Origin of the sequence: Mesorhizobium sp. M0633, from assembly GCF_040320645.1 — a bacterium.
Classification (GTDB): Bacteria; Pseudomonadota; Alphaproteobacteria; order Rhizobiales; family Rhizobiaceae; genus Mesorhizobium.
Map to the genome: position 1 here is coordinate 1 of NZ_JAMYQC010000035.1, position 57,671 is coordinate 57,671.

At 63.4% G+C, this 57,671-nt stretch carries 46 protein-coding genes and 1 pseudogene (1 of these 47 running past the window's edge); 17 read left to right on the plus strand and 30 right to left on the minus strand.

Annotation, left to right across the window (positions count from 1 at the left end; genetic code table 11):
• Positions 1 to 231 precede the first annotated feature (231 nt).
• Together NKI47_RS28100 and NKI47_RS28105 are read right to left on the minus strand one after the other, a co-directional pair.
• Positions 232 to 807 carry a DUF308 domain-containing protein gene (locus NKI47_RS28100; RefSeq protein ID WP_352594354.1) on the minus strand — a complete coding sequence of 192 codons (576 nt, stop codon included), beginning with the start codon at positions 805 to 807 and terminating at the stop codon, positions 232 to 234.
• Positions 808 to 885: 78 nt separating this feature from the next.
• A complete protein-coding gene (locus tag NKI47_RS28105; protein ID WP_352594355.1) occupies positions 886 to 1,485 on the minus strand; it encodes a TetR/AcrR family transcriptional regulator in 600 nt (199 codons plus the stop codon).
• Between the two features lie 724 nt (positions 1,486 to 2,209).
• Here NKI47_RS28105 and NKI47_RS28110 point away from each other — a divergent pair.
• Both NKI47_RS28110 and NKI47_RS28115 read left to right on the plus strand, forming a co-directional pair.
• Entirely contained in the window at positions 2,210 to 3,127 is a 918-nt protein-coding gene (locus NKI47_RS28110) for an alpha/beta fold hydrolase (protein ID WP_352594356.1), read from the plus strand.
• A gap of 174 nt (positions 3,128 to 3,301) precedes the next feature.
• Positions 3,302 to 3,556, plus strand: a complete 255-nt coding sequence (locus NKI47_RS28115; protein WP_352594357.1) for a hypothetical protein — start codon at positions 3,302 to 3,304, stop codon at positions 3,554 to 3,556.
• Here the strand turns inward: NKI47_RS28115 and NKI47_RS28120 are convergent.
• Complete coding sequence (locus NKI47_RS28120; RefSeq protein ID WP_352594358.1) at positions 3,553 to 4,701, minus strand: hypothetical protein; 1,149 nt, start codon at positions 4,699 to 4,701, stop codon at positions 3,553 to 3,555. The two genes, NKI47_RS28115 and NKI47_RS28120, sit on opposite strands and share 4 nt — an antisense overlap.
• 56 nt (positions 4,702 to 4,757) lie before the next feature.
• On the opposite strand from NKI47_RS28120, the gene NKI47_RS28125 reads away from it, so the two are divergent.
• On the plus strand, positions 4,758 to 5,843 hold the full coding sequence (locus tag NKI47_RS28125) for a DUF1186 domain-containing protein (RefSeq protein ID WP_352594359.1): 1,086 nt from the start codon (positions 4,758 to 4,760) through the stop codon (positions 5,841 to 5,843).
• Between the two features lie 45 nt (positions 5,844 to 5,888).
• Here NKI47_RS28125 and recQ read toward each other — a convergent pair whose 3' ends face one another.
• The 9 genes from recQ to uxaC form a co-directional block, all read right to left on the minus strand.
• Entirely contained in the window at positions 5,889 to 7,724 is a 1,836-nt protein-coding gene (gene recQ / locus NKI47_RS28130; RefSeq protein WP_352594360.1) for a DNA helicase RecQ, read from the minus strand.
• Between the two features lie 363 nt (positions 7,725 to 8,087).
• Complete coding sequence (locus NKI47_RS28135; protein ID WP_352594361.1) at positions 8,088 to 8,426, minus strand: cupin domain-containing protein; 339 nt, start codon at positions 8,424 to 8,426, stop codon at positions 8,088 to 8,090.
• Between the two features lie 26 nt (positions 8,427 to 8,452).
• Positions 8,453 to 9,220 (minus strand): 2-dehydro-3-deoxy-D-gluconate 5-dehydrogenase KduD, encoded by a 768-nt coding sequence (gene kduD, locus NKI47_RS28140; RefSeq protein WP_352569536.1) that lies wholly within the window; start codon positions 9,218 to 9,220, stop codon positions 8,453 to 8,455.
• Positions 9,217 to 10,074: a 5-dehydro-4-deoxy-D-glucuronate isomerase gene (kduI, locus tag NKI47_RS28145; RefSeq protein WP_023678087.1), complete on the minus strand. Its 858-nt coding sequence runs from the start codon at positions 10,072 to 10,074 to the stop codon at positions 9,217 to 9,219. The genes kduD and kduI overlap by 4 nt, the downstream gene beginning before the upstream one ends.
• 28 nt (positions 10,075 to 10,102) lie before the next feature.
• Positions 10,103 to 10,879, minus strand: a complete 777-nt coding sequence (locus tag NKI47_RS28150; protein WP_023678088.1) for a FadR/GntR family transcriptional regulator — start codon at positions 10,877 to 10,879, stop codon at positions 10,103 to 10,105.
• Between the two features lie 10 nt (positions 10,880 to 10,889).
• On the minus strand, positions 10,890 to 12,170 hold the full coding sequence (locus tag NKI47_RS28155; RefSeq protein WP_023678089.1) for a TRAP transporter large permease: 1,281 nt from the start codon (positions 12,168 to 12,170) through the stop codon (positions 10,890 to 10,892).
• 4 nt (positions 12,171 to 12,174) lie between these two features.
• Positions 12,175 to 12,702, minus strand: a complete 528-nt coding sequence (locus NKI47_RS28160) for a TRAP transporter small permease (RefSeq protein WP_023719697.1) — start codon at positions 12,700 to 12,702, stop codon at positions 12,175 to 12,177.
• Positions 12,703 to 12,805: 103 nt separating this feature from the next.
• The gene (locus NKI47_RS28165) at positions 12,806 to 13,783 is read right to left on the minus strand and encodes a TRAP transporter substrate-binding protein (protein WP_352594362.1); all 978 of its coding nucleotides are present in this window, start codon (positions 13,781 to 13,783) and stop codon (positions 12,806 to 12,808) included.
• A 37-nt stretch (positions 13,784 to 13,820) separates the two neighbouring features.
• Positions 13,821 to 15,230, minus strand: coding sequence for a glucuronate isomerase (gene uxaC, locus NKI47_RS28170; protein ID WP_352594363.1), 1,410 nt, complete (start codon positions 15,228 to 15,230; stop codon positions 13,821 to 13,823).
• Between the two features lie 175 nt (positions 15,231 to 15,405).
• On the opposite strand from uxaC, the gene NKI47_RS28175 reads away from it, so the two are divergent.
• Positions 15,406 to 16,932 carry a mannitol dehydrogenase family protein gene (locus tag NKI47_RS28175; RefSeq protein WP_352594364.1) on the plus strand — a complete coding sequence of 509 codons (1,527 nt, stop codon included), beginning with the start codon at positions 15,406 to 15,408 and terminating at the stop codon, positions 16,930 to 16,932.
• Complete coding sequence (gene uxuA / locus NKI47_RS28180; RefSeq protein ID WP_352594365.1) at positions 16,929 to 18,107, plus strand: mannonate dehydratase; 1,179 nt, start codon at positions 16,929 to 16,931, stop codon at positions 18,105 to 18,107. The genes NKI47_RS28175 and uxuA overlap by 4 nt, the downstream gene beginning before the upstream one ends.
• Positions 18,108 to 18,165: 58 nt before the next feature.
• Here uxuA and lepB read toward each other — a convergent pair.
• The 8 genes and pseudogenes from lepB to NKI47_RS28220 form a co-directional block, all read right to left on the minus strand.
• Positions 18,166 to 18,738 (minus strand): annotated as a pseudogene (gene lepB, locus NKI47_RS35240) (signal peptidase I); the annotation flags it as partial.
• A gap of 438 nt (positions 18,739 to 19,176) precedes the next feature.
• Positions 19,177 to 19,584, minus strand: coding sequence for a F0F1 ATP synthase subunit epsilon (locus tag NKI47_RS28190; RefSeq protein ID WP_023678096.1), 408 nt, complete (start codon positions 19,582 to 19,584; stop codon positions 19,177 to 19,179).
• Between the two features lie 118 nt (positions 19,585 to 19,702).
• Positions 19,703 to 21,268 carry a F0F1 ATP synthase subunit beta gene (atpD, locus tag NKI47_RS28195; protein ID WP_023678097.1) on the minus strand — a complete coding sequence of 522 codons (1,566 nt, stop codon included), beginning with the start codon at positions 21,266 to 21,268 and terminating at the stop codon, positions 19,703 to 19,705.
• 67 nt (positions 21,269 to 21,335) lie between these two features.
• Positions 21,336 to 22,220 (minus strand): F0F1 ATP synthase subunit gamma, encoded by an 885-nt coding sequence (locus NKI47_RS28200; RefSeq protein ID WP_023678098.1) that lies wholly within the window; start codon positions 22,218 to 22,220, stop codon positions 21,336 to 21,338.
• A 28-nt stretch (positions 22,221 to 22,248) separates the two neighbouring features.
• Positions 22,249 to 23,778: a F0F1 ATP synthase subunit alpha gene (atpA, locus tag NKI47_RS28205; RefSeq protein WP_023678099.1), complete on the minus strand. Its 1,530-nt coding sequence runs from the start codon at positions 23,776 to 23,778 to the stop codon at positions 22,249 to 22,251.
• Positions 23,778 to 24,338 (minus strand): F0F1 ATP synthase subunit delta, encoded by a 561-nt coding sequence (locus NKI47_RS28210; RefSeq protein ID WP_023678100.1) that lies wholly within the window; start codon positions 24,336 to 24,338, stop codon positions 23,778 to 23,780. The genes atpA and NKI47_RS28210 overlap by 1 nt, the downstream gene beginning before the upstream one ends.
• A 246-nt stretch (positions 24,339 to 24,584) precedes the next feature.
• Positions 24,585 to 24,980, minus strand: a complete 396-nt coding sequence (locus tag NKI47_RS28215; RefSeq protein WP_023678101.1) for an AGROH133_08824 family phage infection protein — start codon at positions 24,978 to 24,980, stop codon at positions 24,585 to 24,587.
• A gap of 108 nt (positions 24,981 to 25,088) precedes the next feature.
• Positions 25,089 to 27,272 (minus strand): primosomal protein N', encoded by a 2,184-nt coding sequence (locus tag NKI47_RS28220; RefSeq protein ID WP_023678102.1) that lies wholly within the window; start codon positions 27,270 to 27,272, stop codon positions 25,089 to 25,091.
• Positions 27,273 to 27,362: 90 nt separating this feature from the next.
• Here NKI47_RS28220 and fsa point away from each other — a divergent pair, with 90 nt between their 5' ends.
• Positions 27,363 to 28,016, plus strand: a complete 654-nt coding sequence (gene fsa / locus NKI47_RS28225) for a fructose-6-phosphate aldolase (RefSeq protein ID WP_023678103.1) — start codon at positions 27,363 to 27,365, stop codon at positions 28,014 to 28,016.
• Between the two features lie 70 nt (positions 28,017 to 28,086).
• Here the strand turns inward: fsa and NKI47_RS28230 are convergent, their stop codons facing one another.
• Both NKI47_RS28230 and leuS read right to left on the minus strand, forming a co-directional pair.
• Positions 28,087 to 28,668, minus strand: coding sequence for an LPS assembly lipoprotein LptE (locus tag NKI47_RS28230; RefSeq protein ID WP_352594366.1), 582 nt, complete (start codon positions 28,666 to 28,668; stop codon positions 28,087 to 28,089).
• Positions 28,655 to 31,279: a leucine--tRNA ligase gene (gene leuS, locus NKI47_RS28235; protein WP_352594367.1), complete on the minus strand. Its 2,625-nt coding sequence runs from the start codon at positions 31,277 to 31,279 to the stop codon at positions 28,655 to 28,657. The genes NKI47_RS28230 and leuS overlap by 14 nt, the downstream gene beginning before the upstream one ends.
• Positions 31,280 to 31,425: 146 nt before the next feature.
• On the opposite strand from leuS, the gene NKI47_RS28240 reads away from it, so the two are divergent.
• A complete protein-coding gene (locus NKI47_RS28240) occupies positions 31,426 to 32,088 on the plus strand; it encodes a YggS family pyridoxal phosphate-dependent enzyme (protein WP_352594368.1) in 663 nt (220 codons plus the stop codon).
• A 109-nt stretch (positions 32,089 to 32,197) separates the two neighbouring features.
• Positions 32,198 to 33,247, plus strand: a complete 1,050-nt coding sequence (locus NKI47_RS28245) for an aldo/keto reductase (RefSeq protein WP_352594369.1) — start codon at positions 32,198 to 32,200, stop codon at positions 33,245 to 33,247.
• A 60-nt stretch (positions 33,248 to 33,307) separates the two neighbouring features.
• Here the strand turns inward: NKI47_RS28245 and NKI47_RS28250 are convergent, their stop codons facing one another.
• Positions 33,308 to 34,216 (minus strand): LysR family transcriptional regulator, encoded by a 909-nt coding sequence (locus NKI47_RS28250; protein ID WP_352594370.1) that lies wholly within the window; start codon positions 34,214 to 34,216, stop codon positions 33,308 to 33,310.
• Between the two features lie 137 nt (positions 34,217 to 34,353).
• Here NKI47_RS28250 and NKI47_RS28255 point away from each other — a divergent pair, with 137 nt between their 5' ends.
• Complete coding sequence (locus NKI47_RS28255) at positions 34,354 to 35,535, plus strand: MFS transporter (protein ID WP_352594371.1); 1,182 nt, start codon at positions 34,354 to 34,356, stop codon at positions 35,533 to 35,535.
• A 56-nt stretch (positions 35,536 to 35,591) separates the two neighbouring features.
• A complete protein-coding gene (locus tag NKI47_RS28260; protein ID WP_352594372.1) occupies positions 35,592 to 36,626 on the plus strand; it encodes an aldo/keto reductase in 1,035 nt (344 codons plus the stop codon).
• A 45-nt stretch (positions 36,627 to 36,671) separates the two neighbouring features.
• On the opposite strand, the gene NKI47_RS28265 is transcribed toward NKI47_RS28260, so the two are convergent.
• Positions 36,672 to 36,944 carry an usg protein gene (locus tag NKI47_RS28265; RefSeq protein ID WP_023678111.1) on the minus strand — a complete coding sequence of 91 codons (273 nt, stop codon included), beginning with the start codon at positions 36,942 to 36,944 and terminating at the stop codon, positions 36,672 to 36,674.
• 305 nt (positions 36,945 to 37,249) lie between these two features.
• On the opposite strand from NKI47_RS28265, the gene acs reads away from it, so the two are divergent.
• Positions 37,250 to 39,205 (plus strand): acetate--CoA ligase, encoded by a 1,956-nt coding sequence (gene acs / locus NKI47_RS28270; protein WP_352594373.1) that lies wholly within the window; start codon positions 37,250 to 37,252, stop codon positions 39,203 to 39,205.
• Positions 39,205 to 39,948 (plus strand): MOSC domain-containing protein, encoded by a 744-nt coding sequence (locus tag NKI47_RS28275; RefSeq protein WP_023678113.1) that lies wholly within the window; start codon positions 39,205 to 39,207, stop codon positions 39,946 to 39,948. The genes acs and NKI47_RS28275 overlap by 1 nt, the downstream gene beginning before the upstream one ends.
• On the opposite strand, the gene NKI47_RS28280 is transcribed toward NKI47_RS28275, so the two are convergent.
• The 3 genes from NKI47_RS28280 to NKI47_RS28290 all read right to left on the minus strand — a co-directional run bounded on the left by NKI47_RS28280 (position 39,949) and on the right by NKI47_RS28290 (position 44,163).
• Positions 39,949 to 41,217 (minus strand): class I SAM-dependent methyltransferase, encoded by a 1,269-nt coding sequence (locus NKI47_RS28280; protein WP_023678114.1) that lies wholly within the window; start codon positions 41,215 to 41,217, stop codon positions 39,949 to 39,951.
• 385 nt (positions 41,218 to 41,602) lie between these two features.
• Positions 41,603 to 42,964, minus strand: a complete 1,362-nt coding sequence (locus NKI47_RS28285; RefSeq protein ID WP_023678115.1) for a pilus assembly protein — start codon at positions 42,962 to 42,964, stop codon at positions 41,603 to 41,605.
• A 329-nt stretch (positions 42,965 to 43,293) separates the two neighbouring features.
• A complete protein-coding gene (locus NKI47_RS28290; RefSeq protein WP_352594374.1) occupies positions 43,294 to 44,163 on the minus strand; it encodes a transglutaminase-like domain-containing protein in 870 nt (289 codons plus the stop codon).
• Between the two features lie 177 nt (positions 44,164 to 44,340).
• On the opposite strand from NKI47_RS28290, the gene NKI47_RS28295 reads away from it, so the two are divergent.
• Positions 44,341 to 45,012 (plus strand): HAD-IA family hydrolase, encoded by a 672-nt coding sequence (locus NKI47_RS28295; protein ID WP_023678117.1) that lies wholly within the window; start codon positions 44,341 to 44,343, stop codon positions 45,010 to 45,012.
• A 17-nt stretch (positions 45,013 to 45,029) separates the two neighbouring features.
• Here the strand turns inward: NKI47_RS28295 and NKI47_RS28300 are convergent, their stop codons facing one another.
• A complete protein-coding gene (locus NKI47_RS28300) occupies positions 45,030 to 45,242 on the minus strand; it encodes a DUF1674 domain-containing protein (RefSeq protein ID WP_023678118.1) in 213 nt (70 codons plus the stop codon).
• Positions 45,243 to 45,358: 116 nt separating this feature from the next.
• Here NKI47_RS28300 and htpX point away from each other — a divergent pair, with 116 nt between their 5' ends.
• From htpX to purH, 4 genes are all read left to right on the plus strand, one after another.
• The gene (gene htpX / locus NKI47_RS28305; RefSeq protein ID WP_352594375.1) at positions 45,359 to 46,375 is read left to right on the plus strand and encodes a zinc metalloprotease HtpX; all 1,017 of its coding nucleotides are present in this window, start codon (positions 45,359 to 45,361) and stop codon (positions 46,373 to 46,375) included.
• Positions 46,366 to 47,748: an RsmB/NOP family class I SAM-dependent RNA methyltransferase gene (locus NKI47_RS28310; RefSeq protein ID WP_352594376.1), complete on the plus strand. Its 1,383-nt coding sequence runs from the start codon at positions 46,366 to 46,368 to the stop codon at positions 47,746 to 47,748. Before htpX ends, NKI47_RS28310 begins: the two co-directional genes overlap by 10 nt.
• Positions 47,749 to 47,894: 146 nt before the next feature.
• Positions 47,895 to 49,643, plus strand: coding sequence for a heparinase II/III family protein (locus NKI47_RS28315; RefSeq protein ID WP_023678121.1), 1,749 nt, complete (start codon positions 47,895 to 47,897; stop codon positions 49,641 to 49,643).
• Between the two features lie 84 nt (positions 49,644 to 49,727).
• Complete coding sequence (gene purH, locus NKI47_RS28320; protein WP_023678122.1) at positions 49,728 to 51,344, plus strand: bifunctional phosphoribosylaminoimidazolecarboxamide formyltransferase/IMP cyclohydrolase; 1,617 nt, start codon at positions 49,728 to 49,730, stop codon at positions 51,342 to 51,344.
• Between the two features lie 39 nt (positions 51,345 to 51,383).
• On the opposite strand, the gene NKI47_RS28325 is transcribed toward purH, so the two are convergent.
• Together NKI47_RS28325 and NKI47_RS28330 are read right to left on the minus strand one after the other, a co-directional pair.
• A complete protein-coding gene (locus tag NKI47_RS28325; protein WP_352594377.1) occupies positions 51,384 to 52,760 on the minus strand; it encodes an MFS transporter in 1,377 nt (458 codons plus the stop codon).
• Positions 52,761 to 52,948: 188 nt separating this feature from the next.
• Positions 52,949 to 57,671 carry the 3' portion of an NAD-glutamate dehydrogenase gene (locus NKI47_RS28330; RefSeq protein ID WP_352594378.1) on the minus strand. It continues 74 nt past the right edge of the window, so only the last 4,723 of its 4,797 coding nucleotides appear in the window; its start codon lies off the right edge, out of view; it ends in the stop codon at positions 52,949 to 52,951.

Consider the following 57,671-nt stretch of genomic DNA (forward strand, 5'->3'; position numbering starts at 1 on the left):
TCTGCTCAGTCTAACGTCTCGATTGGTCATGGCACTTCCCCTTCCACGGGAATCGGTGATCGCAACGTCACCACCGTGCCATGGCCGCTCGCCCCTCAGAGCAAGCCCCGTTCTCTCTCCAAAACTTTTTGCAGAACCTTCAGCACACTATCCACTTCGGAATGGTGTCCAACCCGGACCCATAGGTAACAGCATCTCTCATCGCGCCGGTAATGGCTTAAGATCGCGGGCCTATGCAGCCTTCCGCCGCAATTGGCTCACGCTCAGCCACACCGCCGAAACAAGGAAGTAGAGGGCGCCTACTGCGGCATAGCCGGCCACGTTGGTGATCGATGGCGGCATCGGCATCCGCGCCTGCGCGATGAAAAACGTGCCTGCCAGTGCTGATTGCCCTCCGCTCAGGACCATCGCCCACTGCGCACCAGAGCTCTTCCAACGGCGGACGGCGGTGCCGAGTTGAAGCAGGCCGGACAGGATCGCCCATAGGCCGAACACGCCCAGCACCCAATTCATGCTCATCTTCAGCGCAACAACGACCGCGAGCGTTGTCGCCACACTGACCACGACGTTGATGGCCTGGGTGCGATTCTGTCCCAATCCTCCGCTGCGCGATGCGTCGACAAAATTGGCCAGGGCATCCCACGCAGGATAAGCCACGAGTAACACCGCCGCGACCACCCCGGAATTCTGTCCCACCGTAAAGGCAGCCGCCACCCAGGCAGCCGAGAACGCCGTCCGAGCGAAGTAATAGAGCTTGAGCCATTGTTCCTGGCTGGCGCGGGAAAGATCGCCATTGTGAACCGTCATTGGATCGTCCTTTCGACTAGTAGGTAGGGACTCTCGACGAACGTCGCAGAGTCGTTACGCCTATGGTTAGTTGAGGTCTTAGGGTCGTATCTGGAGGGAACGCAGAGCGAGCCGCTCCAGGAGCGGGCCTGTCACGACGCCGAATATCTTCGGATCGTCATAGGCCCGTGCTGAAAGCATCGCGCCGTGAACGGTCGCCATGAACGCTTCAGCCTCGGCACGAGGGGTACTCATCAGTCGAAATTGGCCGTGCCGCGCACCGCGCTCCATCACCGATGTCAGCCAAGCCGACAGCGAGCGGAAATGCGCCCGGACCTCAAGGCCAACTTCCTTGGGCAGCACGGGGAGCTCGCTTGCCAACAGCGCGCAGATACAAAACGGGGCGCTGGCGTTCGCGATGCAGGCTTCCCAATACCCGGCATAGATCCGCAACTGTTCGAGCGGATCGGATTCGTGAAGTTCGACATTTGCCATCCCCGCTTCAGTTTCTTCGCGATACCGCGCAACCAGCGTCCGAACCAGATCGACCTTGCTTGGGAAATGGTGATGGATGCTCGCCTTACGGATCCCGACCACTTCAGCAATGTCGGCATAACTGAAACCGTTGTAGCCGCCAGCGACGATCAGTGAGCGTGCACAAGCCAGGATGTCATCAGAGGTGGTAGACAAGTTGCTCATGCTTTTACCTACCTTCTGGTAGGATGGCAGTCAAGCCTCCTTGCAACGCGAGTAGCGTGAAATTGCGTGGCTATGGCGTAGACGTCATTCGATCTTCATTGTTTTCGGCCCGCCATCCATTCAGAAAGCTCCGGGTGTTTGTCGATCGAGGTAGCCATCCCACTTCGAGGACGAGGCAACACCCTCCGGCCGACCGGACCACCGCCAATCGCCGTGCGGCACTAGGCGTTTGCACCGACTGCGCTATCTCCCAATCGTCAGCTTGTTCTATCGCTGGTTGAAGACTGGGAGGTTTCCATGGATCGGCGACTATTTTTGACAGGAATGTTTGGCATTGCCGGGGCCGCGGCCCTTGCAAGCACGGTTCGGCCAATCAACGCAGTGGCCGGCGTTCCAACTGCCAGAAGCGGCATTCTCGATGAACTCGAGGCGCCGGATGTCGAGACCTTCGACGACGACGAAACTCAAGCAGAGTTGCAACCAGTCTATCATCGCCGGTGGCACATGCCGCGCCGGCGCCGCCGGCGCGCCTGGAGAAGGGTCTGTCGCGTTTACTGGCGAAACGGCTATCGGCGCAGGCGGTGCTTCCGCAGGCGCGTCTGGGTCTGGTTTCGATTCTAGCAACTGGCCGGCTTGAACCCTGGCCATCGCGGCCGGGGTTTTCGCCCCAGGCGGCCGTTAGCGCCCTTAGGGAGCTTTCCTAAGGGCGCGGAGGAAGCTGACGGTGTTTGCAGGGTTCAGAGCCACCAGCCTACGACTGGACGATACGACGATTTTCGCAAGGGTCGGAGGCACCGGTCCGCCGCTGCTGCTTCTTCACGGTTTTCCAGAAACGCATCTGATGTGGAGGGATATCGCCGCAGCCTTGGCGCTCCGCTTCACGGTGGTCGCCGCCGACCTTCGAGGCTATGGGCAAAGCGGATGTCCGATTTCCTCTGCCGATCATAGCCCATACGCCAAACGCGCCATGGCCGGCGACATGGTTCAGGCCATGAAGCAGCTGGGGTTTGAGCGGTTCATGGTTGCCGGGCATGATCGCGGCGGGCGGGTTACCTATCGCCTGGCGCTCGACCATCCCGACAAAGTGCTCAAAATCGCCGTCCTCGACATCATCCCCACCGCCGCAACGTGGGATCGGGCGGATGCCAGACTGGCGCTCGGCTTCTGGCCCTGGAGCCTTCTTGCGCAGCCGGAGCCCCTGCCGGAGCGTCTGATCGGCGCGGCTCCCGATGCTGTCGTCGACGATGCAATTACGCACTGGGGATCGTCGGCGAAAATGGTCTCCAAAGAGGTCAGGAACGCCTATGTTGATGCGCTTCGCGATCCCGCGCATATTCATGCCATCTGCGAAGAGTATCGCGCCGCTGCGACGATCGATCGTGAACATGACGCGCTGGACCGCGCAAACGGTCGTCGCATCGAGTGTCCGCTACTGGCGCTATGGAGTGGCGAAGGCGCCCTGGAGAACTGGTATGCGCAAGAAGGCGGGCCGCTGGCCATCTGGAGGAAATGGGCCGACAGAGTGGCAGGATGCGCTGTCCAAGGCGGGCACTTTTTCCCGGAAGAGCACCCCGACAAGACGGCAGCGGCTCTCTCGGAATTCTTTGAAGACAAACAGGTCGGTCAGCACAGAGTATTGTAGAGGTCACATGCTTCAGTTACGCGGAACCTCGCGAGTGCTTCGCGGCCCTAGATCGAGAACCCTCCGAAAATCCGCCCGTCCGGCATCAATGTGCTTGATAAGGGAATGAAGGCGATCTCCACGTCCACGCCTCTGATATGCAGCCTCATGTTTGTCGGAAGTTGCGCATCGCCTTTGCCGGCATCCTTTGATGCTGCGAAATACGACAAGATGAGTTGCGTCGAGCTCAACGTGGCGATCGGCGCTGTCGCCGACGAAATGTCGGCGACAGCCATCGCTCGTGGCAAAGTCGTCCACACCAACATTCCGGGCTGGCTGCTGGGAGGGCAGCGTGTCGCCTCGACCGTGGCTGCCCGCCAGAGTGCGAAGATCGAGCGCTTGCGGCAGCAGGAGGCTGCGATTGCCGCGGCGAGACGAAGCCGGTGCTAATCGTCTCTTAGCCGTTCGATAAAACGCCTCTTATGGATATGCCGATCGCGGATCGCCTGCAGCCTGCGAGCAAAATCGTGGGTCGTGCCACATTCCTCGGCGATTGCCTTGAGGTCGAGCAGAAGGCTGGCGGCCTCATCGTAGCCGGGAGGGTTGCGGCGTTCGATCTCGCTCTCCACCTCACGCCAGACGCTTTCGCCGCGTCGCGAGAGCGCATCGAGCCGAATACGGCGAGCGCGCGCCTCTTCCGCCGCCTGCCGTTTTCTTTCAGCCTCTCGTTGCTCCTCCTGCGCGCGCTCGCGGGCCTGACGGATCGCCTCGGCACGGGCTCGCAGTTCGCCGGCCGAGCGCGGAACAGTGGCCATGGGGCTTCCAACAGAGACTTTCAACATCGAGCGATTCCGGACGAACGCCCGAAGCTCGTTTTCAACATGCCGATCGCCGTCGACGAGACGAACGAGCAGCGTCGTCTTTTCATGATCGGACAAGGCGCCGACTGAACGCCGGACCATATCCGGCGACAATTCCGCTGTCGTGCCGGCGGGACGCTCGGCCGCCTCAGCGACGAGGTCGGCGTCGAGCTGAAAGAAGCGCGCGAAAGCGTCGAGCGCGGGCGTCATCGGGCCGATCCCCGGCAAAGGCTCCGCCTCGTCCGGCTTGACGGAACCGATCTCGGCCGCCTTCAGCCACAGCAGGTAGAAAAGCCTCAGATCGCCGCCGAGCACGTCGGCGCGCAGCGGCGCCAGTGCTTCGAGCCAGTGCGAGTCGTCGTCCCAATTATCCCAATCGTCCGCAGGTTCCAGTTCTTCGCACAGGATGTCGACGATCAGGTTCTCGCCGGACGTGCTGATCTCGAGGCAATCGACCGCATGCAGGAATCCCTCGAGACGCTGCCGGTCGATTAATCGCGCTGGAAACCGGATCATCAGCCGGTGGGTGCCCCAATTCGCCAAATAGAGATGAAGATCGAACCAACGCCGCATCAACGCGACCGGATCGCCTTTAAAGTCGCCCCACTCGTAGAAATTCGTGAAGCTCGTGGCCGTAATCCGCGCCCGCGTCGACACATCGCGCAAGTCCCGGCGATCCGCTTCGCTGAGTGGGCGGTCGACCGCCCGAAACTCGTAGTATTGATATTCGCTCATGGTTGCTTGGCTGCTGGCCGATCCTCGTCCCCCACAGGTCAGTTCAGGATAGAGCTGTGTCGAGATCGAACTCGCCCCGTCTGGTACTTTCTGCACAGGAATTTGCCGTTTGTGCGGATGAACTGTTGAAAGGCAGCCGGCCTGTCGTAGATTTGGCAAGCGCGAACGGCAGCGAGGATGCCATGAAGAAAGAAGCACTGGACTCCGTCCTTGGCCGGGGCAAGCCCGGCTTCGATCTCGGTCCGATAGAAGATCAACTACATGCCGTGGCAAACGAGCAGCAATTGCCGGATGTCGCAATCATTCACTGCATAGCGAGGATTGAAGAATCGGCTCCCGCGCTGCGTGCCGTCGTCACAAGAGCGGCCGAAGGAGAGGCTCTGTCGCGGGATGATCAGATGCTGCTCTTGCGAGGCATCTACATTCTGGGCGGCGCTCGCGACACTAGAACGTTCGGGCCCTTGTTGCGCCTGCTGCGCCGGCCGGGACGCGACCTCGATGACCTGCTCGGCGACGTGGTGACCGAGAGCATGGCGCGTATCGTCGCCGGCGTATTTGATGGCGACGCCGACGCTTTGTTCAGCTTGATCAGCGACCGCTCCGTCGATGAATTCGTCCGCGATGCAGTTTTGGGCGCAGCGACCTTCCTGACCTGGGAAGGCCGCATCGAGCGTGACCGAATGCGAGATTTTCTCGAGCGATTCCACACCGAGAGGCTGGCCGATGACGACGATTTCGCCTGGATCGCCTGGCTGGGGGCGATCGCCCTGCTTGGCTTGCGCGATCTGGCGTCACTTGTTCACAGCGCATGGGACGACGGCCGCATCCCCGAAGGGGTAATCGACCGCCGCGATTTCGAAGACGATCTCCTGGCCGCCGAGCAAAGCCCAAACGACATGGATCGATTCGAGCGCGCCGCTCTCGGCTATATCGACGACGTGCTTGAAGCGTTGGAATGGACCAGCCACCTTGAGTATTTTGGCGAGGAAGATTGGCAATCGCCCTTGCCGGAACAAACTTGGCTCGACGAGTTGTCGAGATTGACAGCGCCGGTCACAAATCCTTGGCGCCATGTCGGACGCAATGATCCGTGTCCCTGTGGAAGCGGCAAGAAAGCAAAGAAATGCTGCCTGGCAAACTAACCTGTTGCAGTGTCGCGCAATTGCGAGTTTGATTTTTGGCTACCCTCACGCCGATCCACCGGGCTGATGCGCAGCGATCGCGCCGAGGAATATCTCGCCGAAATCCTTGAGCTTGGCGGCGCCGACGCCGTTGACCGCGGCGAAGGCGTCCAGATCACGCGGGCAGCGTTCGGCCATATCGATCAGTGTACGATCCGAAAAGATCACGAAGGCCGGCACCTGGCGTTCCCGGGCAAGACGCAGCCGTACAGCCTTGAGCGCGGCCAGCAGCGCCGAATCCAGACCTTCCGTGCCTGCTGCGGTATCCTCAGGACGTATCTTGCCTCGCGATGACTGGCGCGCGTCCAAGCGATACCGGAATGAAGCCTCGCCCCGAGCCAGCGCACGGCCCTTCTCGGCAATGGCGACGCCGCCATGGCCGGCTGAGTCCAATGTCAGGAACCCTCCCGCGACGAGTTGGCGGAGCAGCGACAGCAAGAAACTCTTTTTATGCGCCACACCGGTGCCGAAGCTGGCAAGCCTGTGGTGGTTCCTGTCCAGGACCTTCTCGGTCTCATGGCCGAGCAGGACATCGACGACATGGGCGACGCCGAAGCGCTCGCCGGTCTGTGCGATCGCCGCCAGGATGATCCGCGCCTCCGCCTCGCCATCCGCATGCGGCGCCTGGTCGAGGCAGTTGTCGCAATTGCCGCAAGGCGAAGCACTTTCGCCGAAATAGCCAAGCAGGATCTGACGGCGGCACTGCGTCGTCTCGCAATAACCGATCAGCGTATCGAGTCGGCCATGCGCGCGCCTTTTGTGCTCAGCCGGCGCGTCCTCGTCTTCGATGAAAAGCCGGCGCATGCGGATATCGCCGAGACCGAAGAGCATATGTGCCTCGGCCGCCCGCCCGTCGCGGCCCGCCCGCCCGATTTCCTGATAATAGGCCTCCAAGCTGCCCGGCAGGTCTGTGTGGAAGACATAGGCGACATCCGGCTTGTCGATCCCCATGCCGAAGGCGATGGTCGCCACCATCACCACGCCGGACAAGGTCATGAAAGCGTTTTGATTCGCTTCACGCGTGTCCTTGCTCATGCCGGCGTGATAGGCGAGCGCGCGTACGCCGTTCCGCTCGAGGAACGCCGCCATCTCTTCGGTCTTTTTGCGTGACAGGCAATAGACGATCCCGCTGCGGCCCGCATGGCGCTGCACGAAGTTTAGCAATTGGCGCTTGCTATCCTGCTTGGGCTCAATGCTTAGCTTGATGTTCGGCCGGTCGAAGCCGAGCACCACGGTATCGACGCGCCCGTCGAACAGTTGCGCGGCAATGTCGGTGCGCGTCGCCTCGTCCGCCGTCGCCGTCAACGCAATGATCGGCACTTTCGGGAAGATATCACGTAGTCTCGACAATTCTTCGTATTCGCGCCGGAACGCCGGTCCCCATTGGGAGATGCAATGTGCCTCGTCGATGGCGATCAGCCGGACATCGAGCTTGGTCAACGCCTCGAGCATTCGCACGGTCATGAGCCGCTCCGGTGCAAGATAGAGCAGGCGCGTCTGGCCTGCCGCGACACGGCGCCATGCAGCGACATTGGCATCGCGGTCGAGCGAGGAATTGATTGTATCGGCCGCCACGCCGGCAAGGCGCAATGCGGCGACCTGATCCTGCATCAGGGCCACCAGCGGCGAAACGACAATGGTGAGCCCGCCCAGCACCAGCGCCGGGACCTGGTAGCAGAGCGATTTGCCGGCGCCGGTCGGCATGACAGCCAGCACATGATGCCCGGCCAGCAGCGCCTCCATCACGGCCGCCTGGCCGAGACGAAAATCATCGAAGCCGAATACATCCTTCAGAACGCGCCGCTTGGAATCCTCTGCCGGGATGCTCGCTGCTGCCTGCATTACAGAACTTTCGGGGATACGACCTGCCGAAATTCCCCGGCGAATCGCCAGGTGATTGCCTGGACAGCAGATTCGAACATTTATCGACCCCTCTGGTCCTGTCCGCGGCACCGCCTGAGGCGAACTTCTCTCTCATTGGCCGATATCAGACCGTCGTTCCAGCCCCTATTCGCCTTGGCTGTGAATATCGCACCGCCTCGGAGCGGTTAATCCTATCTTCACCATCATTCGGCAGGTTCAGGTTCTGCGGTGATGTTTTGAGTACCGCGGCGCCACAAGCGCCCAGGCAACACGCCCGCGTCTCTCCGGAGGCGCGGGTTTTTTCGTTCTGAGAACCGGCTGCCTGATCTTCGGGTCCGCAGCTCAGTCGAGGAAATCGGCGCGGTGCGGCGTAAAGCTGTCGACCAGTCGTCCCGCCTCCAGCGCCTTGACGCCATGGACAAGGTTGGACGGGACGATGAAGCTGCTTCCGGTCTCCAGGATTTCGGTCCTGCCGTCGATGGTGACTTCGAAGCGGCCTTCGGCGACATAGCTCGCCTGGACGTGCGGATGCGAGTGTAGCGCGCCGACGCCACCCTTGTCGAAACCGAATTCGACCATCATCAGCTCATCCGTGTGCAGGAGCACGCGCCTGCGGTTGCCATCCGGCGTCGGCGTCCACGCAGCCTCGCCGGCATGCGAGAAGATTTTGGTTCCGGTCATCACCAAACTCTCATCTTTTTTGTTGCTCATCGCGCCAGCCAGCCGCCGTCCACCGGCATCACCGCGCCATGCATATAGTTCGACGCCGGCGCCAGCAGGAAGACGGCTGCGTCGCCGATGTCTTCCGGCGCGCCCCAGCGCCCGGCCGGAATGCGCGCCAGGATTGAAGCGCTGCGGTCGGGATCGGTGCGCAGCGCCTCGGTGTTGTTGGTCTCGATATAGCCTGGCGCAATGCCATTGACGTTGATGCCCTTTGCCGCCCATTCGCATGCAAGCAGCCGGGTGATACCGAGCACGCCATGTTTGGAGGCGGTGTAGGAGGCGACGCGAATGCCGCCCTGAAAGCTCAGCACCGAAGCGATGTTGACGATCTTGCCACGCCGCCCCGGGTCGGCAAGCACGCGCCTGGCAAAACTCTGGCTGAGGAAGAACACCGTCTTCAGATTGACGCCGATGACGTCATCCCAGTCGGCTTCGGTGAGGTCGACCGCATCGGCACGCCGGATGATGCCCGCATTGTTGACCAGGCCGTCGAGCGGCCCGGTGCCGTCCCAGACGCGGTCAAGCATCGCCTGGGCGGCGGCATCGTCGCCAAGGTCGCAGCGGACCGCCTCGAAGCGCCCGCCGGCCGCTTCAATCCTCTCCGCCGTCTCGTCCATCGCCGACCGGCCGACGCCGACCACCGCGCCACCGGCGCGCGCGATCGACACGGCGATGCCCTGGCCGATGCCGGTATTGGCGCCGGTGACGAGGATGCGCTTGCCGGCAAGGCTGAAGGCCGAGAGATCGCTCACTTGAGCTCCTCCATCGCCACCAGGTCGACATCGGTATAGTCGACATTGTCGCCGGCCATCGCCCAGATGAAGGCGTAGTTCGAGGTGCCGGCGCCCGAATGGATCGACCATCCCGGCGACAGCACCGCCTCCTCGTTGCGCATGACGAGATGGCGCGTTTCGTCCGGTTCGCCCATGAAATGAAACACCCGCGCCGCCTCCGGCAGGTCGAAATAGAGATAGGCCTCCATGCGCCGGTCATGCACATGGCATGGCATGGTGTTCCAGACCGAACCGGAGGCAAGCTGCGTCATGCCGACGACAAGCTGACAGGTCTTTACCCCATCGGCATGGATGAACTGGAAGATCGAGCGCTCGTTGGAGGTTGCCTGGCTGCCGAGATCGAGCCGCTTGGCATCGCCGATGCGGATCAGCCGGTTGGGATGGCTCTGATGCGCCGGCGCGCTGAGCAGGTAGAACTTAGCCGGCGCTGCCGGATTGGTCGCAGCGAACGACACCTCATCCGTGCCCATGCCGAGATAGAGCATGTCGCGTGCCTGCAGCTCGTAGGATTGGCCGCCGGCTTTGACGACGCCTGCACCGGCGATGTTGACGATGATCATCTCACGGCGGTCAAGAAAATTCTTGGTCCCGGTCGGCTTGATCGCCTGCAGCGGCAGCGGTGTACCGGCGGGCATGGCGCCGCCGACGATCATGCGGTCGTAATGGGTGTAGGTCAGGCCGATGCGGCCGGGCTGGAACAAGTCCTCGATCAGGAAATTGTGTCGCAGCTCGTCCGTTCCCATGGCTGCGGCAGAAACAGGATCGATGGCGAAGCGGGAGGTGAAATCCGTATGATTGTCAGTGTGATTCATTGCTGTCCCATGGGGCTGCCTCAATTGCTTATTCCGTTGCCGCGGCCTTGACCGAGTCGGCATAAAAAACCTGGCGCGCGTGCAGGCGCTCGCGATAGCGCTGCTGGCTGGCACCGAGATGCCCGCGCATCGCCTCCCGCGCCGCCTCGGCATCGCCTGCCGAGATGGCGTTGAGGATCATCAGGTGTTCGCGCTGCAGGCCGCGCTGGTAGGCGTCGGACTGCGCGAACTCGGTCGACCAGGGCGAGGTCACATCGCAAGGAATAGCGCGCCGGCCGAGCACGTCGAGCATCTCGACATAGAACGGATTGTTGGTGGCGCTGGCGATTGCGCGGTGGAAGGCAAGGTCGGCCGGTCCAGTCGGCTCGCTGTTGAGGAGCAGCCGTTCGAACTCGAAGAAGGCTTCCTGGATTGCCGCTTCCTGCGCGGCGTTGCGCCGGATGGCGGCGAGCCCGGCGGATTCGATCTCGATCGCCAACCTGACTTCGAGCACGTTGAGGGCAATCGAATCCTTGCTGCCCATCTCCGCTGCCAGAGCACCGAACGCTGTCGAGATATGTTCGGTCACGAAAACGCCGGCGCCTTGGCGCGGCTCGACCAGGCCGTCCGCGGCAAGCTTGGCCAGCGCCTCGCGTATCACGGTGCGGCTGACCCCGAAGGTTTCCGTCAGCTGGCCCTCGGTCGGCAGCTTTTGCCCAGGCTGGATCTCGCCCGCCTGCAGCTGCTTGCGGATCGCCGCGACGACGGTTTCCGAAAGCTTCGGTCTTCGTTCGACGCGGAGCCCGACGGCCGTGTCCGATGCCATGTCGCACCCCCTATTTGAAGACGCTCGGCAGCCATAGCGAAATGGCCGGAATGTAAGTGACGAGCGCCAGCACCACGAGGCCTGCGCCATAGAATGGCCAGATCGAGCGCATCGATTCCCAGACGGATATCTTGCCCACTGCGCATGCCACGAACTGCACTGCGCCCACCGGCGGCGTGTTCAGCCCGATGCCGAAATTGAGGATCATGATGACGCCGAAATGCACCGGATCGACGCCGTAGGCCTGCGCCACGGGCAGGAAGATAGGCGTGCAAATGATGATCGTCGGCCCCATGTCCATGAACGTGCCGAGGAACAGCATCAAGAGGTTGAGCAGGAGAAGCACAACCAGCGGATCGTCCGAGATCGCGTTCATGGAGGCTATCAACGCTGCCGGCACTTTCAGGAAGGCCATCAGCCACGAGAACGCCGCCGCCATGCCGATGATGAGCAGCACCATAGCCGTGGTGCGCACGGCGCCATGGGTGGCATGAACGAACCCTTCCCAGGTCATCTGCCGGTAAACGAAGACGGTCACGAGCAGCGCATAGATGACGGCGATACAGGAACTCTCGGTGGCGGTGAAGACGCCCGATCGCACGCCGCCGAAGATGATCGCGATCAGCAGCAGGCCGGGCACGGCGACGGCGAAAAGATGCGCGACCGCGGTGAAGCCCGGAAACGCCTCGGTCGGATAGCCGCGGGAGCGCGCCACGATATAGGCGGTGACCATCAGCGACAGGGCCAGTAGCAGGCCCGGGATGATACCGGCCGTGAACAGATCGGCGATGGAAATCTTTCCGCCTGCCGAGATCGAGTAGATGATCATGTTGTGCGACGGCGGCAGCAGCAGCGCGATCAGTGCCGCCATCGACGTGACGTTGACGGCGTAGTCCGCTCCATAGCCACGCGCCTTCATCTGCGGGATCATCAGGCCGCCTACCGCCGCTGCCTCCGCAACCGCTGAGCCGGAAATGCCGCCGAACAATGTAGCGGTTGCAATGTTGACCTGGCCGAGGCCGCCGCGCAAATGGCCGACGAGCGAGCCGGCGAAGGCAACGATCTTGCTGGCGATGCCGCCGCGCACCATCAAGTCGCCGGCGTAGATGAAAAACGGAATGGCCAGCAGCGAAAAGACGCTCATGCCGGAATTCAGGCGCTGGAACACGATCAGCGGCGGCAGGCCCATATAGAGGACGGTGGCCAGGCTTGCGACGCCGAGGCAGAAAGCGATCGGCGTGCCGATAAGCATCAGCAGGGTGAAGACGCCGAACAGAATCCACAGTTCCATGGCGTCAGACCTTCACGTTGGCGGTGTCGAGTTCGGCCGCGACTTCGGCCGGCGGCAGTTCATCGAGGGCATCGTCGATCGGCGCGCCGGAGAGGCGAAGCACGATGCGCTCCAGCGTGAAGAGCACGATGAGCGCGCCTCCCGCGACAAGCGGGACATAGTCCCAGCCCCCCGATATGCCGAGTGACGGCAAGACGGAGCCCCAGGTCAATGCGACCAGCTGGCTGCCGTACCAGATCATGCCGATGCCGAAGGCGAGCGCGACAAGATCCGAAATCATCCGCAGCCAGCGCTTGCCGCCTTTCGGCAGCACGTAGAGCAGTACGTCGAAGCCAAGATGGTAGTTCTCGCGCACACCGACGGCAGCGCCGAGGAAAATGAACCAGCTCATCAGCATCACCGAGCCGGGCTCGGTCCAGCTCGGCGAACGGTTCAGAACATAGCGGCCGAACACCTGCCAGGCGACGAAGGCGGTCATCAGCACCAGCCCGATGCCGGCGATCGACAGCGCCGCCGTGCTGACGCGCGACATCACTTGCGCGACGCCGGACAGGAGCGGTGTTGGTCTTGGGCTGGAAGTCACCGGTTTTCTCCCCAGGAGGATGGCGGCACGGAATGTCCGCGCCGCCGCTTGATCACTGCACGGCCTTGATGGCTTCGACCATGGCCTTCAGCTTGTCGTCCTTGACGTGCTTCTCGTAGACCGGCCCCATCGCGTCGATGAAGGGCTGCTTGTCCGGCGTCGTGATCTGCGAACCGGCCGCCTCGACCTTGGCGCGCGATTCCTTGACCTTGGCGGTCCACAGCTCGCGCTGCTTGGCGACGCTTTCCTTGGCGGCCGCCTTGAAGATCGCCTGGTCTTCCGGCGTCAGCTTGTCCCAGCTCGACCTCGCCATGACGAAGGCTTCCGGCACCATCGTGTGCTCGTCGAGCGAATAGTACTTGGCGACTTCCGCATGCTTGGCGGTGTCGTAGCTCGGAAAATTGTTCTCCGCGCCGTCGATGACTCCGGTCTCGATCGCCGAATACACCTCGCCATACGGCATCGGCGTCGCGTTGGCGCCGAGTGCCGCCACCATGTCGACGAAGATGTCGGACTGGATGACGCGGAACTTCATGCCGGCCATGTCGGCTACGGTGTTGATCGGCTTCTTCGAATTGTAGAAGGAGCGCGAGCCGCCGTCGTAAAAGGCGAGCAGCACCAGCCCGACCTGGTCGAACGCCGCCGCGATCTGGTCGCCGATCGCCCCGTCCATGACCTTGTGCATATGCTCTTCCGAACGGAAGATATAGGGCAGCGAGGGCACGGTGGTCTCGGGGATGAGCCCGTTGAACGGCGCCATCGAAACGCGGTTGAGATCGATCACGCCGGTGCGCACCTGCTCGATCGTGTCCTTTTCCTCGCCGAGTTGCGCGGAAGGATAGATCTCGACCACATAGCGGCCGGCCGTGCGCTCCTTCACCAGCTCGCCGAAATATTTGACCGCCTCGACCGTCGGATAGCCATCCGGGTGGGTGTCGGACGAGCGCAGGACCGTCTGGGCGCTTGCCGATCCGGCCAGCAGTGCGGCGGCAAGTAGCGTAGCTCCCGCCAGTCTTGAAAAATGCAGCATTGGTTTCCTCCCGTTTGGACGATGGCGGCAAGCGCCGTTAGAGCCGGTACGCCTTTTTCGCGAGCGTATAGGCAAGTTCCTGCGCCAGCTCGTGCGCCTCGTCTTCGCCGAGCCGATGCTCGGCGACGAGACGCGCCAGAAAAGCGCAATCGACCCGGCGCGCCACATCATGGCGGGCCGGTATGGATGGAAAGGCGCGGGTGTCGTCGTTGAAACCGACGGTGTTGTAGAAACCGGCGGTTTCGGTGGTCATCTCACGGAACCGGCGCATGCCTTCGGGGCTGTCGTGGAACCACCAGGCCGGCCCGAGCTTCAATGCCGGGTAGACGCCGGCGAGCGGCGCCAGCTCGCGCGCATAGCTGGTCTCGTCGAGCGTGAAGAGGATGATGGTGAGGTCGCGCTCCAGCCCGACGCAGTCGAGCAGCGGCTTCAGCGCCGTCACATAGTCGGTTCGGGTCGGAATATCGAAGCCTTTGTCCCTGCCGAACTTGTGAAAGATAGAAGGCGAATGATTGCGCCAGGAGCCGGGATGGATCTGCAGGACCAGCCCGTCGTCGCGGCTCATCTTGGCCATCTCGGTCAGCATCTGGGCGCGGAACAGCTTTCGCTCGCGCTCGTCGTCCGAGCCCCGGCGGATGCGGTTGAACAGCTCCTGCGCGGCGGCATCCGAGAGATTGGCGGTTTCGGCCGTCGGATGGCCGTGATCGGAGGAAGTCGCGCCAAAGCTCTTGAAGAAGGCGCGCCGCTGGCGATGCGCATCGAGATAGCCGGCCCAATTGCCGGTATCGCAGCCGGTGATCTCGCCAAGCCGGTCGAGATTGGCCGAGAACCCTTCGAAGTCGGGATCGACGATCGCATCCGGCCGATAGGCGGTGACGACGCGGCCCTCCCAGCCGCTGTCGCGGATCATCTGGTGCCATCTGAGATCGTCGAGCGCGCCTTCGGTCGTTGCGATGACTTCAATATTGAAGCGCTCGAACAGCGCTCGCGGGCGAAAATTCTCCCACTGCAGCAAGGTCGAGATCATATCGTAATGGCGGTCGGCGGTTGCGGCCGTCAGCGGCTCGTCGATGCCGAACAGATGGGCAAGCACATGGTCGAACCACAGCCGGGTCGGCGTGCCGCGGAACAGGTAATAATGCTCGGCGAAGCACCGCCAGATCGTTCTGCCGTCGGTTTCCACCGGCGAGCCGTCAAGCGTCGGCACCCCAAGCTCCTCAAGCCGAACGCCCTGGCTGAACAGCATGCGGAAAATGTAGTGGTCCGGCACGATCAGCAACTGCGCCGGATCGGGAAACGCCTCGTTGAGCGCATACCAGCGCGGATCGGTGTGGCCGTGCGGGCTGACGATCGGCAGGTCCTTGACCGCGGCATAGAGATCGCGGGCCAGCGAACGCGGGCGGGCCTCGGCGGCAAACAGCAAGTCCGGATCCGTCAATGCGGCCACGCAAATCCTCCCAATCCGGACATCGGTACGGTTGGAAAGAAATAATGTCAACATACAAAAACTTGGTTGTTGTATGATGACTTTTCGTCGGCCATTGCCCATTGTGCGTGACGGCATCGGGTGTTACGCCGCCTGCCAGCAGTGACCCAACAATCTCGATCAGACACGTGGCGCAATGACCAATAGACGCCTTTCCAACAGCACGCTGAAGGCACTGCCGGCTTCGGTCGCGGCCCCGCGCTACGACCGCGGCGGCGTCGCACCTGGCATCGTCCATCTCGGCGTCGGTGCCTTCCATCGCGCCCACCAGGCGGCCTATGTCGACGACTGCCTGGCGGCGGGCGAGGCGGACTGGGGCATTGTCGGCGTGTCCTTGCGCAGTCCTGACACGCGCGACGCACTGGCGCCGCAGGATGGCCTCTACACGCTGGCGATCAGGAGCAGCATCGGCGAAGAGCTGCGCGTCGTCGGCTCGATCCTGTCGCTGCTGGTGGCGCCGGAAGATCCGGCTGCGGTGCTCGCCGCCCTGACCGATCAGCGCACCCGCATCGTCACGCTCACGATCACCGAAAAGGCTTATCTGAGAGCAGCCGGCGGCGGTTTGGACAGCACCCATCCGGACATCGTCCATGATTTGGCTAGCCCGCAAATGCCACGGACGGCGCATGGTTTTCTCACCGAAGCGCTGTCGCGCCGCCGTGCCGCCGGCATCCAGCCTTTCACCGTGCTCTGCTGCGACAACCTTCCGGCCAATGGCGCCACGCTGCACCGCCTGCTGGTCGAATTCGCCGCGCTGCGCGATTCCAGGCTCGCCACTTCAGGCGATGCCAGGCTCGCCGCTTCAGGCGATGCCAGGCTCGCCGCACACATTGCCGACGGCGTCGCGTTTCCGTCGAGCATGGTCGACCGTATCGTGCCGGCGACCACCGACGCCGACCGAGCGCGTATCGCCGTCGAGCTCTGCGTCGAGGATGCCTGGCCGGTGATGACCGAGCCGTTCTGCCAATGGGTGGTCGAAGACGATTTCCCGGCTGGCAGGCCGGCCTGGGAAAAGTTCGGCGTCACCATGGTCGGCGACGTCGGGCCCTTCGAGGACATGAAGCTGCGGCTGCTCAACGGCTCGCATTCGGCAATCGCCTATCTCGGCCTGCTCAGCGGCGACGACACGGTCGACCGCGCCTTTGCCGATCCGGCGATCCGGCAATTCGTCGACGGACTATGGGCCGAGGCGATCCCGACGCTGCCGCAGGACGCCGGGCTCGATACGGCCGGCTACACGGCCCAGCTCGCCGAACGCTATTCGAACACGGCGCTCGCCCATCGCACGGCGCAGATCGCCAATGACGGCAGCCAGAAGCTGCCGCAGCGCATCGTCGCCTCGGCCCTCGATCGACTGGGCGCCGGTGACCCGCCCGCGCATCTCATGCTGGTGGTGGCGGCCTGGATCGCCGCTTGCGAGGCGCGCGGCAAAACCTTGCCGGAAGCCCATTTTACCGACCCGATCGACGCTCGGCTTACGGCGCTCGGCAGCCGGCCGGCTGATGAGACGGTGACAGCGATATTCGATCTCGCCGGCTTCGCCAAGGACCATTCCCACCGCATGACACTGATCGATCTGACGGCAGCCCATCTCGAGCGCCTGCGGCGGGGCGGCACTGCCGCAGCTTTGGCGGCGCTTGGCATAGGGAGTGAGAAGCCATGAGACAGACCTGGCGCTGGTTCGGGCCGGACGATCCGGTGACGCTTGCCCATGTCCGTCAGGCCGGCGCCGTCGGCATCGTCAGCGCGCTGCACCACCTCAACGACGGCCGCGCCTGGCCGGCAGACGAGATCGTCAGGCGCAAGGCCGAGATCGAGGCAGCAGGGCTGACCTGGGACGTGGTCGAGAGCATCGTCGTGCACGAGGACATCAAGACCCGCAGCGGCGACTGGCGCAGCCTGATCGACAATTACAAGGCCTCGATCCGCGCCGTCGCCGCCGCCGGTATCAACACCGTCTGCTATAATTTCATGGCGATCACCGACTGGACGCGGACGGACCTCGATTACCCGATGCCGCATGGCGGCACGGCGCTGCGCTTCGATGTCGTCGAGCTCTGCGCCTATGACGTCTTCATCCTTGAGCGAGAAGGGGCGGAGGCCGATCACCCACCGGCCCGTATCGAGGCCGCGCGTGCGCGGCTGCAAGGGATGAGCGACAGCGACAAGGCAAGGCTGGAGCGCAACCTGATCGGCTGGGTGCCGGCGCGCGAATTCATCTTCGATCGGGCAAGCTTTCGCCGCGCCCTCGACCTCTACAAGGACGTCTCCACCGAAGGACTGCGCGAAAACCTGTTTGCTTTCCTGCGCGAGATCGTGCCGATCGCCGAAGAGGCCGGAGTCAGAATGGCGATCCACCCCGACGATCCGCCTTTTTCGTTGTTTGGCCTGCCGCGCATCGTTTCCAAGGCAGCCGATGCCCGCGCGCTGCTCGACGCGGTCGCTTCGCCGGCTAACGGGCTGACGCTGTGCACCGGCTCCTACGGTGCGGGCGCGCAGAACGATCTGCCGACGATGGCCAAGGCCTTCGCCGAAAACATCCATTTCGCCCATCTGCGCAACGTCACCAAGGAGCCAGACGGCTCTTTCCACGAAGCCGAGCACCTCGACGGCGACACCGACATGGTGGCGGTCGTGTCGGCGCTGATTGGCGAAGAACGGCGACGCAAGGCAGCCGGCAGGGCGGACTGGCAGGTGCCGATGCGTCCCGACCATGGCCACGCCATCATCGACGACATCGGCAAGAAGGTGAACCCCGGCTATTCCTGCATCGGCCGCCTGAAGGGCCTCGCCGAACTGCGCGGCGTCATGCGCGCAGTAGAGGCACTGACAGTTTGAGCTACTTGCTCGCCTGGCCGTTCAGCGTCTGTCGAGACGAATAATCGGTACCTTTGGAATTCCAGAACAGCCGCAGGGCCTTGCCGACCAGATTTTCATAGGGAACAAACGCGACACTGAACCGGCTGTCGGAGGCATTGTCGCGATTGTCGCCAAGCACGAAGTAGTGGCCTGCGGGCACCTCAAACACGCGCGTATTGTCGCCGATCGAGTTGTCGGTGAGGTTGAGAACGGAATGGGTGACACCCCCCGGCAAGGTTTCGCTTTGGAGCTTGGCTCTCGAGAACTCGTCGGACGAAAAAGTACCAATATCGTCGAGTCCCACCGCGACATCGTTGATGTGAAGCACCCCGTCGATGATCTGGATCTTCTCGCCGGGAAGGCCGACAATCCGCTGGATGTAGTCCACGCTCGGATCGGGCGGGAACTTGAAGACAACCACATCTCCCCTTTTGGGTTCCGCGCCGAATATACGTCCATCAACGGGAAGCAAGTTGAACGGCACGCTTTAGCGGCTGTAGCCGTATGCCATTTTGGAGACGAAGAGATAGTCGCCTTCCTGCAACGTCGGCACCATGCTGCTGGAGGGAATCGAAAAAGGCTGGAGCAGGAACGCGCGTATTGCGAATGCAGCCGGATACGAGGTCAGAAAGACGAGCACCAGCACCGAAAGCCCACGCGCGTACCATCTGTCCGGCTTGAACCGGTGCGCGAAGGGAACAACGATCGCTGCCCACAGGGCCATCAAACCGATCCCTGAAAAATTGGCCCACCAAGCAAGATCGACGCCAGGCAATACCGGAAAGCCAATGTAAATAAGCGCGAAAACGACGACGCTGATCACCACCAGGCTGGCGACCGCCAGTTTGCCGCTGCCGATCCAGAGGAACCCGCCAAACGGGCCGCCAAAGGCCGAAACCAGGGCCGTCGACCATCTGGATCGCGAGATAGTTTCTTGTTGCACTGCTTGTTCTGTCATCGGCCACCCCCCACGCCAAGGCAGCCAGACTGTCCACCAAACAAAAAAGCGGGGCAAGCCCGCTTTTTCAGTTAGTCATTTGACCGGAACTCACGCCGGCAACAGCGCACCTTCAAGCGTCGTAAGCTGGTTGAGGAACTGCTCGGCCTTGCTGCGGGTCTGGTCGTCCTTGGCGTCGGCGGCGTCTTCCCTGGCCTCCTGGATGCGGCGGGCAAGGTCGGCGCGGTCAATGTCGCCGACGGCTACCGCCGATTCCGCCAGAAGCGTGCAGCCGGCCGGAACGATGTCGGCAAAGCCGCCGAACACCACATAGCGCTCTTCCTTGCCTTGCGCGGTCTTCAGCGTAACGACGCCCGGCTTGATTGTGGTCATGACCGGCGCGTGATGCGCCATGACAGTCATCTCGCCTTCGGCGCCCGGAATGACGACGGATTCGACCTGCTCGGAAACCAAGAGGCGCTCCGGCGAGACCAGTTCGAATTTGAAAGCTTCAGGCATGATCAGTTTAGCGACTGGTGAATGGTGAATGGTGAACGGTCAGAAAGAATGACCTTCACTCAGCCCCGATTTCCTATCCGCTACTCCCCATTCACAATTCACTATTGACCATTCACCATCAGGCCGCTTCGGCGGCCAGGCGCTGTGCCTTCTCGACCGCTTCCTCGATGCCGCCGACCATGTAGAAGGCGGCCTCCGGCAGATGGTCGTAATCGCCGTTGCAAAGGCCCTTGAAGCCCTTGATGGTGTCGGCGAGGTCGACCAGCTTGCCCGGTGCGCCGGTGAACACTTCGGCGACGAAGAAGGGTTGCGACAGGAAGCGCTCGATCTTGCGGGCGCGGGCCACGGTCTGCTTATCCTCTTCCGACAGCTCGTCCATGCCCAGGATGGCGATGATGTCCTGCAGCGACTTGTAACGCTGAAGGATCGACTGCACCTGGCGGGCGACCTGGTAATGCTCTTCGCCGACAACCATCGGGTCGAGCATGCGCGAGGTCGAATCGAGCGGATCGACGGCCGGATAGATGCCCTTTTCCGAAATCGCGCGGTTGAGCACGGTCGTCGCGTCGAGGTGGGCGAACGAGGTCGCCGGTGCCGGGTCGGTCAGGTCGTCGGCCGGCACATAGATCGCCTGCACCGAGGTGATCGAACCCTTGGTCGTCGTGGTGATACGCTCCTGCAGCGCGCCCATGTCGGTAGCCAGCGTCGGCTGGTAGCCCACGGCCGAAGGAATGCGGCCGAGCAGCGCCGACACTTCCGAGCCCGCCTGCGTGAAGCGGAAGATGTTGTCTACGAAGAACAGCACGTCCTGGCCCTGGTCGCGGAAATATTCGGCAACCGTCAAGCCGGTCAGGCCGACGCGGGCGCGGGCGCCCGGCGGCTCGTTCATCTGGCCATAGACGAGCGCGGCCTTGGAGCCTTCGCCGCCGCCCTTCTTGTTGACGCCGGACTCGATGAACTCGTGATAGAGGTCGTTGCCTTCGCGGGTGCGCTCGCCGACGCCGGCGAACACCGAGAAGCCGCCATGCGCCTTGGCGACGTTGTTGATCAGTTCCTGGATCAGCACCGTTTTGCCGACGCCGGCGCCGCCGAACAGGCCGATCTTGCCGCCGCGGGCATAGGGGGCCAGCAGGTCGAGCACCTTGATGCCGGTGACCAGGATCTGCGCTTCCGTCGACTGCTCGACATAGGTCGGCGCCGGCTGGTGGATCGAGCGCATCTCGATGCCGTCGACCGGGCCTGCCTCGTCGACCGGCTCGCCGATGACGTTGATGATGCGGCCGAGCATGCCCGGGCCGACCGGCACGGTAATCGGTGCACCGGTGTCATAGACGTCCTGGCCGCGGACCAGACCTTCGGTCGAGTCCATGGCGATGCAGCGCACGGTGTTTTCGCCGAGATGCTGGGCCACCTCTAGCACCAGGCGATTGCCGACGTTGATCGTCTCAAGCGCGTTCAGGATCGCCGGCAGATGTTCGCCAAACTGGACGTCGACAACGGCGCCGATGACCTGGCGAACCTTGCCTGCCAGGCCGGTTTTCTTGATGGTGGCGGCCGGCGTATTCACAGCGGCGGCCTTGGTTGCTGCCGCCTTCTTGGCCGGAGCGGCCTTTGCTGCTGCCGGAGCCTTCGCTGGTGCCGCGGCCTTAGGGGCTGCCGTCTTCGGGGTCGCTGCTTTCGCCATCGTCTTTACCCTTTTCGTCTCTTTGTTTCTCACACGCTTGAGGTCGATGACCTCCTTGTGGGCGTGCCTAGAGCGCCTCGGCGCCCGAAATGATTTCGATCAATTCCTTGGTGATCTGCGCCTGCCGCTGGCGGTTGTAGGTGATCGACAATTTGTTGATCATGTCGCCGGCGTTGCGCGTCGCATTGTCCATGGCGCTCATCTTGGCGCCCATCTCGCCGGCAGCATTCTCGAGCAGCGCGCGAAAAACCTGCACGGAAATGTTGCGTGGGATGAGATCGGAGAGGATCTCGCCCGGCTCCGGCTCGTATTCGTAGACGGCGCTGCCGCCGTCCTTCACTTCCGCGCCAGCCGCAGGCGCGCCCGCCGGGACAATTTGCTGCGCCGTCGGGATCTGGCTGATCACCGACTTGAACTGCGAATAGAACAGCGTGCAGATGTCGAAGCCGCCTTCGTTGAACAGGTGGATCACCTTCTTGGCGATGGCATCGGCATTGACGAAGCCCAGCGTCTTGACCTCGCGCAGGTCGACACGCTCGATGATCAGCGCCCCGTAGTCGCGGCGCAATATGTCGAACCCCTTCTTGCCGACGCAGATGATCTTGACCTGCTTGCCGTCGGCCAGAAGCTTGCGGATGTGGTCGCGGGCAAAGCGGGCGATCTGCGAATTGAAACCGCCGCACAGACCGCGTTCGGCCGTGCAGACGACAAGCAGATGCACGTCGTCCTTGCCGGTGCCGGTCATCAGCGCCGGGGCATCGCCGCCGCCGCCGATCGCCTGGGTGATATTGGCCAGCACCGCGCCCATGCGCTCCGAATAGGGACGCGCCGCTTCCGCCGCTTCCTGCGCGCGACGCAGCTTCGCCGCGGCGACCATCTGCATCGCCTTGGTGATCTTCTGCGTCGCCTTGACCGAGGCGATACGGTTACGAAGGTCTTTTAACGAAGGCATGCTTCAAACCTGATCCCGTCCGTCCTGCTCAAGCAAAGGTCTTGGCGAAGGCGTCGATTTCTGCCTTCAGCCTGGCGCGCAGATCGTCGGACAGCGCCTTCTCCTTGCGGATGCCGTCGAGCACGTCCTTGCCGGCCGAGCGCATATGCGACAGCAGACCATGCTCGAACTTGCCGACCTGGTTGACCGCCAGCTTGTCGAGATAGCCGTTGACGCCGGCGAAGATCACCGCGACCTGCTCCTCGACTTTGAGCGGCGAGAATTGCGGCTGCTTCAACAGCTCGGTCAGACGCGAGCCGCGGTTGAGCAGGCGTTGCGTGGCGGCGTCGAGATCGGAGCCGAACTGCGCGAAAGCAGCCATTTCGCGGTACTGCGCGAGCTCGCCCTTGATCGACCCGGCAACCTGCTTCATCGCCTTGATCTGCGCCGAGGAGCCGACGCGCGACACCGAAAGGCCGACATTGACCGCCGGGCGCACGCCCTGGAAGAACAGATTGGTTTCCAGGAAGATCTGGCCGTCGGTGATCGAGATGACGTTGGTCGGGATATAGGCCGACACGTCGTTGGCCTGCGTTTCGATGATCGGCAGCGCCGTCAGCGACCCACCGCCGTTTTCGTCATTGAGCTTGGCGGCGCGCTCGAGCAGGCGCGAGTGCAGGTAGAAAACGTCGCCGGGATAGGCTTCGCGGCCCGGCGGACGGCGCAGCAGCAGCGACATCTGGCGATAGGCGACGGCCTGCTTCGACAGGTCGTCGTAGCTGATCAGCGCGTGCATGCCGTTGTCACGGAAATATTCGCCCATGGTGCAGGCGGTGAACGGCGCCAGGAACTGCATTGGCGCCGGATCGGAGGCGGTCGCGGCGACGATGATCGAATAGTCGAGCGCGCCGCGCTCTTCCAGGACCTTGACGAACTGCGCCACCGTCGAGCGCTTCTGGCCGACGGCGACATAGACGCAGTACAGCTTTTCCTTCTCAGGGCCGTTGTCGTGCACCGATTTCTGGTTGAGCATGGTGTCGAGGATGATCGCGGTCTTGCCGGTCTGGCGGTCGCCGATGACCAGTTCGCGCTGGCCGCGGCCGACCGGGATCAGCGCGTCGATGGCCTTGAGGCCGGTCGACATCGGCTCGTTCACCGATTTGCGCGGGATGATGCCGGGCGCTTTGACGTCGACGCGCTTGCGTTCGGTGGCCTGGATCGGGCCTTTGCCATCAATCGGGTTGCCGAGCGCGTCGACGACGCGGCCGAGCAGGCCCATGCCGACGGGCGCATCGACGATGGCGCCGGTGCGCTTGACGGTGTCGCCTTCCTTGATGTCGCGGTCGGCGCCGAAGATGACAACGCCGACATTGTCGGCTTCGAGGTTGAGCGCCATGCCGCGGATGCCGCCGGGGAACTCGACCATCTCGCCGGCCTGGACATTGTCGAGGCCGTAGACGCGGGCGATACCGTCACCGACGGACAGCACCTGGCCGACTTCGGAGACCTCGGCCTCCTTGCCGAAATTCTTGATCTGGTCTTTCAGAATTGCGGAAATTTCCGCGGCGCGGATGTCCATCAGCCGACCTCTTTCAGTGCAAGCTTGAGCGAATTGAGTTTGGTTTTGAGCGACGTATCGATCTGGCGCGAGCCGATCTTGACCACCAGTCCGCCGAGCAGCGACGGATCGACGGTGACCGTGATCGCCACATCCTTGCCGGCGACACTTTTCAGCGCTGCCTTCAGCTCGGTTTCCTGGGCAGGCGTCAGCGCATGCGCCGAGGTAACCTCGGCGGCGGTCTCGCCGCGGTGTTCGGCGGCGATCTGGCGGAACGCCTTGATCATGCCGGGCACGGCAAATAGCCGGCGATTCTGGGCAACGACGCGCAGGAAATTGCCGGTGAGGCCGGTGATCCCCGCTTTGTCGGCGATCGCGGCGATCGCCTTGGCCTGGTCCTCGCTGGAGAAGACAGGGCTCCTGATCAGCCGCGAAAGGTCAGCGCTGCCTTCGAGCATCGTTTCGAACCTATTGAGGTCGGCCTCGACGCTGGCGACCGAATTGGCCTGCAGCGCGAGTTCGAACAGCGAACCCGCATAGCGTTCTGCGACACCTGAGATTGGCGATGACGATTGGGCCACGGACCGTCTTTTCTCTTGTCTGACAGGCCGCAGATTGTTGGCGCGAGCAAAAACTCTGGCTAAATCTTTGACCTTACTGCATTTTTCCAAGCACGGAGGCGCGGCTTCCGCTATCCCCGGTCGAAAGTCGATTGCCGTCTAGCACAGGCATTTTCAGACCGCAATGCGTCGTCCGGCATGGTTTTCAGGCACTATTGTCGCATCCGCCGGCCGAGTTCAGCAACCAACCCCGGATTGATCCCTGATTCAGGGCAAAAAGCCGAAGGCGAAGGCCAGAGGCAGCGCCGCCAGCACCAGCTCGACGACGATGGATGCCCAGTTGAACGGCGTGTTGGCGCCGTCCGACATCATCGACAGCAGCCGGCCGAAGGCGGTGAACAGCCAGGAGAAGCCGAGCGCCATATAGAGCAGCGGCTGCGCCAGGAGGATGCAGCACAGGCTGAGGCCGAGATAGAAGCCCGACATCCGGCCGCGCCCCTCGGCGATCGCCGCTGCCTTCTCCGGTCTGACCTGCAGCCGCAGGATCCGGAAGGCCAATCCTGGCGCCAGGAACAGCAGCAGGCCGAACAGCAAGGTCACCACGGCGCTCGACCATGCCAGCCACTCGCCCTGGCTCATCGGCCACGGAAACGCAAATTCCATGTTGTCCCCTCGTAAATGGATATTCAAAATTTCGGGCATTCTAACGAAGCAAGAGACATACGCCAGATGGGCATCGGCAATTTACGGAAGCCTGTCCTCTGAGCCCCTTCACAAAAAGCTCTGCGGGTCGATGTCGACCTGGACTCGCACCGAGCCCCTTATCTTCGGTCCCTCGGCCAGCATGGTGCGAATGAACCCTTGCATGTCGGCGCGCCGTTCGCCCTGGATCAGCAGGCGAAAGCGATGGCGGCCGCCGATCAACGACAGCGGCGCCTCGGCCGGGCCGAGCACGAACAGGTCGCTGGCCTGCGGCGCGGCGCGACGCAGGCCACGGGCGTGCCCTTCGGCTTCGGCCCGTGTCGCCGCGCTGACGATGACGCCGGCGAGCCTGCCGAAGGGCGGCAGCCCCGCCCGCTCACGCTCGGCGATCTCGCGCTCGTAGAAGGCCTCGGCATCGCCTGAGACGATCGCGCGCATCACCGGGTGGTCGGGTTGGAAGGTCTGCAGCAGGCCGAGGCTTTTCTTGCCGGTGCGGCCGGCGCGGCCGGTCACCTGGCTGAGCAGTTGGAAGGTGCGCTCGGCGGCGCGCGGGTCGCCATTGGCAAGGCCGAGATCGGCATCGACCACACCGACCAGCGTCATGTTGGGGAAATTATGGCCCTTGGCGACGAGTTGTGTGCCGATGACGATGTCGGCCTCGCCATTGGCGATGGCTTCAAGCTCGAGCCGCAGCCGCCGCACGCCGCCCATCAGGTCGGACGACAAGACGATGGTGCGGGCATCGGGGAAATGCGCGACGACCTCCTCGGCGATGCGCTCGACGCCTGGCCCGCAGGCGACCAGATGATCGAGCGTGCCGCATTCCGGACAGGCTTCGGGCCGGCGTTCATTGTGCCCGCAGTGGTGGCAGACGAGCTGGCCGCGAAAGCGGTGCTCGACCAGCCAGGCCGAGCAGACCGGACAGCCGAAGCGGTGGCCGCAGACCCGGCAGAGCGTCAGCGGCGCATAGCCGCGCCGGTTGAGGAACAGCAGCGACTGTTCCTTTCTTTCCAGCGTCTGCCGTATATGGCCGAGCAGTACAGGCGACAGGAAGCCGCCGCGTGCCGGCGGCGCGCGGCGCATGTCGATCGTCTTGAGATCGGGAAGTGCCGCCTCGGCAAAGCGCGCCGAAAGCACCGCCCTGCTGTAGCGGCCCTGGCTGGCATTGACCCGGCTTTCGACCGACGGTGTCGCCGAGGCGAGCACGACCGGAAAGCCGCCGATATGGCTGCGCACCACGGCCATGTCGCGCGCGTTGTAAAAGACGCGATCCTCCTGCTTGTAGGCGGGATCGTGCTCTTCGTCGACGACGATCAGTCCAAGCTCCCTGAATGGCAGGAACAGCGCCGAGCGCGCGCCTGCGACGACCCGCACGCCGCCTTCCGCTACCTGCCGCCAGACCTTTTCGCGCATCCTTGGCGGCAGGTCCGAGTGCCACTCCGCCGGCTTGGCGCCGAACCGCTCCTGGAAGCGTTCGAGGAAGGCGTGGGTCAGCGCGATTTCCGGCAGCAGGATCAGCACCTGCTTGCCGCGATCGAGCGCGGCCGCGACCGCCTCGAAATAGACCTCCGTCTTGCCGGATCCGGTTACACCGTCGAGCAGGGTGACGCCGAATGTACCGGTCGCGACATTGGCGCGCAGCGTCTCGGCGGCATCGCTCTGGTCGGGCATCAGTGAAGGCACGGCGTAGCCGGGATCGGGTGCTGCGACCACCGGCCGCGGCGGGATCATCACCGTCTGGAATACGCCCTGCACCCGCAGCCCGTCCACCACCGTCGACGACACGCCTGCCGCATGCGCCAGGCCGGATCGCGTCCAGGCAAGTCCGCCTTCGGCCGTCTCCAGCACGCGCGTCCTCGCCTCCGTCATCCGGTCGGGCTTGGCGAACGTGCGCTGCAGCCCTTCGATCCACGGCTCCGGGTCGAACGCCTCCGGCGCCCTGAGCAGCATGCGCGCCACCATGCCGGGCGGCGACAGCGTGTACTGCGCCACCCAATCGACAAAACGCCGCATCGCGCGGTCGATCGGCGGGCAGTCGAAAACCTGCTCGATCGGCCGCAATTTCTTCGCGTCGACCTTTTCGACGGCGCCGTCCCAGACGATGCCGGCGACCTGGCGGGGCCCAAGCGGAACGCGCACGATCGAGCCCGGCACCACGCGCATGCCAGCCGGCACGGCATAGGTGTAGGGGCGCTCGGCGGGCATCGGCACCAGCACCGGTGCGGCCGCGACAAAGGGCGAATCTTCGATCATGAGGCGTGACCTTGCCCCGACTTTGGTCTAGATCAAAGTCCGACCCCAAATGTGCATGACGTGCACATGAAAAATCTTCAGGAGACCGCCATGAAATTTTTTGTCGACACCGCCGATGTCAAGGAAATCCGCGAGCTGAACGATTTGGGGCTGCTCGACGGCGTAACCACCAATCCGTCGCTGATCCTGAAATCCGGCGGCAAGATCGCCGACGTCACAAGAGAGATCTGCGAGATCGTCAAGGGCCCAGTCTCGGCCGAAGTCGTCGCCACCGAATACAAGGACATGATGGCGGAGGCCAAGATCCTGGCCAGGATCGCCGACAATGTCTGCATCAAGGTGCCGCTGACGCTCGACGGCCTGAGAGCCTGCAAGGACATCCGGTCGGACGGCCGCATGGTCAACGTCACGCTGTGCTTCTCGGCCACCCAGGCGCTGCTCGCCGCCAAGGCCGGCGCCTCCTTCATCTCGCCCTTCGTCGGCCGCATCGACGATAGCGGCTGGGACGGCATGGAGCTGATTGCCGATATCCGCACCATCTACGACAATTATGACTTCCAGACTGAAATCCTGACCGCTTCGGTGCGTACCGTGAACCATGTCAAGCAGGCGGCGCTGATCGGTGCCGATGTCATCACCGCGCCGCCGGCGACGCTCAAGGCGCTGGTCAAGCACCCGCTGACCGACAAGGGCCTGGAACTGTTCCTCGCCGACTGGGCAAAGACCGGGCAGAAGATCGGCTGAAGCGACTATCCTACGAACAAAAAAAGCCGAGCAATCGGCCTTTTTTGCAGATTGCGCACTCTGGAAAGACCTAGCTTGCCGCCGGCTTGCCGTGCTTGATCAGATCCTGGGCAATCGACAGCCGCAGCACATCTGCCAGCTCGCGCGCCGCACGGTTCTCGGCGTCGATCTGGGCCCGGTATGACGCGAATTCCTGGCGCGGCCTGTCGTATGACGACGGAATCGAGCGCTTGCCCCTCGCTATGACCGTGCCCGTCTTGGCATCGCTGAGCACATAGTTGGCAGTCAGCGTCACAGTGCCGGCGGTCGGCTCGTCTTCGTCGGTCGTGACCTGCTCGATTGCCGCCGATTCGACGAGTTCGGAGACGCCGAGATCAAGCGAATAGACCGGCGAAGCCGGCTCGCCGGCGCCCTGGCCGAGCGCGAAGATCAAATTGTTGCGGACCTGCTGGGCGTAGCGGGTCTTGACCGGCTTGACCGAGATCGATGCCAGTTCGGCAGCAGCGCCGACCTGCGAGCCGGCGATCAGCGGCGCGCTCGAATAGAGCGGCCGCACCGTGCAGGCGGAAACCAGCGCCACCGAGGCGAGCAGCCCGCAAAGCACAACGCGGCACAGCGTCAACTCTGTCTTTCGCGGATCAGGCAACGACATTGACGATCCTCTGCGGCACTATGATCACCTTGCGCGGCGCCTTACCTTCGAGCGCTTTCTGCACGAAGTCGAGAGCCAGAACCGCCTTTTCGACCGCACCTTGATCCGCGTCACGGGCAATTGTCAAATCGCCGCGTTTCTTGCCGTTGACCTGGACCGGCAGCACGATCTCGGCGTCGACGACAAGCGAGCGATCGTAACCCGGCCAGGGCCGTTCGGCGACAAGGTCGGTGCCGCCGAGCGTCTGCCAGCACTCCTCGGCCAGATGCGGCATGACCGGCGCGATCAGGTGCACCAGGATCTCGACGGCCTCACGGCAGGCCGCTTGCAGCGCCGGACCGGCCCTGCCCTCTGCCGCCTCGTTGAGCGGTACGGTCAAGGCATTGGCGAGCTCGTAGATGCGGGCGATGGCGCGGTTGAAGGCGAGCTTTTCGATATCCTCGCCGACCGACTTCAAGATCTTGTGCGCGGCCTTGGACACTGTCCCGGCCTCGCCGTCCTTCGCCGCCTCTGGCCGGACTCCGGCGAGCGATTCGGCAGCCGTCGACACCAGGCGCCAGATGCGCTGGATGAAGCGATGCGCGCCGGCCGCACCCTCGTCGGTCCATTCGACATCGCGCTCGGGCGGCGAGTCCGACAGCATGAACCAGCGCGCCGTATCGGCGCCGTAGCCGTCGGTGATCTCTTCCGGACTCACCGTATTCTTCTTCGACTTCGACATTTTTTCGAGCGGACCGATCACCGCCTCTTCGCCGGTGGCGATTTCGAAGGCGCGGCGCTTGCCGTCGGCGTCTTCCAGCCTGACCTCGCTAGGCGCAAGCCAGCGGCCGTTCGAGGCGCCGCCAACCCGATAGGTCTCGTGCACCACCATGCCTTGCGTGAACAGGCCCCTGAACGGCTCGGCGAGATCGACATGGCCGGTCTCGCGCATGGCGCGGGTGAAAAAGCGCGAATAGAGCAAATGCAGGATCGCATGCTCAATGCCGCCAATATACTGGTCGACCGGCAGCCATTCAGTCGCGGCCTTGGGATCGGTCGGATCGTTTGCCCACGGCGCGGTGAAGCGAGCGAAATACCAAGAAGAATCGACAAATGTGTCCATCGTGTCGGTTTCGCGCCGCGCATCCTTGCCGCAACGCGGGCATTTGACGTGCCGCCATGTCGGATGGCGATCGAGCGGATTGCCCGGCCGGTCGAACTCGATGTCGTCCGGCAGCTTGACCGGCAGGTCGGCCTTCGGCACCGGCACCACGCCGCAATCCTCGCAATGGATCATCGGGATCGGGCAGCCCCAATAGCGCTGGCGCGAAATGCCCCAGTCGCGCAGGCGGAAATTCACCTTGCGCTCGGCCATCGGCCGGTTGCCGATGGTCCTTTGTTCCAGCAGCTTCGCCACCTCGTCGAATGCCTGATCCGGCTTCATGCCGTCGAGGAAGCGCGAATTGATCATCGCGCCATCATCGACATAAGCCTCGTCGATGACCTGGAAGCTTCCTTGATTCTCGCCTTCCGGCATCACCACCGGAATGACCGGAAGGCCGTATCTGTTGGCGAAGTCGAGGTCGCGCTGGTCATGTGCCGGGCAGCCGAAGATGGCGCCGGTGCCATAGTCCATCAGCACGAAATTGGCGACGTAGACGGGCAGCGTCCACCTCTCGTCGAACGGATGGACAACGCGAATGCCGGTATCGAAACCCTTCTTCTCGGCCGTCTCCAATGCCGCCGCCGAAGTGCCCATATGGCGGACTTCGTCGATGAACTTTGCCAGCGCCGGATTGTCCTCGGCGGCCTTTTTGGCCAGCGGATGGTCGGCCGCAATCGCCATGAAGGACGCGCCGAAGATGGTGTCGGGCCTGGTCGTATAGACTTCGAGCTCATGCTCGCCGGCGACTGGCTTGGCCAGCGGCCAGCGGATCAGCAGCCCTTCCGAACGGCCGATCCAGTTCGCCTGCATCAGCTTCACTTTTTCCGGCCAGTCGTCGAGTTGGTCGAGCGAATCCAGCAGATCCTGCGCGTAATCGGTGATCTTGAAGAACCACTGCGTCAGCTCGCGCTGTTCCACCAGCGCGCCTGAGCGCCAGCCGCGTCCGTCGATGACCTGCTCGTTGGCAAGCACCGTCATGTCCTCCGGATCCCAGTTGACCTTGGAGGATTTGCGCGTCACCAGCCCCTTCTCGACGAAATCGAGGAACAGCATCTGCTGGCGGTGATAGTAGTCGACGTCGCAGGTGGCGAACTCGCGGGCCCAATCGAGCGACAGGCCCATGACCTTGAGCTGCTCGCGCATGGCGGCGATGTTCTGATAGGTCCAGTCCTTGGGATGGACCTTGTTCTGCATCGCCGCGTTTTCGGCTGGCATGCCAAAGGCGTCCCAGCCCATCGGGTGCAGCACGTTGAAGCCCTTGGCCCGCTTGTAGCGCGCCACCACGTCGCCCATCGTATAGTTGCGGGTATGGCCGATATGGATGCGCCCCGACGGATACGGGAACATCTCCAGCACGTAGTATTTCGGGCGCGGGTCGTCATTGTCGGCTTCGAACAGCTTCTTGGCGTCCCAGGCCTTCTGCCATTTGGGCTCTGACGCGCGCGGATTGTATCGTTCGGTTGCCATCGGGTGTTTTTCACTTAAAAGCATGCACGAGCCGCCGGACAATGCCCGGGCGGCTCAGGAAATGTCGTCGCGGTGTTCACCATGGATTGCCGGACCCGTCAACTGCGGCGATCCGGCGAAAAGCCAAACACAGGCAGGATATAGGCATGGCGAGCGCCGTCGAACAGCTTTTCACGGTCAAGGCAAGGATCGCTGCCGCCGAGCGCGAGGCAGGCCGTAAGGCCGGAGCGGTGACGCTGGTCGCAGTCTCAAAAACCTTCGACGCCGCCGATATCCGCCCGATTATCGAGGCCGGCCAGCGCGTCTTCGGCGAAAACCGCGTCCAGGAAGCACAAGCCAAATGGCCGGTGCTGAAGGAGGCATTTTCCGACATCGAGCTGCATCTGATCGGTCCGCTGCAATCGAACAAGGCCAAGGAAGCGGTGGCATTGTTCGACGTCATCGAAACCGTCGACCGTGAAAAGATCGCCGCAGAGCTGGCCAAGGAGATCGCCAGGCAAGGCCGGTCACCAAGGCTCTATGTCCAGGTCAACACCGGCTCCGAGTCGCAAAAGGCCGGCATCGAGCCGCGCGAGGCTGTCGCCTTCGTGGCCCGCTGCCGCTCGGTTCACGCCCTCGCCATCGAAGGGCTGATGTGCATTCCGCCGGCCGACGAGAACCCCGGTCCGCATTTCGCGCTGCTGGAAAAGCTTGGGCTTGAGGCCGGCGTCGACAAGCTCTCCATGGGCATGTCCGGCGACTACGAAACCGCGATCGCCTTCGGCGCGACCAGTGTCAGGGTTGGATCGGCGATTTTCGGCGCCAGATGAGGCACAGCCGGCCTTAGGCCACAGGCTGACACTGACTAAGCCAGCGTATAGAAACGGAACGTTTCGTTCCTATATGAGTCGAGTTATTCTCAACCCGTCTGGAGCCACCATGCGTTACAATCAACTTGGAAATACGGGGATGTTCGTCTCCGAACTTTGCCTCGGCACGATGACGTTCGGCGCGGCCGGCGAGAATGCCCAATGGGGCCTGATCGCCAGCCTCGACCAGAAGGGCGTCGACGAGATCGTTGCCCGCTCGCTCGCTGCCGGCGTCAATTTCTTCGACACGGCGGATGTCTATTCCTTCGGCGCCTCGGAACGGCTTCTCGGCCAGTCGCTCAGGAATCTTGGCGTCAACCGACAGGACGTGATCATCGCCACCAAGGTCCATGGCGCCATGGGCGGGGGCCCGAACCAGCGTGGTTCCTCGCGCGGCCACATCATGGATTCGGTCGAAGGCAGTCTCGAGCGGCTGCAGCTCGATCACATCGATCTCTACCAGCTGCACGGCACCGACACGGTGACGCCGATCGACGAGACACTGCGGGCGCTCGACGACCTGGTTGCCGCCGGCAAGGTCCGCTATGTCGGCGTCTCGAACTGGCAGGCTTGGCGCATCGCCAAGGCGCTGGGTATTGCCGAGCGCAAAGGCTTTGCCCGCTTCGAGACCGTGCAGTCGTACTACTCGATCGCCGGCCGCGATCTCGAGCGCGAAATCGTGCCGCTGCTCAACGAGGAGAAGCTCGGGCTGATGGTCTGGTCGCCGATGGCTGGCGGCCTGCTCTCCGGCAAATACGGACCGGGCGCCCCCGGCAATGGCGAGGGCCGCCGCGCCAGCTTCAATTTCCCGCCGGTCAATGAGGACCGTGCCTGGGCAGCGGTCGCCGTCATGCGCGAGATCGCCGTCAAGCACGGTGTCAGCGTCGCCACGGTGGCGCTCGGCTATGTCCTGGCCAAGCCATTCGTGATGAGCGTCATCATCGGCGCCAGCCGCATGGAGCAGCTGGAACAGAACCTTGCAGCCACCGAGTTGCAGCTCGATGCCGATGATCTTGTTCGCCTCGACGAAGTCAGTGCCCTGCCCGCCGAATACCCCGGCTGGATGGTGGAACGTCAAGCTGCCGGCCGGCGTCCGGCGCCCGTTGTGCCGAAAACGTAACTCAAACTCACCTTCGATTCGATGCTTCGGGAGCCGGCAGGCTCCCGATCTTTTTTGGGCTCAGGTCAGCCGGACAGTCTCGACCAAAAAGTCCAAAAACGCCCGCACCCGCGCCGGCAGATGCTTGCCTTGGCCGACATAGACGGCGTGGGTGAGTTCCTCGTCGCCGGGGTTGAACTCTTCCAGCAGCGGCAGAAGCCGGCCGGCGGCAATGTCGGCCTCCACATGCCAGCGTGCCAGCCGGGCGATGCCCGCCCCCGAGAGCGCCATCAGCCGCATCGCCTCGCCGTCGCTGACCAGCGTATTTCCGATGATCGACAGGGTGATCGGCTTGCCGGCCGCGTCGATAAAAGGCCAGCCCTCGAGGTGACGTACGAAACGGAAGCCCATCCGGTTGTGACGATCGAGATCGGCGGGCTCCTTGGGCGTGCCACGCGCTTCGAGATACGATGGCGCCGCAACGACGACCACCCGGCTCTGCCCGAGCTTGCGCGCCACCAGCCGTGATTCGCCGAGCGGCCCGGCGCGGATGGCGACGTCAGCGCGCTCCTCCATCAGGTCGATGACATCGTCAGTCAACACCAGATCGACCGAGATTTCGGGGTAGCGCTCTAGAAAACGCGGCAAAAGCGGGATCAGCCGGTGCTGCCCGAAAGGCACGTAGCTGCTGATCCGCAGCCGGCCACGCGGCGCGGCACCCGCCGCTGCCTCGCGCTCGGCCGCCGCCATGTCGGCCAGGACGCGCACGCCACTGTCGAAGAACGCCGCCCCCTCCGGCGTCAGTTGCAGCTTGCGCGTCGAACGGCTGACCAGCCGCGCACCAAGCCGCGCCTCCAGCCGCGCGATCAGCTTGCTCACCGCCGACGGCGTCATCCGCAACGCGCGGGCAGCGGCTGAAAAGCTGCCCGCCTCGACGACGCGGACGAACACTTCGATCTCGCCGGAGCGATTGATGTCGGGCCTAGCCATTGGTGAATTTATTTCACAGACGATGTGCCCTATGCAAGGCTGGTTCACAGCACATCGCGGCACGATCTTCCGGATCGGGGCGTGGGAGGACACGGCGCCCGTCGTCAAAACTGGTCGTCATCGAAGTGGGAACCGCCATGCCCCTTGCTCTTTACGCTCTTGCCGCCGGTGCCTTTGGCATCGGCGTCACCGAATTCGTCATCATGGGCCTGCTGCTCGACGTCAGCACCGATCTCGACGTCTCGATCTCAGCTTCCGGCCAGCTGATTTCCGGCTATGCGCTGGGCGTCGTCATCGGCGCGCCGCTGCTGACGATCGCAACCGGCCGTTGGCCGCGCAAAACCGTGCTTCTGGCGCTGATGGCGATCTTCACGCTGGGCAACCTCGCTTGTGCGCTTGCCCCAGACTACTGGACGCTGATGGGTGCGCGCGTACTGACCGCCTTCGCCCACGGCACCTTCTTCGGCGTCGGCTCGGTCGTGGCGACCGGACTGGTGGCGCCCAACAAGAAAGCCTCGGCGATCGCCCTGATGTTCACCGGCCTGACCATCGCCAACATCCTCGGCGTGCCCTTCGGCACATGGCTCGGCCAAGCCTTCGGCTGGCGCGCGACCTTCTGGGCGGTGACCCTGGTCGGCATCGCCGCCTTTACCATCATTCTGCTGCTGGTGCCGGGCAGCCGAACAGAGCCTGAGAAGAGCAATTTGCGCGCCGATCTCGCCGTGCTCGGCCGCACGCCGGTCCTGCTTGGCTTTGCTACCACCGTGCTTGGCTATGCCGGCGTCTTCGCCGTCTTCACCTACATCGCCCCGTTGCTGACCGAGATCACCGGTTTTGACGAAGCAGCGGTGTCGCCGATCCTGCTGGTCTTCGGCGGCGGCCTCATCGCCGGCAACCTCGCCGGCGGCAAGTTCGCCGACCGTTGGTTGGTACCGTCCGTTCTCGGCAGTCTCGTCGTTCTGGCGATGGTGCTCGGCACCATGACCTTCGCCCTGCACAGCCAGGTCATGGCCGTTATCTATGTCGGCCTGCTCGGCGCCGCCGCCTTCGCCACCGTGGCGCCGCTGCAGATGTGGGTGCTGGAAAAGGCACAAGGCGCCGGCCAGAGCCTCGCCTCATCCTTCAACATCGCCGCCTTCAACCTCGGCAATGCTGCCGGCGCCTGGCTCGGCGGCGTGGTCATCGCCCATGGTCCCGGCCTCGATGCCGTCACCTGGGTCGCGGCCCTGTTGCCGCTTTCAGCGCTTGCCGTGGCGGCGTTTGCGCTGCGCCTCGACCGAGATCCTGTCCTCGCCACACCGGAAATCGCGCGGTCATAGAACGGCAAACCTCAACCAATCTTTGAAACAGCCATCCTTCCACAAGGAGCAAACCCATGGATTATCGAAATCTTGGCGCATCAGGCCTGAAGGTCCCGGCGCTCTCGTTCGGCGCTGGAACCTTCGGCGGTTCAGGCCCGCTGTTCGGCGCCTGGGGCAACAGCGATGCGACGGAAGCACGGCGGCTGGTCGACATCTGCCTTGAGGCCGGCGTCAACCTGTTCGACACCGCCGACGTCTATTCGAATGGCGCTTCCGAACAAGTGCTCGGCGCTGCCATCAAGGGCCGCCGCGACACCGTGCTGATCTCGACCAAGACCTCGCTGCCGATAGGCGACGGTCCCAACGATGCCGGATCGTCACGTTCACGCCTGATCAAGGCCGTCGAAGACGCGCTGGGGCGCCTTGGCACCGACTACATCGACCTGCTGCAACTGCACGCCTTCGACGCTGCAACACCGATCGAGGAGGTGCTGTCGACACTGGACAGTCTCGTGCGCGCCGGCAAACTGCGTTATGTCGGCGTCTCCAATTTTTCCGGCTGGCAAGTGATGAAATCGCTCGGCCTGGCGGGCAGATACGGCTATCCCCGATACGTCGCCCATCAGGTCTATTACTCGCTGGTCGGACGCGACTATGAATGGGAGTTGATGCCGCTCGGCCTCGACCAGGGTGTCGGTGCGCTGGTGTGGAGCCCGCTCGGCTGGGGCCGCCTGACCGGCAAGATCCGCCGTGGCCAGAAGCTGCCTGAGAAAAGCCGGCTGCACGACACGGCAAGCTTCGGACCGCCCGTCGAGGATGAGCATCTCTATCGGGTCGTCGACGCGCTTGATGCTGTCGCCGAGGAAACCGGCAAGACCATACCGCAGATCGCCATCAATTGGCTGCTGCAGCGGCCGACCGTCGCCTCCGTCATCGTCGGCGCGCGCAACGAGGAGCAATTGCGCCAGAATCTCGGCGCCGTCGGCTGGTCATTGACAGCCGAGCAGATGAAGAAGCTCGACACGGCAAGTGAGGTCACCGCACCCTATCCGTATTTTCCCTATCGCCGGCAGGAGGGTTTTGCCCGGCTGAACCCGCCCGCAGTCTGACGCTCCAAAAGCTGGGCGGCGGCTCCCAGGCTGCCGCCCGCCCGGCTAATGCAGAACGAACTCGCCGTCGACCTTGCGCCATTCGTTCGGCGCGATCAGCTTCTGGTGCGTGTAGCTGACCGAATGCAGCGGGCCTTCGAGCTTGGCCTTCCAGAACTCGATGAAGCGGATCAGCACCGGAAATTTCGGGGCGATGTCGTAATCCTGCCAGATGAAGCTCTGCAGCAGATGCGGATGATCTGGAAAGTGATAAAGAATCTTGGCCGTGGTCAAGCCATAACCCTTGAGCATCAGGTCCATTTCTGAATGGTCGCGCATTGCGGTCCCCTGGTTGATTCTCCTTCCTCCCAGCTTGAAATTGTGCACCCCATTTGCTTATTCGTCTATTGATATTTCTACGATCGAACCAGATTTTTCCCGCAAAAACATGCGCTTAGCAGCCGCCTCACGAGAGTGCTGACATCGCCCGGCAAGGCACCTGCGGCATCCCGCCGCGCGAATCCAACGTCTAATGTTGCCGTCACCGCCGAACTGTTAATAATGCGCGCGAATTCGCGGCCGCATCGCCGCGATCCTGCCGGCGGTCAAGCCGGCGGTTTGGTTTTGGGGAGGAAGGCGAAGAAATGTCCGATGTTCATGTCCATCGCGTCCAGCCGGCGTGGAAGAAGAACGCGCTGATTGACAATGACACCTACCAGAAATGGTACGCCGACAGCGTCAAGAACCCGAACAAGTTCTGGGGCAAGCACGGCAAGCGCATCGACTGGTTCAAGCCCTACAGCAAGGTCAAGAACACGTCCTTCGACGGCAAGGTTTCGGTCAAATGGTTCGAGGATGGCCAGACAAACGTTTCCTGGAACTGCATCGACCGGCATCTGAAGAAGCGCGGCGAACAGACCGCCATCATCTGGGAAGGCGACAATCCCTACGACGACAGGAAGATCACCTATAACGAACTTCACGCACATGTCTGCCGCCTTGCCAATGTGATGAAGAAGCACGGCGTCAAGAAGGGCGACCGCGTCACCATCTACATGCCGATGATCCCGGAGGCCGCTTATGCGATGCTCGCCTGCACGCGCATCGGCGCCATTCATTCGGTTGTCTTCGGCGGCTTTTCGCCGGATGCGCTGGCCGGACGCATCGACGACTGCAAGTCGACCTTCGTCATCACCGCCGACGAAGGCCTGCGCGGCGGCAAGACTATCCCGCTGAAGGAGAACACCGACAAGGCGATCGAGATCGCCGCCAAGGCCGGAACGAAAGTAGAAAAGGTCTTGGTCGTGCGCCGCACCGGCGGCAAGACCGGCTGGGCCGCCGGGCGCGACGTCTGGTACCATGACGAGGTCGCCACGGTTAAGGCCGAATGCAAGCCCGAGAAGATGAACGCCGAGGACCCGCTGTTCATCCTCTACACATCCGGCTCGACCGGCAAGCCGAAGGGCGTGCTGCACACCACCGCCGGCTATCTCGTCTATGTCTCGATGACCCACCAATATGTCTTCGACTATCATGAGGGCGATATCTACTGGTGCACCGCCGATGTCGGCTGGGTCACCGGCCACAGCTATATCGTCTACGGGCCGCTCGCCAACGGCGCCACCACGCTGATGTTCGAAGGCGTGCCGAACTACCCGTCGCAGTCGCGTTTCTGGGACGTGATCGACAAGCACAAGGTCAACATCTTCTACACGGCGCCGACGGCGCTGCGCGCGCTGATGGGCGCCGGCGATGCCCATGTCACCAAAACGTCGCGCAAGTCGCTGCGCGTGCTCGGCACCGTCGGCGAGCCGATCAATCCGGAAGCCTGGGAGTGGTATTTCAACGTCGTCGGCAACGGCAAGGTGCCGATCGTCGACACCTGGTGGCAGACCGAGACCGGTGGCATCATGATCACGCCGGTTCCGGGCGCCACCCACCTCAAGGCGGGTTCGGCGACGCGGCCCTTCTTTGGCGTCAAGCCGCAGCTGGTCGACGCCGACGGCAAGGTACTGGAAGGCGAAGCCAGCGGCAATCTTTGCATTGCCGACTCATGGCCGGGCCAGATGCGCACCGTCTATGGCGATCACGACCGCTTCGTGCAGACCTATTTCTCGACCTACAAGGGCAGGTACTTCACCGGCGACGGCTGCCGCCGCGACGCTGACGGCTACTACTGGATCACCGGCCGCGTCGACGACGTCATCAACGTCTCCGGCCACCGCATGGGCACCGCCGAGGTCGAATCGGCGCTGGTTTCGCATGAGAAGGTCTCGGAGGCCGCCGTCGTCGGCTACCCGCACGATATCAAGGGCCAGGGCATCTACTGCTACGTCACGCTGATGGCCGGCGAAACGCCAAGCGAGGAATTGCGCCAGCAACTCATCGCCCATGTCCGCAAGGAGATCGGCGCCATCGCTTCGCCCGACAAGATCCAGTTCGCGCCCGGCCTGCCGAAGACCCGTTCCGGCAAGATCATGCGACGCATCCTGCGCAAGATCGCCGAGGATGATTTTGCCGCGCTCGGCGATACCTCGACGCTGGCCGATCCGGCGGTCGTCGACGACTTGATCGCCAACCGGCAAAACAAGAAGGGCTGATGCAACCCGCATTGGGCGCCGTCACCGAGCTTTGGCGCTATCCCGCGAGCTCGCTCGCCGGCGAGTTTCAGCAGGCGATCTCCGTCGACCGGCATACCGTCGAAGGCGACCGCCTGTTTGGTCTTGTCGATACCTCGACCGATGAAATCGCACGGCCCGACCGCGAAGCGAAATGGCACAAGGTGCCCCGCATCCGCACCCGGCTGTCGCAGGCCGGCAGGCTGGAGGTCGCCATCCCCGACGGACGCTGGCTTTCGGCACCTGGCGCGCAAAGTGATCGCGCCATTTGCGCCTATCTCGGCTTTGCGGCTTCCATCCGGCCGTTCCGTCGGGAAAATGCGGCTCCGGATTACGCCGGCCCTCTGCTGACGGAACGCTACGTCAAAGCCCCTATTCATCTGCTGACCACCGCCTCACTGGCGCGTTTGAAAGTGCTGCATCCAAAGGGCACCGCCGACGCGCGCCGCTTCCGCCCCAACATCGTCGTCGATGTGCCGGAGGTCGAGGGGTCGTTCCCCGAGACGGAATGGATCGGGCGCAAGCTGGCGATCGGCGACCTGCTCCTGACCATCTCCGAGCCGTGCCGCCGCTGCGGCTTCACCATCATTGGCCAGGACGGGTTCGACCACGACCCGGCAATCCTGCGCAGCCTGGTCCGCCACAACGCCCATAACCTCGGCGTCTACTGCACCGTCGATCGACCGGCCCGCGTCGAGATCGGCGCCACGATGCGCCTCCTGTAGCTATCGGTACAAATCCGCCCGCGTCGGCGGCAGGCCGCTCGGCCCACGCGCGCGCCTTGTGGCGACGGTCTGGAAAACCTGCGCCGAGGCGCGTTCGAAGGTAATCGAGCAGCCGGTGAGATAAAGCAGCCAGAGCCGCGCCTTGGCTTCGCCGACCTCGGCGATAGCTTCGTCGAAGCGTGCGTGGAGGCGCTCGGCCCATAGCCTGCAGGTGCGCGCATAGTGCTCGCGCAAATTTTCGACGTCGTAGACGAGGAAGCCGTGGGCCTCGAGATTGCCGAGCGTCATGCCGATCGTGTCGAGTTCGCCGCCCGGAAAAATGTATTTGATCAGCGCCTTGAATTCCGGCCCCTTGCGCAGCGTCTTCTTCAAGCTGCCCTTGTCGCGCCGGGTGATGGCGTGGTGCAGATAGATGCCGCCCGGCTTGAGCAGGCGATGGATCCTCGAGAAATAGGCCGCATGGTTGGCAAGCCCCAGATGCTCGAACATGCCGATCGACGAGATCTTGTCGAAGGAGCCGGACAGCTCGGCATAGGACTTTATCTCGATGGTGATGCGGTCCTCCAGCCCCTCGGCGCGGATGCGTTCACGGGCGAGCTCGGTCTGTGCTTCCGATAGCGAAACGCCGTGGCCGACGACGCCATAATTCTTCACCGCATGGATGAGCATCGCTCCCCAGCCGCAGCCGATGTCGAGCAATCTATCGCCGGGCTTCAGCCGAAGCTTGCGGCAGATATGGTCGAGCTTGTCTCTCTGGGCCTGATCGATATCGTTGGCGAAATCCTTGAAGTAGCCGCAGCTATAGACCATGCGTTCGTCGAGGAAGAGCCGGTAGAATGCGTTGGAAATGTCGTAATGATGCTCGATCGCCTCCTTGCTCGAACCGCTGACGAAAGGATTGCGGCCGGAAAGATCGGTTCGCGTCGTCATCTGTTTTCGCGAAAACAGCACCGCCGGCAGGTCGCGCAGGATCGCCAGCTTCGGCAATGTCTTGAGCTTCGTCCTGAGCTTGCCGTGCGTGGGCAAGGCGTAGAAATCGAACAGCGATCCGTCTTCGACGTCGACCGCCTTGGCAATCCACATCTCGATCAGCGTCGATAAAGAGGGCCGACGTACGATCTGCCAGACGATGTCCTGGTCGTTGATGGTGAGCACCGGGCCGGCAGCCGGGCCGATCCGCTCGCCTGTCCACAGCCTCACCGCAAAACCCGGCTTCAGCGTCTCGATGACCGTCCGAACAATCCGGGCCGCTCTCTCGGCTGCCTCCATCCCGTCCTCCCTTACCCGGCAAAATAGTGGCCCGGAACAATAGCGGCTCGATCTTGCCTGCCCGATCGGCCGGCCGCAAGCCGCCCGAGTGCACAAGCAGGCTTGTTCAGGATTTTCGGGTGCCGCGCCTTGCCATTTGCCGGATGACACCCCATCATGAGGGAGTGTTCAACAAATCGAAAGGAGGTGATCCGATGTCGAGTGATTTCGTTTTCCAGAACGTGGCCTCAGCGGATCGCACTTTCGGGAAGCAGTCTTCCCGCTAAGGCGCGAGATGCGCGGCTGGCGACCAGGGTCGCCGCCAGGAGCCGCGCCATGGACGGAAACACGGAAGGCCGCCGGCTTCGCGAGAAGCGGCGGCCTTTCCTTTTTGGGCTGTTGTCCCCTATTTGGTTACGGTTAACATCTCGACGTTGCGCGCTATATCCTGGAAAGCCTGGTTGAGTTCCGTTCCATTGGCCGCCTGATAAAAGTGCTTGATCTTGGCGGTGTCCGGGCTCGCGCAATCCTGGAGCGTCGCCTTGGCATTCGTTTCGTTTAGGTCAAACCCAATGGTGAAGACCTCGATGCCCTTGTCGCGCATGGCAGCGCAAAGTTTCTTGGCGGCCGTGCGGGTCGGCTCCTTGCCGGCGTCATTGTAGACGTCGCTGACCGTGCTCGCATCGAAGTAGGACAGGTTGAATTCGCCATCGGTCATCAGGATCGCGATCTTGGCAACCTTCTTTGGATCCATCTTGGCCGGCCGTTCCGAGGCTTTCATCACACTGCCCCAGTTTTCCGAAAGCATGTACCAGGTCCACTGCACGCCGATATGGCCGGCGGTGCCGCCGGAGGCGACGAAATTCTTGATGACCGTCTTGAGCGCCGTCGCATCCGCTGTCAGCGGCATCAGCGCGGCGATCGGGCAGGCGGCGGTGCCGGTCTGCCAGGCGAAGGATGACAGCAGGTAGTCGCGATTGACCATGCTGACGTCGGGGCCCGCATCCGAATACTGATAGGTCCCCTTGCGCTCGGTGGCGCAATTATCGGGACGGATAAAGCCCGAGACATACTGCACGGCGTCATTGGCCGGCGCCTGTTTGCGTTGACTGGCGGTGGTTTCCACATAGACGCTGCTGGCGGCAAGTGTACCGGCATTCACCGAATTGGCATAAGGCACGATGGCAACCCGCACACGTGGCTTGGAGGGGTCCTGGCCGCCCAGGAAGCTGTCGACAGCATTCGCCGCGGCCGCCCGCAGATCGATGATTTTCTGGCCGGCCATCGACCCGGTCACGTCCAGCATCATCGCGACTTCGATCTGCTTGTCCGAATAGAGCGCCGTCGTCGATGCGGGGACGCGTTGCATGCCACCCGTGCTGAAAAGCGGGAAATAGTAGTTGACGTTGACATGGACGTCCGCCTGGACAGTCTTGGCTGTCCTGTCGACAACCAGATTGTCGAGGACGATCTGGTTGTCCTGGAGGATACCCGCCGTGCTGTTGGCATCGAGAAAGGCCTGCACCGATTTGCTGGCGTCGGCCTCGCTGATGACGCCGGTTGTCAGGTCGCGGGCCGTCGAGGTGACCGCTGCATCGACCACGCCTTGCAGGCTCGATTTTACATTGTAGAGTTGGGACACGTTGACCGCAAAGCCGACACTCAGTGCCAGCACTGAGCCGATTATCCCAAACAGGACCGCGAAATTTCCGCTGCGATCCCCGGCAAAGCCGCCGATCGTCTGAACAAGACCCCCGAAACGCCGCATTCCTTCCGCCTCCATTCGCTACAGCCTGCAGCTGTCCGAACGCGCATTGCAGGAATCCGGCCGGATCGCGCCGCCAGGCCCGGGAAAGCGACCGGCCCGCGATCAGGTCATTGTTTCCAAACGGTTTCGAGCGGCGGCAGGGTAAACAGAGGGTAAACGAAAGCTGCGCCGGCACGGCTTTGTCGACAAAGCGCTTACCACGAACAGGCTCGCAATTCAGGACGACTGGACTGCGTCCCAATCCGGTACAGACGAGATGTATCGAACCGGTTCAGCACGATCGCGGTGGCGGGAAATGGAAACACGGACTGTGAATGTGTCCCGAAAGACTAGGCCAGCATCCGTGCGCTGACCGTCTTGTCGACGCCACGACAAGGCGGCTTGAACAGATTACCTTCCTGCTCGTGCGTCCAGACCTTGAACAGGGTGAGCCGATGCGGGCCAAAACTGTGCAGCAGCGGCACGTCGGTGGCGTCGCGGCCGCGGGCGATGACGACGCGGCCGATCCTCGGCACATTGTGGCGAGGATCGAAAGTGTACCACCTGCCGTCGAGGAACACTTCCACCCACGCCGAGAAATCCATCGGCGCCGGATCGGCGGACACGCCGATATCGCCGAGATAGCCGTTCACGTAGCGGGCCGGGATGTTCATGCAGCGGCAGAGCGTGATCGCCAGATGGGCAAAGTCGCGGCAGACGCCGACGCGTTCCTCATGCGCCTGCGCCGCCGTGCGGGTCGAGCGCGCATAGCCGTAGCCGAAGGACAGGCGGTTGTGGACATAGTCGACGATGGCCTGCACCCGCGCCCAGCCCGGTGGAAGCTGGCCGAAAAGTTGCCAGGCCAGGTCGCCGAGATGGTCGGTCTCGCAGTAACGGCTGCCGAGCAGATAGCCGAGCACCTCGTCCGGCAATTCGGCAACCGGGACTTCTCTCGCCAGCGTGTTGACTTCGTCCGTCTCGCCGCTGTCCTCGACCACCGCGTCATAAAGGATGCGAAAGCTTCCGGCCGGCGCCGTGAAGCGGCGGCAGCTATTGCCGAAAAGGTCGTGGTAGACCCTGGTCGGGACCGACGGCGAGGTCAGCACGCGCGTCTGCCGCTTGATGTCGGCCTGGCGATCCCCGTGGATATCGAGCAATGAAACGACCGGCGTTGCTGCAACGCATTCAATGGCAATTTCATAGCCGAGCCGAATCAGCATCGCCCTCCCCTGCGATCGTCATGGAAGATAGTGCCGATCAACGCGGGACAGTGCGTGGCGGTTCCTTGTGGTCGTCAAAAACGACGCCTCGCGGCTTCCCATACGGACGCGGCAACGTTACGGTCGATTGACACGCGTCTTTCGAAATAATCCCTCCAAGATGACCCCGGGAAACCGATGTTTGCAGGCAGAAAATTCGCGGCCTTCCTGTTCGATATGGACGGCACGATTCTCAATTCGATCGCCGCAGCGGAAAGGGTCTGGGCAGCGTGGGCGCATCGGCAAGGTCTTGACGTCGCCGCATTCCTGCCGACCATCCACGGCGTGCGGGCGATCGAGACCATCGGCCGGCTGGCGCTCCCAGGCGTCGATCCTGCCCGCGAAGCCGATTCGCTTTTGCAGGCCGAGGCGGCCGATGTCGAGGGCATTCGCCCGATTGCCGGCGCCGCGGCCTTCCTGGCGTCGCTGCCGCCTGGAAGCTGGGCGATCGCCACTTCGGCACCGCGCGAGCTCGCCCTGCTGCGCCTGCAGGCCGCGGGTATTCCGGCTCCCGCCGTGATTGTTGCGGCGGAGGATGTATCGCGCGGCAAGCCGGCGCCCGACTGCTTCCGGCTGGCGGCCGAACGGCTCGGCGTCGATGTGGGCGACTGCCTCGTCTTCGAGGACGCGCCGGCCGGCATAGCGGCGGCCGAAGCCGCGGGCGCTGCGGTCGTGGTGATCAGCGCCACGCACCGGCATCCGTTGGAGACGCCGCATGCCACCATCGCCGGCTATGACGCGATCGGCATCGCCGTCGATTCCAGCGGCTGGATTGCCATCGGAGTGGAGCGGGCCGCGCTGCCTGTTTGACTAGCACCCTGCCTGGGCTAAAAGTCGCTGGTCAGGCCCTTGACCTCCCAGTCGCCATAGCGGCCAGGCTCCTTGCCGCCGCGCCCGCCCATCTCCCTCGGCAGCGTGGCTTCCTGCTCGCGATATTTCTCCCGCCGGGCCTCGGCCTCGACCAAGGCGCGCCTGGCTGCCGGGGTCAGCGGCTTTTGCGGCGAGCCGTTAGCATGCGTTTGGCTGGTTTTGTCGATCATGCGATCTTCCGCTAGATTGAAACAGGCCCCGATTGAAACGGGAACCGCTGTTTCCCATCATATAGCGATGGGCCCACAAGGATCGACCCCTTTGTTGGGCCAGAACGGAGCAGACGATGAACACCCTTCGCACCGCCATGCTTTTGGCCGCAATGACGGCCCTGTTCATGGGTGTCGGCTATCTCATCGGCGGATCCGGCGGCATGATGATCGCGTTGCTGATCGCCGCCGGCACCAATTTGTTCAGCTATTGGAACGCCGACAAGATGGTGCTGTCGATGCACCGTGCGATCGAAGTCGACGAACGCAACGCGCCTGAATATTACGCCATCGTGAAGGGTCTCGCGCAACGTGCCGGCCTGCCGATGCCGAGAACCTATCTCATCGACAATCCGCAGCCCAATGCCTTCGCCACCGGCCGCAATCCGCAAAATGCCGCTGTCGCCGCCAGCACCGGCCTGCTCGAGCGGCTATCGCATGAAGAAGTCGCGGCGGTGATGGCACACGAGCTCGCCCATGTGCAGCACCGCGATACGCTGACCATGACGATCGTCGCCACCTTTGCCGGCGCAATTTCGATGCTCGGCAATTTCGCCTTCTTTTTCGGCGGCAACCGCGACAATAACAATTCCTTTGGCATCGTCGGCGTGCTGGTGGCGATGATAGTCGCGCCCCTGGCCGCCATGATCGTGCAGATGGCGGTGAGCCGCACCCGCGAATATGAGGCCGACCGGCGCGGTGCCGAAATCTGTGGACACCCGCTGTGGCTCGCCTCGGCACTTGACAAGATCGCGCGGGGCGCCGAACGCATCCGCAACCCGGATGCCGAGCGCAATCCGGCAACCGCCCATCTCTTCATCATCAATCCTCTTTCCGGCGAGCGCATGGACAGTTTGTTTTCCACTCACCCGAGCACAGAAAACCGCATCGCCGCGTTGCAGAGGATGGCGAGCGAAATGGCCGGCGCACCCGAAGCGGCCGCGACGCCAAGGCCGGCGCCGGAAGGGACCGGGCAGCAGTCGTCTGGTCCGTGGGACAGGGCCGCGCGGCCCGAGAGGCCGGCTGAGCCGGCCAAGCCGAGACCCAATCCCTGGGGACGCAATCCGACCGGCCCCAAAGGTCCGTGGTCGTGAGTTCAGCGAAGCGCCGGCACGGAATTTCAGGCGATCGTGAACACAATTCGAGCGGCGAGGCCGTAGCCGGCCTCGCCGCGCGCAAGGCAGCCGCGCGCCTGCTTGCCGCGGTTATAGACGCGAGGACGCCGCTCGACGGGCTGACCGACCAAGAGAACGGCCATCCGCAGTACAAGGCGCTCGACCTGCGCGACCGCGCCTTGGTGCGCGCCATTCTGGTCACCGCCCTGCGCTACCGCATGACCATATCAGGCCTTTTGGCCCGTCGCCTGGAAAAGCCGCTGCCGCCCAACGCCACGGCGCTTTCGCACATTTTGCATGTGGCGGCAGCGCAGATCCTGTTCCTCGATGTTCCCGACAGCGCCGCCGTCGACCTCGCCGTGACACACGCCAAGTCCGATCCGCGCACGGCGCGCTTTTCCGGCCTCGTCAACGGCGTGCTGCGCACGGTGGCGCGGGCCAAGCAGGACGAGCTCGCCGCAGCACGTGCCGCTACCGACGAGGCGCCAAAATGGTTTTCCGACCGTTTGAAAACGGTCTACGGCCTCGACAAGGCCAGGCAGATACTGCTCGCCCATCGCCATGAGGCACCGGTCGATTTCTCGGTCAAGTCGGACCCGGCGCTGTGGGCCGAACGGCTCGGCGGCTTTGTCTTGCCGACCGGCACGGTGCGGGTGGAAAAGCTCAGCGCTTCCGTGACCGAACTGCCCGGCTTTGGGGAAGGCGCCTGGTGGGTTCAGGATGCAGCGGCCAGCCTGCCGGCCCGGCTGTTCGGCGACATCAATGGTTTGCGAATCGCCGACCTCTGTGCCGCGCCGGGCGGCAAGACCGCCCAGCTGATCCTCGCCGGCGCCCACGTCACCGCGCTCGACATGTCCAAAACGCGGCTGGCACGGCTGACGCAGAACCTCGAACGGCTCGGTCTGGCCGCCGAGATCGTCCAGGCCGATCTGCTCAAATACGAGCCGAAGGACCTCTTCGACGCCGTCCTCCTCGACCCACCATGCTCTTCGACCGGGACGGTGCGGCGGCATCCCGACGTTCCCTGGACGAAGACGGCGGCCGACGTCGAAAAACTGGCCGACCTGCAACGCCGGCTGCTTGCCCGCGCCGTCACCCTGGTCAAGCCTGGTGGACGCATCGTCTTTTCCAACTGTTCGCTCGATCCGCTGGAAGGCGAAGAGCTCTATCGCGACTTTCTCGCCGGCAATTTTGTCGACGACCCGCTTCGGCCGGGTGAGATCGCCGGCATCGACCCGTTTCTGACGCCGCAAGGCACGTTGCGCACCACGCCTGCCGATCTGGAGCTAGGCTCGCCGGGCCGCTCCGGGCTGGACGGCTTCTTCGCCGCCCGCATGCGCAGAGCCGGCTAAGGGACGATCTTGAAGTGCCGTCCGGCTTCATGGGGCGAGGAGGCATGGAAAACAGGCTGAACGGCCCCACCGCCGCGGAATTCGCCTTCGCACAAGTTCTTGAATCATATAAACTTGTGCTTGGGTGAGGACGATCAGGAGGGGTTTTGGCAATCGCTGCCGGTAACACGACGCGTCTGTGGACGCTTGTCGCGAGGGAGTTCTGGCGCAAGACGCGCCGGCGCTTGCGCGCCGGGCCACTCTATCGCTGGCGCTACTCAGGCCGCACGCCGGAGCGCGTCCTGATCGCCCCACCGGACCTGCGGCTCGCCGATCCTCAGATCGCGCTCGAGATCTATTACGGCCGCTATCCGCTTTCGGGGCATCTGGTCGAGACCGGCGGCAAATCGCCCTTCCAGATCGACGTGCCCAATCCCGGCTGGCAAAAAACGCTGCATGGCTTTCGCTGGCTGCGCCATATGCGTGCCGCCGGTACCGAGCTCGCCGCCGCCAACGCGCGGGCGTTGGTTTCCGACTGGATTGCAATCCATGGCAGCCATATTTCCGGCGTCGCCTGGGAGCCCGGCACGACGGCCAAGCGTGTCATTGCCTGGCTGCAGCATTCCTCGATCGTGTTGCAGGGCGCCGAATTTCCGTTCTACCGCGCGTTCTTGAAATCGCTCGCCGTCCAGATCCGCTATCTGCGCGCCATGGTGCGCGAGATGCCGGACGGCAAGGACAGGCTGCGCGCCCGCATTGCGCTGGCCTTTGCCGCTTTGTCGCTGCCGGCGCCGGCCTCGGCGCTACGCGGTGCTACCCGCAATCTCGCCGAGGAGCTCGACCGCCAGATCCTGCCTGACGGCGGCCATATCTCGCGTAATCCGATGACCGTGCTTGAAATCCTCGCCGACCTTCTGCCGTTGCGCCAGACATACGCCAATCAGGCCGAGACGCCGCCGGCCGCCCTGATCGGCGCCATCGACCGGATGCTGCCGGCACTGCGCTTCTTTCGCCATCAGGACGGCAGCCTTGCCCGCTTCAACGGCATGGGCGCCACCATTCACGACCGTATCGCCAGCATCCTGCATCACGACGACACCGCCGGCGCACCGTTGCTGCACGCGCCGCATTCGGGTTATGAGCGCCTGTCGATGGGCGGTGTCACTGTGATCGCCGATACCGGCCCGCCGCCCCCCGTCGACGTATCCAATGCCGCTCACGCCGGATGCCTCGCCTTCGAATTGTCGTCGGGCCGCCAGCACTATATCGTCAACGCCGGAATAGATACTTATGGCGCCGCCGAGTTCCGGCCGCTTGCCCGCGCCACCGCCGCCCACTCGACCGCCACCATCAACGACACGTCGTCGGCGCGCTTCAATCACTCCTTGCGCGTCAACGACCTGCTCGGCACGCCTTTGATCGGCGGACCGCAGCATGTACCTTGCAAGCGCACCGACCAGAAGGGCAGCCAGGGCTTCATCGCCCGCCATGACGGCTATGTGGCGCGCTTCGGCTTCCTGCATGAGCGCGAGCTGAAATTATCGACCGAAGGCAATGTGTTTGCCGGCAGGGACCGTTTCCTGCGCCCGGGCGGCGCTTCTATCCGCAACAATGGACGTGACTTCGTCACGGTGCGTTTCCATGTCCATCCCGATATAAGCCTGCTCCAGGATGAGCATGACCGTCTGGTGCTGGCCGCCGACCATGCCGACACCTGGGTGTTTACCTCTACCGAAGTGGTGCCAGAGGTCGAGGAATCGATCTATTTCGCAGGGCTTGGCGGCCCGCGCCGCAGCCGCCAGATCGTGCTTGCGTTCAAGGCCTCGGAAATTGCCGAGGTCCACTGGCAATTGACGCGCACCATCATCGCCGGCCGTCCGGAAAAAGCTGAAGCCGGTGGCAACGGCAGACACTGATCAAGTCTTGCGGCTTGATTTCCGGGCCTCATATGCTACGGCCCGCGGACGCTCTCCAACCAGAACTGGAAAGGCCGCCAGCCCATGGCCGTCGCCGCCAAGAACATTCCCGCGCCCGACCTTGTACCCATCCGTCGCGCGCTCCTTTCCGTCTTTGATAAGACCGGCCTGATCGATTTCGCCAGGGCGCTGGCTTCGGCCGGCGTCGAGCTAGTCTCGACCGGCGGCACCGCAAGGGCCCTTGCCGAGGCGGGCATGGCGGTGCGCGACGTGTCCGAGCTCACCGGCTTTCCCGAGATCATGGACGGCCGCGTCAAGACGCTGCACCCGTCGGTGCATGGCGCACTGCTTGGCGTGCGCGACGATCCCGAGCACGCCGCAGCGATGCGCGACCACGGCATCGAGCCGATCGATCTCGTCGTCTCCAATCTCTATCCGTTCGAAGAGGTGCGTCGCTCCGGCGCCGACTACGCGGCGATCGTCGAGAACATCGACATCGGCGGCCCGGCGATGATCCGTGCCTCGGCCAAGAACCACGCCTATGTCGGCATCGTCACCGATCCCGATGACTATGCCTCGGTGCTCAACGCGCTGGAGATGAATTTCGGGTCGTTGTCGCTGGATTTCCGCAAGAAGCTGGCAGCCAAGGCCTTTGCCCGCACCGCCACCTACGATGCGGCGATCTCGGGATGGTTCGCCGAGGCGCTTGAGATCGAGCATCCGACATGGCGCGCCTTCGGCGGCAAGCTGCAGTCGGTGATGCGCTATGGCGAAAACCCGCATCAGGGCGCCGGCTTCTATGTCAACGGCGACAGGCGGCCGGGCGTCGCCACGGCGCGCCAGCTTCAGGGCAAGCAGCTTTCCTACAACAACATCAACGACACCGACGCTGCCTTCGAGCTGGTCGGCGAGTTCGACCCGTCGCGCTCCGCAGCAATTGCCATCATCAAGCACGCCAACCCGTGCGGCGTCGCTGAGGACGCTTCGCTGCAGGCGGCCTATGCCAAGGCGCTGGCCTGCGACCCGGTCTCGGCCTTCGGCGGCATCGTCGCCATGAACCGCATCCTCGATGCCGGAACCGCCGAAGAGATCGTCAAGACCTTTACCGAAGTGATCATCGCACCGGAGGCGTCCGAAGAAGCAGTCCGCATCATTGCCGCCAAGAAGAACCTACGCCTGCTGGTCACCGGCGGCCTGCCCGACCCGCGCGCGGCGGGCCTTGGCTTGAAATCGGTTGCCGGCGGTTTGCTGGTCCAGGGCCGCGACAACGCGGTGGTGGATGACCTCGAGCTGAAAGTGGTGACCAGGCGCGCTCCGACGCCGGCCGAATTGGCCGATCTGAAATTCGCTTTTCGCGTGGCAAAGCACGTCAAGTCGAACGCCATCGTCTATGCCAGGGATGGCGCTACAGTCGGCATCGGCGCCGGCCAGATGAGCCGGGTCGATTCCTCGCGCATCGCGGCGCGCAAGGCGCTCGACGCGGCCGAGGCTGCCGGCCTGACGGAGCCTTTGACCAGGGGCTCGGTCGTCGCCTCGGATGCCTTTTTCCCGTTCGCGGACGGGCTTTTGTCGGCAATCGAAGCCGGCGCCACCGCCGTCATCCAGCCCGGCGGCTCGATGCGCGACGACGATGTCATCGCCGCCGCCGACGCTCACGGCATTGCCATGGTCTTCACCGGAGTGAGGCATTTCCGGCATTGAACGCGTTACCCTCCCGCTGTGGGAGAAGGCAAGAGCAGCTCACTCCGCCGGCCGATCTGCCGGATAGGGCGTGCCGATCAGGATCGCCATGCCGGCGCCAAGGAACAGCACGATCGCCGCCATGCCGAGCCGCGCCGAGCCGCTGGCCAGGGTGATCGTGGCCACCATGAAGGGTGCGGCAAAACTGGTTGCCCGGCCGGCCAGCGCATAGATGCCGAAATAGCGGCCCGATTCGGCAGCGGAGACGCTGCGCGCCATGTAGGAGCGCGACGATGCCTGCACCGGGCCGAAAGCAAGCCCGATCAGCAGGCCGTAGAAAATGTAGGCTTTTTCCGCCGCCGTGCCGAACAATCCGCCACCATCCAGTCCGGGCATCACCCAGGCGCCGAACAGCGTATAGCCCGGTCCGGTCGAAACGATGCCGATCGTGGCAATGCTCAGCATGACCAGCGAAATCATCACTATGGTCTTGGAACCCAGCGCTGTGTCGAGGCGTGCGGCAACCAGGCAGCCGACGATGGCAACGACGTTGAGGATGATGCCGAACAGGCCGATCTCGGTAATCGACCAATGGAACATTGCCGCCGCAAACGTTCCGCCCAGCGCCAGCAGTGCATTGACGCCGTCCTGATAGATCATACGGGCGACGAGAAAGCGAAAAATGCCGCTGCGCTTGCGCACTTCGGCCAGCGTCGACTTCAGTTCCGACAGGCCTTCGCGCACCGCCGGCCCGATTGGAATGCCTTTGATCGCATCAGGCGTGAAGAAGAACATCGGCAGGATGAACAGGAAATACCAGCCCGCCGACAACGGCCCGGTAGCGCGCGCGTCCTCGCCGAGCCTGGGGTCGAGGCCGAAGATCGGGTCGAGCCCAACGACGGTCTTGCCGGTTTCAGGCGAGCCGGCCATGACGGTAACGACGAAGATCAGTGCGATCATGCCGCCGAGATAGCCGAGTCCCCAGGCCATGTTCGAGATCCTGCCGATGTCGCTCTTCGGCACCAGGCGGGGCATCATCGAATCATTGAACACGGTCGAGAATTCCGCCGCGACCGACGCCAGCGAGAACAACGCCACGACCAGAAAAAGATCAGAGCCGGGCGCGGCAAACCACAGCAGGGTGAGGCAGGTGATCTTGACCGCGGCGAAGAAGGCTATCCACGGTTTGCGTGGTCCGGTCTGATCGGCGATCGAGCCGAGGACCGGCGACAAAACGGCAATGACGAGGCCGGCGGCGGCAATGCAATAGCCCCAGGCCGCTTGCCCGGTCTCCGGATTGCTGGCCATACGCGAGACGAAATAAGGACCGAAGATGAAGGTGGTAACGACCGTGAAAAACGGCTGTGCCGCCCAGTCGAACAGCATCCATCCCCAGATGCCGCGTCCCGATGCCCGCTGCACTGCCATCTCAGCCATGTCCCTCCGCTGGAGCTTGCTCCATGCCGATCGAATCGGAATGATGCTCCGTCTTCTTGTTGAGCACGATCTTGTCCAAAAGCCGATCGTCACTTTTTGGGATCATGGTCCGGCGCCCCCCAAAGCAGCGCGCCGTTTGCTCTATAGCGCGGTTCTTGCCGGCAATCCCGCGCGATATGGAAGACGTCTCACAGCTGCGTCAGATCACTCATCAGGCCGGATGCCACCGACAGCCGCGACACGGTGATGTCGCCGCCCTCGGTCAGAGCCTGCAACCGCTCGCGGATGCGTCCGACCCGTTCGCCGCCGGCCTCCAACCATGCCGTCACCGGATCCGCCGCCTCGGCATGGCCGGTCAGCGCCGCCACCGCGATGCCGCGCCTGGCCGCGCCGATCGTGTCGGTGGCGCGGGAAAGCGCCAGTTGATCGTAATAATCCGAGGGCGTGATCGAGCGCGCCGCATCTTCGACGCGCGGGATGCGGAAGACATCGCTGACTGCAAAAAACGCCTTGGCGGCAGCGACGATGCCGGCATTTGCCGTCCGCGCCGTCAGCGCTATGTCGGGGATGAGTTCCGCCACATCGGTCAACGCCAGTTGCTCGGCAAGGCTCTCGGGCGCGCCGCCCTTCGACAGGCTGTGCCGCCGCTCCTCGATCCGCTCGCGCGAGAAGGCCGGCAGCAGCGAAACGAGCTTCGGCTCCAGCGCCTTGCGCGCATCCTGCAACTCGGCAATCCGCTGCCCGAGCAGTGCAGTGTCGGCATCGTTCTTCAGGTACCAGCCGCTGGTCACATAGATCAGCCGGCTGACCGCCTGATAGAGGTCGAGCTGGATCTGTCCGTCGATCTGGTTGTCGAGCGCGTCGATCTGGCGATAGAGCGCCGGCAGTGCAAAGCCATCCCGCACCACGGCGAAGGTGCGCACGACATCGGCGGCACTGCGCCCGGTCGCTTCCTGCAGCCTGTTGACGAAGGACGGGCCGCCGCGATTGACCAGATCATTGGCGACGACACGGGCGATGATCTCGCGGCGCAGGCGATGGCCGTGGATTTCCGCCGCATATTTCTTTGCCATGCCGTCGGGAAAGTAACCCATCAGGTCGCGGTCGAAATGCGGATCGTCCGGCACGTCGCTGGCGACGATATCGGAAAACAGCACGATCTTGGCATAGGCAAGCAGCACGCCGAGCTCGGCCCGGGTGAGCGGCTCGCCGCGCGCTTCGCGCTCGGCAACAGCCGCCGGCGACGGCAGCGTCTCGACGGCACGGTCGAGCAGCCCGCGCGCCTCGAGCGCCTCCATGAAGCGGCTCTGATGGGCAATGTCGGCAAGGCCGCGCTTGCGAGCAAGGGACAGCGCCAGCGTCTGCTGGTAATTGTTGGACAGCACCAGGGCGCTGACCTCGTCGGTCATCTCGGCCAGCAATTTGTTGCGCGACGGCCGCGTCAGCGATCCCTTTCGCATGGCGGAAGCCAGCGCGATCTTGATGTTGACCTCGACGTCTGAGCAGTTCACGCCGCCCGAATTGTCGATCGCATCTGAGTTGCAGCGGCCGCCATTCAATCCGAATTCGATGCGCGCCCGCTGCGTGACGCCGAGATTGGCGCCTTCACCGATGACCTTGGCACGCAGGTCGAGCGCGGTGATGCGGATCGCGTCATTGGCACGGTCGCCGACGTCCTGGTTGGTCTCGCCCGATGCCCTGACATAGGTGCCGATGCCGCCGAACCACAAAAGATCTGCCGGCGCCTTGAGGATGGCACTCATGATCTCGACCGGCGTGGCCGTTGTCTTGCCGAGGCCGATAGCTGCAGCCGCGGCGGCCGGCAAGGTGATCGACTTCTGGCTGCGCGAGACGATGATGCCGCCTTCGGACAGCTTCGTCTTGTCGTAATCCTGCCAGCTTGAGCGGGCGAGAGCGAACATACGCCGGCGCTCGGCCATCGAAGCCGCCATGTCGGGATCGGGATCGATGAAGATGTCGCGATGATCGAAGGCGGCGATCAGCCGGGTCTGCTCCGACAGCAGCATGCCGTTGCCGAACACGTCACCTGACATGTCGCCAACGCCGATGGCGGTGAACGGCGTGGTTTGGATGTCGCGGTTCATCTCGCGGAAATGCCGCTTGACCGCTTCCCAGGCGCCCTTGGCGGTGATGCCCATCTTCTTGTGGTCGTAGCCGGCCGAACCGCCGCTGGCGAAAGCGTCGTCGAGCCAGAAGCCGTGCCTTTCGCTGATGGCGTTGGCGATGTCCGAGAAGGTCGCCGTGCCCTTGTCCGCGGCGACGACGAAATACGGATCATCCTGATCGCGCCGCACGACGCCGGCTGGCGGGATGACGCCGTCCAGCCCGATATTGTCGGTGATCGACAACAGGCTGGAAACGTAATTCTTGTAGGCGGCCGTGCCGGCCTCGAAAATTGCGTCGCGCCCGGCGCTCATCGGCAGCTTTTTCGGGTAGAAGCCGCCCTTGGCGCCAACCGGCACGATCACCGCATTCTTGACCTGCTGTGCCTTGACCAGGCCGAGCACCTCGGTGCGATAGTCCTGCGCACGGTCCGACCAGCGCAGGCCGCCACGCGCGACCGGGCCGAAGCGCAGATGCACACCCTCGACCTCGGAGCCGTAGACGAAGATCTCCCGCCATGGCCGCGGCGCCGGCAGCCCGTCGACCGATTGCGAATCGAGCTTGATCGCCAGCGATTGGCCTTTCTGTTTCGTATCGGAAACGAAATGATTGGTGCGCAGCGAGGCTTCGATCAGGTTCAGATAACGGCGGATGATGGTGTCGTCGTCAATGTTGGGAACGTCTTCCAGCGCATCCGTGATCTTGGCTTTCAGATGTTTGGCCTGAACGACGCCTTCCGTCTCGGCCGTCGGGCTGAGGCGGGCGACAAACAGCGCATGCAGGCCGCGGGCGATCTCGGGATAACGGTTGAGTGCGGCGGCGATGAAATCCTGGCTCTGCGGGATGCCGGCCTGCTGCAGATAGCGGCCATAGGCGCGCAGGACGGTGATCTCGCCCGACCACAGGCCGGCGGTCTGGGCAAGGCCGTTATAGCCGTCATTGTCGACATCGCCGCGCCAGACGGAAAGGAACGCATCCTCGAACAGCGCGCCGCCATTGCCGAGGTCGATCGGCCTGCCGTAGCTGTTCTCGAGTTCCATGTCGTGGATGAAGACCATGCCGGATTGAATGTCGCCGACCTCGAAAGTGCGCTCGCTGATGACGCGGAAACCGATGTTTTCCAGCACGGGCACGCGCCGCGACAGCGCCACCGGGCTGCCATGGTGATAGATCTTCAGCGCCGCCTGATGCGGCTTCTGGACGGTGTGACGGTAATAGTCGATGGCGATCGGATTTGACGCATCGAGCTTGGCGATGCGCCTGGCGTCGGCAAGCGCCACGGCCGGCGGAAAACTGTCGCGATAACTTTCCGAAAAACGCGAGGCGATGGCCGTGAGTCTCGCATCGGCGCCGGTCTCTGTCGCGGTCTCGCGCAGTGCATCGTCCCAGGTCCGTACGATGTCGCGGATCGCCGCCTCGATCGTCGCCTGCTCGACCTTCGGCGTCTTGCCGCCGGAGCGGCCGATGATGAAATGGACGCGCGCCAGCCCGCCTTCCGGGAAGGCCGGATAATAGGCCGACAGCCGGCCTTCGAAGACGGTCTTCAGATAGGTGCCGATCTTCTCGCGCACGACGCTGTCGTAGCGGTCGCGCGGCACGAAGACGAGCACGGAGACGAAGCGGTCGAACTGGTCGACACGCACCAATGCCCTGACGCGCGGTCGCTCGATCAAGCCCAGTATGGCTTCGGCATGCTTGCGCAGGATCGGCACCGGAACCTGGAACAGCTCGTCGCGCGGATAGCTCTCCAGCACGTTGATCAAAGCTTTGCCGGAATGGTCGCTTGGATTGAAGCCGGATTTGGCAATGACGGTTTCCGCCTTCGAGCGCAGGTAGGGGATCTTCATCACCGAGCGCGTATAGGCAGTCGAGGTGAACAGGCCGACGATACGGAGCTCGCCTGAAAGCACGCCTTTGCCGGTGTAGGTCTTGACGCCAATGTAGTCGAGGTAGATGCGGCGGTGCACCGATGACTTGGCGTTGGCCTTGGTGACGATCAGCGGTTCCGGCCCATGCAGGAAGGCACGGATTTCCGGCGTCGTGCTCACCGCTTCGGTGCCGCGCCTGAGCACCAGCACGTCGGGATCGGAAAGGATGCCGAGGCCGGGCTTTTCGGCGCGCTCGAGCATGCCGCTCGTCTCGCCGCCGGTGTAGTTGAATTCGCGCATGCCGAGAAAGGTGAAATTGTCGTCGCGCAGCCATTCGAGGAAGGCGATCGCCTCGGTGACATGGGCCTTGTCGAGCGGCACTGGCGAGTAGCGGAATTCCGAGATCGCCTGGTCGAGGCGGGCAAGCATCGGCTTCCAGTCGGTGACGGCGGCTCGCACCTGGCCGAGCAGCTTCGTCAGGCGTGCGGCCAGGCCTTCGGCCTGCTCGGCCGAAAGGCGGCCGATATGGACATGGATGACGCTCAGTCGGTCATGGCTGTGGTCGCCCTTGGCATAACCGCCATCGCCGAGGATTTCCTCGACGCCGTTCTTGCCGTGCCTGACGACTATGACCGGATGGGTAACCAGCAGCGGCTCGCCGGCGCTTTCTGTAATCTCGCCGAGGACGGAATCGAACAGGAACGGCATGTTGTCGTTGACGACGGTGATCACCGTCATCGGCCGGCGCTGGCGGACGACACCGGAATCAACGTCTATAGCAACGACGCAGTCGTCCTTCTTGTGCCTGGCCACTGCGCGGCCGGCGAGTTCGGCAGCGCGTTCGAGATCGATGACGTCGTAGGCGGCGACATCTTCGGCCGGAGCTCGGGCCAGCAAGTAGTCGGCAAGCCTGCCGGGC

Coding starts and splice junctions, on each gene's coding strand:
- recQ (WP_352594360.1), bottom strand. CDS start 7,724: ATGCAGGCAGCAGCGAGCATCCCGGCAGAGGATTCCAAGCGGCGCGTT.
- NKI47_RS28265 (WP_023678111.1), bottom strand. CDS start 36,944: ATGCGCGACCATTCAGAAATGGACCTGATGCTCAAGGGTTATGGCTTG.
- NKI47_RS28325 (WP_352594377.1), bottom strand. CDS start 52,760: ATGGCTGAGATGGCAGTGCAGCGGGCATCGGGACGCGGCATCTGGGGA.
- NKI47_RS28160 (WP_023719697.1), bottom strand. CDS start 12,702: ATGTCGCGCGTCAGCACGGCGGCGCTGTCGATCGCCGGCATCGGGCTG.
- fsa (WP_023678103.1), top strand. CDS start 27,363: ATGAAATTTTTTGTCGACACCGCCGATGTCAAGGAAATCCGCGAGCTG.
- NKI47_RS28300 (WP_023678118.1), bottom strand. CDS start 45,242: ATGATCGACAAAACCAGCCAAACGCATGCTAACGGCTCGCCGCAAAAG.
- NKI47_RS28290 (WP_352594374.1), bottom strand. CDS start 44,163: ATGCTGATTCGGCTCGGCTATGAAATTGCCATTGAATGCGTTGCAGCA.
- uxuA (WP_352594365.1), top strand. CDS start 16,929: ATGAGACAGACCTGGCGCTGGTTCGGGCCGGACGATCCGGTGACGCTT.
- atpD (WP_023678097.1), bottom strand. CDS start 21,268: ATGGCGAAAGCAGCGACCCCGAAGACGGCAGCCCCTAAGGCCGCGGCA.
- NKI47_RS28240 (WP_352594368.1), top strand. CDS start 31,426: ATGGCGAGCGCCGTCGAACAGCTTTTCACGGTCAAGGCAAGGATCGCT.
- purH (WP_023678122.1), top strand. CDS start 49,728: ATGGCCGTCGCCGCCAAGAACATTCCCGCGCCCGACCTTGTACCCATC.
- NKI47_RS28105 (WP_352594355.1), bottom strand. CDS start 1,485: ATGAGCAACTTGTCTACCACCTCTGATGACATCCTGGCTTGTGCACGC.
- NKI47_RS28260 (WP_352594372.1), top strand. CDS start 35,592: ATGGATTATCGAAATCTTGGCGCATCAGGCCTGAAGGTCCCGGCGCTC.
- kduI (WP_023678087.1), bottom strand. CDS start 10,074: ATGAATCACACTGACAATCATACGGATTTCACCTCCCGCTTCGCCATC.
- NKI47_RS28100 (WP_352594354.1), bottom strand. CDS start 807: ATGACGGTTCACAATGGCGATCTTTCCCGCGCCAGCCAGGAACAATGG.
- NKI47_RS28255 (WP_352594371.1), top strand. CDS start 34,354: ATGCCCCTTGCTCTTTACGCTCTTGCCGCCGGTGCCTTTGGCATCGGC.
- leuS (WP_352594367.1), bottom strand. CDS start 31,279: ATGGCAACCGAACGATACAATCCGCGCGCGTCAGAGCCCAAATGGCAG.
- NKI47_RS28215 (WP_023678101.1), bottom strand. CDS start 24,980: ATGGAATTTGCGTTTCCGTGGCCGATGAGCCAGGGCGAGTGGCTGGCA.
- NKI47_RS28175 (WP_352594364.1), top strand. CDS start 15,406: ATGACCAATAGACGCCTTTCCAACAGCACGCTGAAGGCACTGCCGGCT.
- NKI47_RS28120 (WP_352594358.1), bottom strand. CDS start 4,701: ATGAGCGAATATCAATACTACGAGTTTCGGGCGGTCGACCGCCCACTC.
- htpX (WP_352594375.1), top strand. CDS start 45,359: ATGAACACCCTTCGCACCGCCATGCTTTTGGCCGCAATGACGGCCCTG.
- NKI47_RS28275 (WP_023678113.1), top strand. CDS start 39,205: ATGCAACCCGCATTGGGCGCCGTCACCGAGCTTTGGCGCTATCCCGCG.
- NKI47_RS28190 (WP_023678096.1), bottom strand. CDS start 19,584: ATGCCTGAAGCTTTCAAATTCGAACTGGTCTCGCCGGAGCGCCTCTTG.
- NKI47_RS28165 (WP_352594362.1), bottom strand. CDS start 13,783: ATGCTGCATTTTTCAAGACTGGCGGGAGCTACGCTACTTGCCGCCGCA.
- acs (WP_352594373.1), top strand. CDS start 37,250: ATGTCCGATGTTCATGTCCATCGCGTCCAGCCGGCGTGGAAGAAGAAC.
- NKI47_RS28135 (WP_352594361.1), bottom strand. CDS start 8,426: ATGACCGGAACCAAAATCTTCTCGCATGCCGGCGAGGCTGCGTGGACG.
- atpA (WP_023678099.1), bottom strand. CDS start 23,778: ATGGACATCCGCGCCGCGGAAATTTCCGCAATTCTGAAAGACCAGATC.
- NKI47_RS28155 (WP_023678089.1), bottom strand. CDS start 12,170: ATGGAACTGTGGATTCTGTTCGGCGTCTTCACCCTGCTGATGCTTATC.
- NKI47_RS28200 (WP_023678098.1), bottom strand. CDS start 22,220: ATGCCTTCGTTAAAAGACCTTCGTAACCGTATCGCCTCGGTCAAGGCG.
- NKI47_RS28245 (WP_352594369.1), top strand. CDS start 32,198: ATGCGTTACAATCAACTTGGAAATACGGGGATGTTCGTCTCCGAACTT.
- NKI47_RS28220 (WP_023678102.1), bottom strand. CDS start 27,272: ATGATCGAAGATTCGCCCTTTGTCGCGGCCGCACCGGTGCTGGTGCCG.
- NKI47_RS28230 (WP_352594366.1), bottom strand. CDS start 28,668: ATGTCGTTGCCTGATCCGCGAAAGACAGAGTTGACGCTGTGCCGCGTT.
- NKI47_RS28280 (WP_023678114.1), bottom strand. CDS start 41,217: ATGGAGGCAGCCGAGAGAGCGGCCCGGATTGTTCGGACGGTCATCGAG.
- NKI47_RS28150 (WP_023678088.1), bottom strand. CDS start 10,879: ATGGCATCGGACACGGCCGTCGGGCTCCGCGTCGAACGAAGACCGAAG.
- NKI47_RS28250 (WP_352594370.1), bottom strand. CDS start 34,216: ATGGCTAGGCCCGACATCAATCGCTCCGGCGAGATCGAAGTGTTCGTC.
- NKI47_RS28295 (WP_023678117.1), top strand. CDS start 44,341: ATGTTTGCAGGCAGAAAATTCGCGGCCTTCCTGTTCGATATGGACGGC.
- NKI47_RS28285 (WP_023678115.1), bottom strand. CDS start 42,964: ATGCGGCGTTTCGGGGGTCTTGTTCAGACGATCGGCGGCTTTGCCGGG.